Source organism: Spinactinospora alkalitolerans (assembly GCF_013408795.1).
In the GTDB taxonomy this organism is placed as follows: Bacteria; Actinomycetota; Actinomycetes; order Streptosporangiales; family Streptosporangiaceae; genus Spinactinospora; species Spinactinospora alkalitolerans.
Genome location: NZ_JACCCC010000001.1, coordinates 2,969,605 through 3,027,275, shown reverse-complemented (window position 1 = coordinate 3,027,275; position 57,671 = coordinate 2,969,605). Strand labels below are relative to the sequence as shown.

51 protein-coding genes and 2 pseudogenes (2 of these 53 only partly in view) are annotated in these 57,671 nt (G+C 69.7%); 30 read left to right on the top strand and 23 right to left on the bottom strand.

Annotated elements, in window-relative coordinates; all coding sequences use genetic code 11:
• Positions 1–96 carry the end of an ABC transporter permease gene (locus tag HDA32_RS13380; protein WP_179643493.1) on the top strand. Its footprint begins 672 nt before the window's first position, so only the last 96 of its 768 coding nucleotides appear in the window; the start codon falls outside the window, past its left edge; its stop codon occupies positions 94–96.
• 503 nt (positions 97–599) lie between these two features.
• Here HDA32_RS13380 and HDA32_RS13375 read toward each other — a convergent pair.
• Positions 600–1,373, bottom strand: coding sequence for an SAM-dependent methyltransferase (locus HDA32_RS13375; RefSeq protein WP_179643492.1), 774 nt, complete (start codon positions 1,371–1,373; stop codon positions 600–602).
• A 242-nt stretch (positions 1,374–1,615) separates the two neighbouring features.
• On the opposite strand from HDA32_RS13375, the gene HDA32_RS13370 reads away from it, so the two are divergent.
• From HDA32_RS13370 to HDA32_RS13350, 5 genes are all read left to right on the top strand, one after another.
• Positions 1,616–3,568, top strand: coding sequence for a tetratricopeptide repeat protein (locus tag HDA32_RS13370; protein WP_179643491.1), 1,953 nt, complete (start codon positions 1,616–1,618; stop codon positions 3,566–3,568).
• A 540-nt stretch (positions 3,569–4,108) separates the two neighbouring features.
• Positions 4,109–6,124 carry a type I restriction-modification system subunit M gene (locus HDA32_RS13365; protein ID WP_179643490.1) on the top strand — a complete coding sequence of 672 codons (2,016 nt, stop codon included), beginning with the start codon at positions 4,109–4,111 and terminating at the stop codon, positions 6,122–6,124.
• On the top strand, positions 6,121–7,413 hold the full coding sequence (locus tag HDA32_RS13360) for a restriction endonuclease subunit S (RefSeq protein ID WP_179643489.1): 1,293 nt from the start codon (positions 6,121–6,123) through the stop codon (positions 7,411–7,413). Before HDA32_RS13365 ends, HDA32_RS13360 begins: the two co-directional genes overlap by 4 nt.
• The gene (locus HDA32_RS13355; RefSeq protein ID WP_179643488.1) at positions 7,410–10,643 is read left to right on the top strand and encodes a type I restriction endonuclease subunit R; all 3,234 of its coding nucleotides are present in this window, start codon (positions 7,410–7,412) and stop codon (positions 10,641–10,643) included. The genes HDA32_RS13360 and HDA32_RS13355 overlap by 4 nt, the downstream gene beginning before the upstream one ends.
• Before the next feature lie 304 nt (positions 10,644–10,947).
• Positions 10,948–11,748 (top strand): hypothetical protein, encoded by an 801-nt coding sequence (locus HDA32_RS13350; protein WP_179643487.1) that lies wholly within the window; start codon positions 10,948–10,950, stop codon positions 11,746–11,748.
• 33 nt (positions 11,749–11,781) lie between these two features.
• Here the strand turns inward: HDA32_RS13350 and HDA32_RS13345 are convergent, their stop codons facing one another.
• A complete protein-coding gene (locus HDA32_RS13345; protein WP_179643486.1) occupies positions 11,782–12,288 on the bottom strand; it encodes an ATP-binding protein in 507 nt (168 codons plus the stop codon).
• Between the two features lie 309 nt (positions 12,289–12,597).
• Here HDA32_RS13345 and HDA32_RS13340 point away from each other — a divergent pair, with 309 nt between their 5' ends.
• From HDA32_RS13340 to HDA32_RS13325, 4 genes are all read left to right on the top strand, one after another.
• Complete coding sequence (locus tag HDA32_RS13340) at positions 12,598–13,410, top strand: helix-turn-helix domain-containing protein (protein WP_179643485.1); 813 nt, start codon at positions 12,598–12,600, stop codon at positions 13,408–13,410.
• The gene (locus HDA32_RS13335; RefSeq protein WP_179643484.1) at positions 13,407–13,658 is read left to right on the top strand and encodes a DUF397 domain-containing protein; all 252 of its coding nucleotides are present in this window, start codon (positions 13,407–13,409) and stop codon (positions 13,656–13,658) included. Before HDA32_RS13340 ends, HDA32_RS13335 begins: the two co-directional genes overlap by 4 nt.
• A gap of 59 nt (positions 13,659–13,717) precedes the next feature.
• Complete coding sequence (locus HDA32_RS31425) at positions 13,718–15,316, top strand: serine/threonine-protein kinase (protein ID WP_179643483.1); 1,599 nt, start codon at positions 13,718–13,720, stop codon at positions 15,314–15,316.
• 83 nt (positions 15,317–15,399) lie between these two features.
• The gene (locus HDA32_RS13325) at positions 15,400–17,547 is read left to right on the top strand and encodes a UvrD-helicase domain-containing protein (protein ID WP_179643482.1); all 2,148 of its coding nucleotides are present in this window, start codon (positions 15,400–15,402) and stop codon (positions 17,545–17,547) included.
• Between the two features lie 2,229 nt (positions 17,548–19,776).
• Here the strand turns inward: HDA32_RS13325 and HDA32_RS13320 are convergent.
• Positions 19,777–21,633, bottom strand: a complete 1,857-nt coding sequence (locus HDA32_RS13320) for an outer membrane protein assembly factor BamB family protein (protein ID WP_179643481.1) — start codon at positions 21,631–21,633, stop codon at positions 19,777–19,779.
• 304 nt (positions 21,634–21,937) lie between these two features.
• Between HDA32_RS13320 and HDA32_RS13315 the strand changes: the two genes are divergently transcribed.
• From HDA32_RS13315 to HDA32_RS13295, 5 genes are all read left to right on the top strand, one after another.
• Positions 21,938–22,396, top strand: a complete 459-nt coding sequence (locus tag HDA32_RS13315; RefSeq protein ID WP_179643480.1) for a hypothetical protein — start codon at positions 21,938–21,940, stop codon at positions 22,394–22,396.
• 927 nt (positions 22,397–23,323) lie between these two features.
• Positions 23,324–24,658 carry an ABC transporter substrate-binding protein gene (locus HDA32_RS13310; protein ID WP_179643479.1) on the top strand — a complete coding sequence of 445 codons (1,335 nt, stop codon included), beginning with the start codon at positions 23,324–23,326 and terminating at the stop codon, positions 24,656–24,658.
• Positions 24,655–25,542: a carbohydrate ABC transporter permease gene (locus HDA32_RS13305; protein WP_179643478.1), complete on the top strand. Its 888-nt coding sequence runs from the start codon at positions 24,655–24,657 to the stop codon at positions 25,540–25,542. Before HDA32_RS13310 ends, HDA32_RS13305 begins: the two co-directional genes overlap by 4 nt.
• A complete protein-coding gene (locus HDA32_RS31790) occupies positions 25,539–26,474 on the top strand; it encodes a carbohydrate ABC transporter permease (protein WP_312863168.1) in 936 nt (311 codons plus the stop codon). The genes HDA32_RS13305 and HDA32_RS31790 overlap by 4 nt, the downstream gene beginning before the upstream one ends.
• Positions 26,475–26,539: 65 nt before the next feature.
• Positions 26,540–29,584 (top strand): glycoside hydrolase family 2 TIM barrel-domain containing protein, encoded by a 3,045-nt coding sequence (locus HDA32_RS13295; RefSeq protein ID WP_179643477.1) that lies wholly within the window; start codon positions 26,540–26,542, stop codon positions 29,582–29,584.
• 617 nt (positions 29,585–30,201) lie between these two features.
• Here the strand turns inward: HDA32_RS13295 and HDA32_RS13290 are convergent.
• Positions 30,202–31,170 carry an ethyl tert-butyl ether degradation protein EthD gene (locus tag HDA32_RS13290; RefSeq protein ID WP_218882440.1) on the bottom strand — a complete coding sequence of 323 codons (969 nt, stop codon included), beginning with the start codon at positions 31,168–31,170 and terminating at the stop codon, positions 30,202–30,204.
• 345 nt (positions 31,171–31,515) lie between these two features.
• On the opposite strand from HDA32_RS13290, the gene HDA32_RS13285 reads away from it, so the two are divergent.
• Positions 31,516–32,085, top strand: coding sequence for a hypothetical protein (locus HDA32_RS13285; RefSeq protein ID WP_179643476.1), 570 nt, complete (start codon positions 31,516–31,518; stop codon positions 32,083–32,085).
• A gap of 59 nt (positions 32,086–32,144) precedes the next feature.
• Positions 32,145–32,399 (top strand): hypothetical protein, encoded by a 255-nt coding sequence (locus tag HDA32_RS13280; RefSeq protein WP_179643475.1) that lies wholly within the window; start codon positions 32,145–32,147, stop codon positions 32,397–32,399.
• Between the two features lie 3 nt (positions 32,400–32,402).
• Here the strand turns inward: HDA32_RS13280 and HDA32_RS13275 are convergent, their stop codons facing one another.
• Together HDA32_RS13275 and HDA32_RS13270 are read right to left on the bottom strand one after the other, a co-directional pair.
• On the bottom strand, positions 32,403–33,209 hold the full coding sequence (locus HDA32_RS13275; RefSeq protein WP_179643474.1) for a cytochrome c oxidase assembly protein: 807 nt from the start codon (positions 33,207–33,209) through the stop codon (positions 32,403–32,405).
• Between the two features lie 3 nt (positions 33,210–33,212).
• Positions 33,213–33,635, bottom strand: coding sequence for a DUF2243 domain-containing protein (locus tag HDA32_RS13270; RefSeq protein ID WP_246334331.1), 423 nt, complete (start codon positions 33,633–33,635; stop codon positions 33,213–33,215).
• A 195-nt stretch (positions 33,636–33,830) separates the two neighbouring features.
• Between HDA32_RS13270 and HDA32_RS13265 the strand changes: the two genes are divergently transcribed.
• Positions 33,831–34,136: a hypothetical protein gene (locus HDA32_RS13265; RefSeq protein WP_179643472.1), complete on the top strand. Its 306-nt coding sequence runs from the start codon at positions 33,831–33,833 to the stop codon at positions 34,134–34,136.
• Between the two features lie 285 nt (positions 34,137–34,421).
• On the opposite strand, the gene HDA32_RS13260 is transcribed toward HDA32_RS13265, so the two are convergent.
• The 5 genes from HDA32_RS13260 to HDA32_RS13240 form a co-directional block, all read right to left on the bottom strand.
• Positions 34,422–35,207 (bottom strand): sulfite exporter TauE/SafE family protein, encoded by a 786-nt coding sequence (locus HDA32_RS13260; protein ID WP_179643471.1) that lies wholly within the window; start codon positions 35,205–35,207, stop codon positions 34,422–34,424.
• A 235-nt stretch (positions 35,208–35,442) separates the two neighbouring features.
• A complete protein-coding gene (locus HDA32_RS13255; protein WP_179643470.1) occupies positions 35,443–36,837 on the bottom strand; it encodes an MBL fold metallo-hydrolase in 1,395 nt (464 codons plus the stop codon).
• A gap of 131 nt (positions 36,838–36,968) precedes the next feature.
• Entirely contained in the window at positions 36,969–37,238 is a 270-nt protein-coding gene (locus HDA32_RS13250; RefSeq protein ID WP_179643469.1) for a metal-sensitive transcriptional regulator, read from the bottom strand.
• 255 nt (positions 37,239–37,493) lie between these two features.
• Positions 37,494–37,862, bottom strand: a complete 369-nt coding sequence (locus HDA32_RS13245) for a DUF302 domain-containing protein (RefSeq protein ID WP_218882439.1) — start codon at positions 37,860–37,862, stop codon at positions 37,494–37,496.
• A gap of 175 nt (positions 37,863–38,037) precedes the next feature.
• Positions 38,038–38,217 carry a hypothetical protein gene (locus HDA32_RS13240; protein WP_179643468.1) on the bottom strand — a complete coding sequence of 60 codons (180 nt, stop codon included), beginning with the start codon at positions 38,215–38,217 and terminating at the stop codon, positions 38,038–38,040.
• Between the two features lie 415 nt (positions 38,218–38,632).
• Here HDA32_RS13240 and HDA32_RS13235 point away from each other — a divergent pair, with 415 nt between their 5' ends.
• Both HDA32_RS13235 and HDA32_RS13230 read left to right on the top strand, forming a co-directional pair.
• Positions 38,633–40,006 carry an MBL fold metallo-hydrolase gene (locus HDA32_RS13235; protein WP_179643467.1) on the top strand — a complete coding sequence of 458 codons (1,374 nt, stop codon included), beginning with the start codon at positions 38,633–38,635 and terminating at the stop codon, positions 40,004–40,006.
• A gap of 115 nt (positions 40,007–40,121) precedes the next feature.
• On the top strand, positions 40,122–40,703 hold the full coding sequence (locus HDA32_RS13230) for a rhodanese-like domain-containing protein (RefSeq protein WP_179643466.1): 582 nt from the start codon (positions 40,122–40,124) through the stop codon (positions 40,701–40,703).
• Positions 40,704–41,012: 309 nt separating this feature from the next.
• Here HDA32_RS13230 and HDA32_RS13225 read toward each other — a convergent pair whose 3' ends face one another.
• Positions 41,013–41,249, bottom strand: a complete 237-nt coding sequence (locus HDA32_RS13225; RefSeq protein ID WP_179643465.1) for a hypothetical protein — start codon at positions 41,247–41,249, stop codon at positions 41,013–41,015.
• Positions 41,250–41,349: 100 nt separating this feature from the next.
• Here HDA32_RS13225 and HDA32_RS13220 point away from each other — a divergent pair, with 100 nt between their 5' ends.
• A complete protein-coding gene (locus HDA32_RS13220) occupies positions 41,350–42,174 on the top strand; it encodes a helix-turn-helix domain-containing protein (RefSeq protein ID WP_179643464.1) in 825 nt (274 codons plus the stop codon).
• A gap of 34 nt (positions 42,175–42,208) precedes the next feature.
• On the opposite strand, the gene HDA32_RS31420 is transcribed toward HDA32_RS13220, so the two are convergent.
• Complete coding sequence (locus HDA32_RS31420; protein ID WP_281370388.1) at positions 42,209–42,343, bottom strand: hypothetical protein; 135 nt, start codon at positions 42,341–42,343, stop codon at positions 42,209–42,211.
• A gap of 41 nt (positions 42,344–42,384) precedes the next feature.
• On the opposite strand from HDA32_RS31420, the pseudogene HDA32_RS13215 reads away from it, so the two are divergent.
• Positions 42,385–42,555 (top strand): annotated as a pseudogene (locus HDA32_RS13215) (helix-turn-helix domain-containing protein); the annotation flags it as partial.
• Positions 42,556–42,687: 132 nt separating this feature from the next.
• Here HDA32_RS13215 and HDA32_RS13210 read toward each other — a convergent pair.
• The 3 genes from HDA32_RS13210 to HDA32_RS13200 form a co-directional block, all read right to left on the bottom strand.
• Positions 42,688–43,887 (bottom strand): iron-containing alcohol dehydrogenase, encoded by a 1,200-nt coding sequence (locus HDA32_RS13210; RefSeq protein ID WP_179643463.1) that lies wholly within the window; start codon positions 43,885–43,887, stop codon positions 42,688–42,690.
• 257 nt (positions 43,888–44,144) lie between these two features.
• A complete protein-coding gene (locus HDA32_RS13205) occupies positions 44,145–45,188 on the bottom strand; it encodes a hypothetical protein (protein ID WP_179643462.1) in 1,044 nt (347 codons plus the stop codon).
• A 637-nt stretch (positions 45,189–45,825) separates the two neighbouring features.
• Positions 45,826–46,518: an ATP-binding cassette domain-containing protein gene (locus HDA32_RS13200; protein ID WP_312863167.1), complete on the bottom strand. Its 693-nt coding sequence runs from the start codon at positions 46,516–46,518 to the stop codon at positions 45,826–45,828.
• 336 nt (positions 46,519–46,854) lie between these two features.
• On the opposite strand from HDA32_RS13200, the gene HDA32_RS13195 reads away from it, so the two are divergent.
• Positions 46,855–48,072 carry a styrene monooxygenase/indole monooxygenase family protein gene (locus HDA32_RS13195; protein ID WP_179643461.1) on the top strand — a complete coding sequence of 406 codons (1,218 nt, stop codon included), beginning with the start codon at positions 46,855–46,857 and terminating at the stop codon, positions 48,070–48,072.
• 62 nt (positions 48,073–48,134) lie between these two features.
• On the top strand, positions 48,135–48,644 hold the full coding sequence (gene rnhA, locus HDA32_RS13190) for a ribonuclease HI (protein ID WP_179643460.1): 510 nt from the start codon (positions 48,135–48,137) through the stop codon (positions 48,642–48,644).
• Positions 48,645–48,666: 22 nt separating this feature from the next.
• On the opposite strand, the gene HDA32_RS13185 is transcribed toward rnhA, so the two are convergent.
• Both HDA32_RS13185 and HDA32_RS13180 read right to left on the bottom strand, forming a co-directional pair.
• Positions 48,667–48,852 (bottom strand): hypothetical protein, encoded by a 186-nt coding sequence (locus HDA32_RS13185; protein ID WP_179643459.1) that lies wholly within the window; start codon positions 48,850–48,852, stop codon positions 48,667–48,669.
• 259 nt (positions 48,853–49,111) lie between these two features.
• Positions 49,112–49,591 carry a nucleoside deaminase gene (locus HDA32_RS13180; protein WP_179643458.1) on the bottom strand — a complete coding sequence of 160 codons (480 nt, stop codon included), beginning with the start codon at positions 49,589–49,591 and terminating at the stop codon, positions 49,112–49,114.
• Between the two features lie 201 nt (positions 49,592–49,792).
• Between HDA32_RS13180 and HDA32_RS13175 the strand changes: the two genes are divergently transcribed.
• Positions 49,793–50,371: a dihydrofolate reductase family protein gene (locus tag HDA32_RS13175; protein ID WP_179643457.1), complete on the top strand. Its 579-nt coding sequence runs from the start codon at positions 49,793–49,795 to the stop codon at positions 50,369–50,371.
• Between the two features lie 160 nt (positions 50,372–50,531).
• Here the strand turns inward: HDA32_RS13175 and HDA32_RS13170 are convergent, their stop codons facing one another.
• Positions 50,532–51,716, bottom strand: a complete 1,185-nt coding sequence (locus HDA32_RS13170; protein WP_179646672.1) for a GDSL-type esterase/lipase family protein — start codon at positions 51,714–51,716, stop codon at positions 50,532–50,534.
• A gap of 89 nt (positions 51,717–51,805) precedes the next feature.
• Positions 51,806–52,375 carry a TetR/AcrR family transcriptional regulator gene (locus HDA32_RS13165; RefSeq protein WP_179643456.1) on the bottom strand — a complete coding sequence of 190 codons (570 nt, stop codon included), beginning with the start codon at positions 52,373–52,375 and terminating at the stop codon, positions 51,806–51,808.
• Between the two features lie 71 nt (positions 52,376–52,446).
• Between HDA32_RS13165 and HDA32_RS30200 the strand changes: the two genes are divergently transcribed.
• Positions 52,447–52,578 carry an FBP domain-containing protein gene (locus tag HDA32_RS30200; RefSeq protein ID WP_218882437.1) on the top strand — a complete coding sequence of 44 codons (132 nt, stop codon included), beginning with the start codon at positions 52,447–52,449 and terminating at the stop codon, positions 52,576–52,578.
• A gap of 150 nt (positions 52,579–52,728) precedes the next feature.
• Here HDA32_RS30200 and HDA32_RS13160 read toward each other — a convergent pair whose 3' ends face one another.
• Together HDA32_RS13160 and HDA32_RS13155 are read right to left on the bottom strand one after the other, a co-directional pair.
• Positions 52,729–53,133, bottom strand: coding sequence for a cupin domain-containing protein (locus HDA32_RS13160; RefSeq protein WP_246334329.1), 405 nt, complete (start codon positions 53,131–53,133; stop codon positions 52,729–52,731).
• A 74-nt stretch (positions 53,134–53,207) separates the two neighbouring features.
• Positions 53,208–54,878, bottom strand: a complete 1,671-nt coding sequence (locus HDA32_RS13155; RefSeq protein WP_246334327.1) for an MFS transporter — start codon at positions 54,876–54,878, stop codon at positions 53,208–53,210.
• A gap of 127 nt (positions 54,879–55,005) precedes the next feature.
• Here HDA32_RS13155 and HDA32_RS31785 point away from each other — a divergent pair, with 127 nt between their 5' ends.
• The 3 genes and pseudogenes from HDA32_RS31785 (at position 55,006) to HDA32_RS13145 (ending at position 56,128) form a co-directional block, all read left to right on the top strand.
• Positions 55,006–55,674, top strand: a complete 669-nt coding sequence (locus HDA32_RS31785; protein ID WP_179643455.1) for a TetR/AcrR family transcriptional regulator — start codon at positions 55,006–55,008, stop codon at positions 55,672–55,674.
• Positions 55,675–55,677: 3 nt separating this feature from the next.
• Positions 55,678–55,812 (top strand): annotated as a pseudogene (locus HDA32_RS30665) (SAM-dependent methyltransferase); the annotation flags it as partial.
• Between the two features lie 67 nt (positions 55,813–55,879).
• A complete protein-coding gene (locus tag HDA32_RS13145) occupies positions 55,880–56,128 on the top strand; it encodes a response regulator transcription factor (protein WP_179646670.1) in 249 nt (82 codons plus the stop codon).
• A 184-nt stretch (positions 56,129–56,312) separates the two neighbouring features.
• On the opposite strand, the gene bla is transcribed toward HDA32_RS13145, so the two are convergent.
• Complete coding sequence (gene bla, locus HDA32_RS13140) at positions 56,313–57,230, bottom strand: class A beta-lactamase (RefSeq protein WP_179643454.1); 918 nt, start codon at positions 57,228–57,230, stop codon at positions 56,313–56,315.
• Between the two features lie 225 nt (positions 57,231–57,455).
• Here bla and HDA32_RS13135 point away from each other — a divergent pair, with 225 nt between their 5' ends.
• Positions 57,456–57,671, top strand: the 5' portion of a protein-coding gene (locus tag HDA32_RS13135) for a LysR family transcriptional regulator (protein WP_179643453.1). It continues 687 nt past the right edge of the window; the window shows 216 of its 903 coding nt (coding positions 1–216); it begins with the start codon at positions 57,456–57,458; the stop codon falls past the right edge of the window.

Here is a 57,671-nt window from a genome sequence, read left to right as displayed (position 1 = left end):
GCCGGCGCCGCCGTCGAACCGGCTCATCTGGTGAGCCTCGGCGTGACGATCGTCTTCGGCGCCGCCGTCGCGGCCGTGCTCTTCCGCTGGGACTGAAGCCGCGGCTCTGACAGGTGCGATCGCCGCGGTGGCGTTCGTGCTCGTGTTCGCTCCACCGCTCAGCGGGACGTGACCGTCGGATCAGCCGAGTTCTTCACCGTGAACCCGATCGCGACCTGAGGCCCTTACGACCGAGGAGCCGGAAGCCGAGAGTCGATACACGCCCCCGGCGATCTCGGCCTTGAGTCTCGACCCCGATCAGCGCAGGACGTGGCCTCAGCCCCGGTACGCAAGCCCGCGGCGACCGGGCGATCCTCTCGCGTGGCCGAAGGCCCATTGCAGGGATCGCCCGGCGCCGCGCACCCCGCGCCGCCTCCATGGGCACCAGACCGAGAGCACGGTGGCGGTGCGCGCCCAGAGCAACAGGGCCGCTTCGTGCGCGGGAGGGCGACTGCCGTCCAAGGCCCTCGGCCGCGCGAGAGAAATGCCCACCCGCACGCCACTTGGAGCGGGGGCGGTCCTCAGAAGGCGCGGCGGGGACGCCGCCTTCTCGCCGGAGGCTACGGACGGGCCTCCTTGCGCGCGGTCACCCGTGCGAAGGTGAGGAACTCGCCGCCGTCGGCGGTGAGCATGTCGATCACGGGCCGGTTCGAGGCATGGCCGTCCGGCAGATACTCGGCGCACGCCCGAGCCCACAGCAGCCAGTCTCGCCAGCCGTCCCGCTGCGGTCGCGCGGAGGTGACCGTGACCAGTTCGGTGATCTCCCACTGGAAGCGCCACCACTCCGCCGTGTGCCAGGCCATCGCCTCCCAGCCGACCACCTTCTTGATGTGGGGAGGGATCGCCCCGAGTTCTCGGACCTCGCGGGTCATCGCGGGCGTCGCCATGCCCAGTCGCCCGCCCGGACGCAGGAACCGCACCAGGTACGGCAGGTAGCCGTCGGCCGTGCCGAAGTACTCGAAGGCGTCGATGCTCACGATCGCGTCGAAGCTCTCCTCCTCGAACGGCAGGGCGTGCGCCTCCGCCTGCACCGCCTCCACTCGATCGCCGACACCGGCCTCGGCGAAGACGCCCGCCGCCTCCTGCGCGCCGATCCACCAGTCGGCCGCGACCACCTGCACGCCGTACTCGCGGGCCAGGAACACCGAGGTCGCGCCTTTGCCGGAGCCGAGATCGAGTACCCGCATCCCCGGCCGCAGATCGAGATCACCGACGAGGTCCTCCAGCAGCCACAACGGGTTCGGCCCCATGTCCAGTCCCAGCAGCCAGGCCTGGTCATAGGTTGACGAACGCGGATAGCGGTCCGGGCGCACGAGATCGTCCAAGGCGGTCATGGGCACCGACCCAACCGGACGGCGGGCACCGGGCGCAACCCGATTATCGAGGCCCCGGCTTCTCCGTCGGCCGACCGCCGACCGGGGATCGGTCGCCAAGGCAGCGCGCCGAGCGGCCCAGGCCGCCGGCGCGGCCGTGCGGTCGGTTCGGCCCGGTCGATAAGGGCCCGGCTGTGGACGCCGGTTCCGGCCACCGGGCGCTTGCGGGTACGGGCGGGTGCGGGTTCCGCCAGAATCGGTGCATGCGGTGGGTGTGGGTGTGGGTCGGCGGTTCGGCGGCCGCGGCGTGTGCGGGTCTGGCGGTGGCGCTGTACTACCTGCCGGGTCTGGAGGCGCTGTCCTGGGTCGCCGGGGCCGGTTCGTTCGTCACCGCCGTGCCGTCGCTGGTTCTGGCGCTGATGCTGGCCCGCACGCAGGCACAGCCCTCGTCGACGGCTGCGGCCTCGGCGGGGAGCGTGGTGAACTCGGTGGGCGATGCCGGCGGCGCGGCGCTTCAGGCCGGGGACGTGAGTGGGCCCGTGCAGCAGGTCGGCGGCAACCACGGTGACACCTACACCGCCCACACCATGACGATCAGCCAGTCTCCGCCCGTTGAAGGATCGGCCGAGGCCCCTGACCGGGTGGCTTCGGCGGGCACGGTGGAGCAGGCCGATCCGCGGGAGTCGGGGGTACACGCCGCCCGGCCCGGCGCCGACGGTACGGCGCTGCCGCCCTATGTGGCCCGCGATGTTGATGAGGTGCTGGAGCGGTACATAGCCCGGGCCGCGTCCGGCGGTGGGGCGGTGCTGGTGGTGGGTGACTCCACCGCGGGCAAGTCCCGCGCCGCCCTGCAGGCCCTCAAACGGACTCTGCCCGGCCGCCGCCTGATCGCGCCGGCGGTCGGCGCCGACCTGCGGGCCCTGGCCACCCGGCTTTCCACCACTCAGCAGGAGGACGGGACGGTGGTGTGGCTGGACGACCTCCACCGCTACCTGGGCCTGGGCGAGAGCGGGCTGACCGAGGACACCCTGAAGGCGCTGAAACGCGCCGACGCGGTCGTGGTGGCCACGCTGCGCTCGGAGTTCGCCGACACCTACCGCGCCGACGCCCTCGCCTCCGGGCAGGAGCGGCGTGAGGTGCGCGGCGAGCGGGAGAACACCGCCGCCCTGCTCAGACGCTTCGACACCGTCGAACTCGACCGGGTCTGGTCGCCCGGGGAGATCCAGCGCGCCGCCGAGGCCGGTGACGAGCGGCTGGACGAGGCGGTGGCCCGCCATGGAGTACACGGCATCGCCGAATACCTGGCCGCCGGCCCCGACCTGCTCGCCGAGTGGCGCAACGCCCGGCGCTCCACCGCGCGCGGCGGCCATCCCCGCGGCCACGCCCTGGTCGCCGCCGCCGTCGACCTGGCCCGCACCGGCCTGCTCACCGCACCCACCTCCGCCATGCTGGACCAGGCCCACCGGCCGTATCTGGCCGGGGCGGCCGCGCTACGGCCCGAATCCTTCGAGCAGGCGCTGGACTGGGCTCAGCAGCCCCGGCTCGGAGTGAGCAGCCTGCTCGTACCCGACGACGGCGATCAGCGGTGCTGGCGCGCCTTCGACTACCTCGTCGAAGCCGCCACCGCCCCCATCCCCGCCTCCACCTGGCAGACCGCCCTGGACCACGCCTCCGGCGACGATGAACGCTTCACCATCGTCTTCAAAGCCGACCGCGCCGACCAGCACGACCTCGCCGTGGCGGCGTGCGAATCCCTGGCACGCAGCGGGCACCCCGGCGCCATGACCCTCTTGGGCGTCTGGGCCCACAGCGCCGGACACCACCGCGAAGCCGAAGACCGGTACCGCCGAGCCGTCGACGTGGGCTACAACGAGGCCCTGTTCAGGCTGGGCACTCTGCTCTACGAGCAGGGCAGGGTCGAGGAGGCCGAAGACTGCTACGGTCGGGCCGCTGTCGCAGGGGACGGCAGTGCCTTGCTCGAGCTCCGCAACCTGCTTTTCGAGCAGGGCAGGAGGGAGGAGATCGAGTACTGGTCCCGCCGGGCCGCCGACTCGGAAGCCCCCGGAGCCATGTTCGATCTCGGCACCCTGCTCTACAGGCAGGGCCAAACCGAGGAGGCCGAGCACTGGCTCCGCCGGGCGGCCGACGCCGAGGACACCGCCCCCCCGGTTCAGTGCCTTTCTCGGCGGTCTCCTGGAGCAGCAGGGCCGGGATGAGGAGGCGGTCGAGTTCCTGGAGCGGGCGGTGGAGCTGTCGGCCGCGGCCGGTGATGCCATGATGCGCGAATTCGCCACCGAACTCCTGAAGACGGTGCAGCGGAAGACCGATGGTGGCTGAGCCTCTTGTCCGCCCGGAGAGTCGGCTGCCGCGGTGCGCGTAGTACCGGCGGTACAGCGAGGACCGGACACCGGAGAGGCAACCCCGCGGAGGCGGTGCCCGGTGCCCGGTGCTCGATCGGTCGGTGCGGCCTGCCGCGCAGGCCGCACCTTCCCGCGCCAGGTTCCGGGCGTAGGGGCGACCGCGGCCTACTCCCGGACCGGGAGGGGGCCTTCACGCCGACACGGAGGTTCTCTGAAAACCTAGTCAACACGTATATTCGTGTGGTGTACTGTCAATCGGCGCCATGAGGAGTGCGAGGAGAGGCCACCATCGGACGAACCCCCCGTCCCGCTGCGCAGACCTGTTAAACACGCCAGAATTACCCCATTCCCCCGTGAGAACGCGCCCGCCCGTCCGGGCCCTTCGGAAGGACATCGGTGAACAACAGCAAGCACCAGGAGCTGGTGGGCTTCATCTGGTCGGTCGCCGACCTGCTGCGCGGCGACTTCAAGCAGTCCGAGTACGGCAAGGTGATCCTGCCGTTCACCGTGCTGCGCCGGCTGGACTGCGTCCTGGAGCAGACCAAGGACGAGGTGCGCGCGGCACACGAGAAGTGGAAGGGCAAGCCGGTCGAGCACCAGATGCTGCTCAGGGCGTCCGGGCAGAGCTTCTACAACACCGGCCGCCTGACGCTGGAGCAGATCGCCGACGACCCGTCGCAGGCCGCCAAGCACCTGTCCGCCTACATCGGCGCCTTCTCCGACAACGCCGCCGAGGTGCTGGAGAAGTACGACTTCCCCCGCCAGATCGCCCGGCTGGACGACGCCGGACTGCTCTACCGGGTGCTCGGCAGGTTCGCCGACCTGGACCTGCACCCGGAGCGGGTCTCCAACGTCCAGATGGGCTACGTCTTCGAGGAGCTCATCCGCAAGTTCTCCGAGGTCTCCAACGAGACCGCGGGTGAGCACTTCACCCCGCGCGAGGTCATTCGCCTCATGGTGAACCTGCTGCTCGCCCCGGACGAGGACGTGCTGCGCGTGCCGGGCACCATCCGCGAGGTCCTGGACCCGGCCTGCGGCACCGGCGGCATGCTCACCGAGACCCACGACCACATCCGCGCGGTCAACCCGCACGCCAAGGTCGTGGTCTCGGGGCAGGAGCTCAACGCCGAGTCCTGGGCGATCTGCCGGTCCGACCTGATGATCAAGGGCCAGGACCCCAAGAACATCGCGTTCGGCAACTCCTTCGGCCACGACCGGCACTACGGCGGGAAGTTCGACTACATGCTCGCCAACCCGCCGTTCGGGGTGGAGTGGAAGAAGGTCAAGGACGAGGTCGAGACCGAGCACGAGTCGCTGGGCTTCTCCGGCCGGTTCGGCGCGGGCCTGCCCAGGATCAACGACGGTTCGCTGCTGTTCCTCCAGCACATGATCGCCAAGATGAAGCCGGTGCAGGTGGAGGAGGACGGCCGGCGCACCGGCGGCAGCCGGATCGCGATCGTCTTCAACGGCTCCCCGCTGTTCACCGGCGCGGCCGAGTCCGGCGAGTCCAGGATCCGGCAGTGGATCCTGGAGAACGACTGGCTGGAGGCGATCGTCGCGCTGCCCGACCAGCTCTTCTACAACACCGGGATCTCCACCTACTTCTGGATCCTGACCAACCGCAAGGAGGAGCGGCACAAGGGCAGGGTGGTGCTGGTCGACGCCCGCGAGCACTTCGCCAAGATGCGCAAGTCGCTGGGCGACAAGCGCAAGTACGTCACCGACGAGCAGATCGACGAGCTCACGCGGCTGTACGCGGACGCCTCGACCGTCGCCGAGAACCCCGAACATCCGCTGCACGACAAGGTCAAGGTCTTCGACAACGAGGACTTCGGCTACCACCGGATCACGGTCGAGCGCCCGCTGAAACTGCGCTTCGAGGTGACCGAGGAGGCGCTGACCGAGCTTGAGGCCACGCTGAAGACCGGTAAGGCGCTGGCGAAGTACGAGTACCGGGACCAGTTGCTGGACGCCCTGCGCCCGCTGGTGGGGGAGAAGCCCGGCTTCTCCAGGACCGAGTTCGCCGGCCGCCTGAAGGGCGCCCTCGCCGAGGGTGGAGTCGGCAAGCCCCCGGCCAACGTGGACAAGGCGATATGGGCGGCGGTGTCGGTCCGCGACCCCGAGGGCGAGGTGCAGAAGAAGCGGGGAGGAGCGGTCGAGCCCGATCCGGAGCTGAGGGACTACGAGAACGTTCCACTGAAGGAGGACATCGACGCCTACCTGGAGCGCGAGGTCCTGCCGCACGTGCCGGATGCGTGGATCGACCACGAGAAGACAAAGATCGGTTACGAGATTCCGCTCACGCGGCACTTCTACAAGTATGTTCCGCCCCGGCCACTGGAAGAGATTGACGCTGAGCTGGACGAGCTTGAGGCCGAGATCCAGAACCTGCTGCGGAAGGTGAAGAAGTGAGCTGGGGCGCCAATGTTTCTGTACGCAGCGTTGCCGAGGTAGTTCTAGGAAGGCAGAGGGCGCCGCAGCATGCTGAAGGCCCTCACATGGTGCCGTATCTCCGGGCGGCGAACATCAAGGATGGAGAACTTGACCTCAGTGACGTGAAGTCGATGAACTTCACCCCTACCGAGCAGACGATCTTCTCTCTCCGCTCGGGAGACGTTCTAATCACCGAAGGAAGTGGAAGTATCGGTTCGGTTGGAGCATCTGCAGTATGGCATGGGGAGATTGAGGGTGCCGTCTGTTTCCAAAACACTCTGTTGCGGATGCGGCCGCGTGCTGAAACTGCGGAGGGACGCTTCCTAGGGTGGTGGGCGCGCTCCGCATTCGGGTCGGGACTTTTCTCTTCCATTGCAAGCGGCGCGAACATATACCACTTGAGCGCGGAGCGGATTCGGGCACTTCGGGTTGACCTTCCCTCCTTGGAAGAGCAACGACGTATCGCCGACTTCCTTGATGCGGAGACAAATACCCTTGCGCAATTCGAGAACGGAATTTATCGGCAGTTAGCTCTACTCGAAGAGCGAGAACTGGCGCATGTCTTTGATGCTGTCCGCGGCGCCGGCATTGGTGAGCGCCATAGTTACGATAATCTTTCTTGGCTAGGAGACGTCCCCGAGACGTGGCTTGTCGCTTCCGTGTCTAGCCAGTTCAGTATCCAGCTTGGAAAGATGCTCAACCAGGAGCAAGTAAACGGTGACCGACTAAGGCCCTACCTCCGCGTTGCCAATGTTCAGTGGGATAAAGTTCATGTAGACGACCTCGCTTACATGGATTTTTCCGAAGAGGAACGGCCTCGCTATGAGGTCCTCCCTGGTGATCTCCTGATTTGTGAGGGTGGCAGCTACCCTGGGAGGGCCGCAATCTGGGATGGCCGGATTGGTGAAATCTACTATCAGAAAGCGCTTCACAGGGCCCGCTCTCGTGGGAGAAGCCTGGTTCGATGGCTTTACTACTGCTTGCGCATTGCGCGGACAATGGGCATCTTTGAAGCTGATGGGAACACTTCAACTATTACTCATTTGACGGGTGAACAGATTTCCGCCCGTAGATTCCCTTTCCCCGATCCAAAGACCCAAGAGGAGATAGTTCGCTATCTAGATCGGGAAATCGTTGAGGAGTGCCGACTGGTATCGGCTGTCAGGCGCCAACTCTCCCTCCTCGCCGAACGCCGCCAAGCCCTCATCACCGCCGCTGTCACCGGTCAGATCGACGTCACCACCGCGAGGGGAGCCGACCTCTCATGAGTCCGATCCACGACGAGAGATCCTTCGAGGACGCCATCGTCGCCGCCATGACCGCCGACGGCTGGCGGCCCGGTACGCCCTCCCACTACGATCCCGTCCTCGGGCTCGACAGTGCGGAGTTGTTCGCGTTCATCGGGGCCACGCAGGCCGACGCCTGGGAGAGGCTCGTCCCCTTCCACGGCGGCAGCCAGGAAACCGCCCAGCAGAAGTTCCTGGCCCTCCTCGGCAAGGAGATCGACAAGCGCGGCACGCTCGCCGTCCTCCGCGAGGGCGTCAAAGATCACGGCGTCCGGTTCCGGCTCGCCTACTTCAAACCGTCGCTGGCATCCTCCGCCGACGCCTTCACCGAGTACGAACAGAACCGGCTCACCGTCGTCCGCCAACTGCCCTACACCAAGGACGGCTCCGACCGGGGCAACAGCGTCGACCTCGCGCTGTTCGTCAACGGCCTCCCCGTGGCCACCGCCGAGCTGAAGAACCCGCTCACCGGCCAGACCGTCGAGGACGCGAAACGGCAGTACCGCCGCGACCGCAACCCGACCGAGCCGCTGTTCGCCAAGCGCGCCCTGGTGCACTTCGCGATCGACCCCGACCTCGTCTTCCTCACCACCCAACTCAAGGGCGACGACACCCGCTTCCTGCCCTTCAACACCGGCTCGGAGGGCCCCGGCAGCCCCGGCGGCGCGGGCAACCCGCCGCCGGCCCCCGACAGCTCCGGCTACCGCACCGCCTACCTGTGGGAGCGGATCTGGCACCCGGACAACTGGATGGACCTGATCGAGCGGTTCATCCACCTGGAGGAGAGGAAGGCCGAGGACGGCCGCAGCAAGAGGAAGACGCTGATCTTCCCGCGCTTCCACCAGTGGCACGCCGTGCGCACCATGGTCGGCCACGCCGCCCGGCACGGGGCCGGGCACAACTACCTGGTGATGCACTCGGCCGGGTCGGGCAAGTCCAACACCATCGCCTGGCTGGCGCACCGGCTGTCCTCGCTGCACGCTCCGGCCGACCCCGCCGACATCGACCCCGCCGCACTGGCCGACGGCCTCAAGCCCAACACCGCGGTCTTCGACAAGACGATCATCATCACCGACCGCACCGTGCTCGACCGCCAGCTACAGGACACGGTCGGCGGCTTCCAGCAGACCGAAGGCCTGGTCGTGAAGGTCGACGGCAGCCGCGGCTCCAAGTCCGCGCAGCTCGCCAAGGCGCTGTCCAGCCAGGCCGGAAAGATCGTCATCGTCACCCTGCAGACGTTCCCCGCGCTGCTGGACTACCTGAAGCGCGAGCCCGTCGAGATCCGCGGCAGCCGGTTCGCGATCGTCGTGGACGAGGCGCACTCCTCCCAGTCCGGCGACGCCGCCGCCGACGTCAAGCGTGTGCTGCGCGACCTCGGTCTGGACGCCGACGACGACACCGACGACAGCGGAGACAACGACAGCAGCGGCGACCACGGCGGCGCCGCCGAGACCGACCCCACCACCAAGGCGCTCACCGAGTCCGCCAAGGCTCGGGGGCGCAGCAGGAACCTGTCCTACTTCGCGTTCACCGCCACCCCCAAACACAAGACCCTCGAACTGTTCGGGGAGCACGACCCGGTGTCCGGCGAGTACCGGCCCTTCCACACCTACTCGATGCGCCAGGCCATCGAGGAGGGCTTCATCCTCGACCCACTGCGCAACTACATCACCTACAAGACCTATTACAAGCTGGTCCGCGAGAACCCCAACGATCCCGACGACCCCGAGGTCGATCCGGACAAGGCGGGCGCCCTGCTCGCCCGCGCCGCCTACCTGCACCCGTCCACGCTCAGCCAGCACGCCGAGATCATCATCGAGCACTTCCGGGCGCACACCGCCGGCAGGCTCGGCGGCCGGGCCAAGGCCATGGTGGTCACCCGCTCCCGCGAGAGCGCCGTGAAGCTCTACCGGGCGCTGCGCAAGCACATCGACGACAGCGGCTACCCCGACCCCGGCGTGCTGATCGCCTTCTCCGGCTCGCTGAAACTCGACGGCGAATCCGAGGAGCTCACCGAATCCCAGCTCAACGGGTTCTCCGAGGGGGAGCTGCCCAAGCGCTTCGCCTACACCCGCGCTGACGACCGGCTCGCCTCGGCCCGGACCGGATCCGGTGCGAAGCGGGAATACCGTATCCTGGTGGTCGCCGAGAAGTACCAGACCGGGTTCGACCAGCCGCTGCTGACCACCATGTACGTCGAGAAGCGGCTGAAGAGCGTCGCGGCGGTGCAGACCCTGTCCCGGCTCAACCGCACCCACCCGAGGAAGGCCCAGGACGACCTGTTCGTGCTGGACTTCGCCAACGAGGCCGACGACGTCCAGGAGGCCTTCCGCCCCTTCTACGAGGAGGCGGTGACCACCGCGACCGACCCCAACCTGCTCTACGACGCGCAGCGCGCGGTCATGGAACCGCCGATCCTGCTCGCCTCCGAGATGGCGGAGTTCGCCACCGCCTACCTGGCGGTGCGGCGCGAGACCGAGGAGGGCTCCAGGCAGCGCGAGGAGCGCCACGGCGAGCTGTACCGGCTGACCGATCCGGCCCTCAAGCGCTTCACCGAGCTGCGGGACGGCGAGGACGAGGCGGACAGGGCGGCCGCGGAGCGGTTCCGCGCCGACCTCGGCGACTACATCCGCAAGTACGGCTTCCTCGCCCAGGTGGTGCCCTACACCGACGCCGAGCTGGAGCGGCTCTACCTGTTCGGCAAGCACCTGGCGCCGCGGTTGCGCGACAAGACCGACGGCGGCATCGACATCGGCAATCCGGACCTGAGCCATCTGCGCGTGGTCAAGACCGGCGAACACGACGTCGGCCTCGTGTCCGAGGGGGAGCAGGTGCTCCCCGGCTTCGCAGACAAGGCGGGCGCCGGCGCGGACGAGCCGGAGAAGATGCTGCTGTCGGAGGTCATCGAGGCGTTCAACGAGCACTTCGGGCAGGGGCTGTCCGAGGCCGACCGGCTGATGGTCGAGGAGCGGCTGGCCGCGGTGATGGACGATCCCGAGGTCCAGCAGGCCGCCGTCGCCAACAACGACGAGGAGGCGTTCCGGCACGTCTTCGAACCGGCGATGGAGAACGCGATGCTGGAGCGCGCCGAGACCAACAGCAAGTTCACCGACCGCTACTTCACCGAGGACGAGTTCAGGAGCTCTCTCGACAACAGCATGCGCCGCGCCGCGTTCCGCCTGCTCCGCAAACACAACGGAGTCCAGGAGTAGGCCAGGAGTAGGGGCCTTCTTCATCCTCCAAGCCGTTTGGTCCATCCCTCCGCCGGAATACGCATCGAACCAATGATCCGCGGAGTGAATCCCCCACCCTCCAAGGAGCGCCATGCGCTGTCCACGTTGCGGGTCGCCGACCCACGCACAGGCCTTCTGCGGCAACTGCGGGTTTCCCCTGGCTCAGGCCCAGGCTCAGGCTCAGCAGCAGCCGTCCCCGGCGCCGCCCCGGTACAACGCCCCTCCCCGGCAGCCGCCAATGGGCACGGCACAGCCCAAGCGTTCCCGCAGGACCGTGTGGGTCGTGACCGGGATCGCCGGCGGGCTCGTGCTGCTGCTCGTCGCGGGGATCACGGTCTTCGCCGTCTACGGGCCGCGCACCACCCGGCTCACCGACGCCGCCGTGCTGGTCGAGGAGCTCGAGGCCGACGGCCGGATGAACCCCTTCGTCAGTGTCTTCACAGCCGAAGGAGGCGAGACCGTCGTCTCCGTGTCGGAGTACGTCGAGGACAGTGGATACCTGGACTCCGCGGACATGGACCTGGAGGGGGTAGCCCTTGACGCCTTCCGGCTGGCCTGGGAGGAGCTACCCGGCTCCTTCGACATCGTCTCCGTCACCGTCTTCTCCGACTTCGGGATCTCCGTCGAGACGATGGGCCGGGACGAGTTACAGGAGGAGTTCGGCCCCCGGCCCTCCGGGCTCGACAGCGCGCCGGTCGAGCACGACGGGTCCGAGCCGACGGAGAACACCCCGGGGGAGTGCGCCGACGACTACTGCGACAAGCCGTCCCTGACCATCGGCTCGCCGCAGACCCTTGAACTGATCCGGCGCACCTGCACCGACCTTGAGGAGGGGCTGGCGGGGCTCACGTCCCTCCCCACGCCGTCGTCCAACCAGCAGGAGACCCTGTCCGGGGACCAGGTCTGGCTGTCGAGCGTGGGGTTCCGGTTCGGCGATCCAGAGGAGCCCGACTGGGTGAACGTCACGCACATCGGCGACTCCGCGGAGTTCCTGGAGATCTCCTGTGGCAGAGGAGACGCGGCGCCCTCGGAGGACATACAGACGCGGATGTTCACCCGCACCCAGTACGAGAACGCGGCCTGACCCGGGCGTCCGCCCGGGCCAGGCCGCCGACCGTCACGCCACGGCCCTCCCGCCCGTGCTGTGCGGCCGGACGAACGGGCCGCCCTCGGCGAGGGTGCGCCCGGGGGAGCGGCGGGGCAGCGGGGGCGGCGGCTCATCCGGGGTCCAGCTCAGCCGGAAGAAGACGCCGCACCCCTTGGTGAGGGGTCCCCACAGGTCGGCGAACGCCTCGACCAGCGCCAGCCCGCGCCCGGACTCCGAGTCCGGGCCGGTCTCGGCGAGTTCCAGCCGCCGGCCGTCGAGGGGGCCGCGGTCCTCGACCTCCACGCCGACCATGCCGGGGCGCAGGTGGACGCGGACGGTGTAGACGCCGCCGTTGGAGCTGCGGGTGTGCCGGACGGCGTTGGTGGCCAGTTCGGAGAGCAGCAGAACGGCGGTGGCCCGAACGTCGTCGGGGATCTCGGGGCCGCGGTGGCCGGAGGCGAGCAGGCCCTCAAGCCAGTGCCGGGCGGTGGCCACGCTGTTGGGGGTGCCGGAGAAGACGGCGCTGAACGACTCCACGGTCACCACACCCTCTGCGGGGCCGTGCGCCGCACGTAGGGCCGGACGCGCGGAGCGCGACAGCGGGGAATAGCCTTGGGCATCGAGTCCTCACCTGTCCTTACCAGGTCGGGGGCTAAGGCCCTGGTCGGTGTGGCTGCACCGGGCAGGGCCGCTTTCATATACGCCGATTACGGTCAATCCTTTAATGGCGTCTACGTCTCCACACTGGCTCAACACCTCCGAGTTTTTCCAGGGATTCAACTGATCTGGAGTTTTCCGTCGACTGGGGTCGACAAGTGTTGGCTGTGTGTGCTGAAGTGTTGAGGTATGGTCGACAAGGTCAACCCCCAGTGGCTCAAGTTCGGCAAGCAGGTCCGCTTACTACGTGAAAGACATGGTCTTTCACAGGACCAACTCAGCAGGTCCATGACCATCTCGCCCGCGATGCTGAGTGCTATCGAACGCGGCATACGAGGTTGCAAACCGGAACATGCGGAACAGATCGACCGCGCCCTCAACACTGGGGGAAGGGTCCGACGACTGTGGGAAGGACTGCCATCAGGCAACGGCTTCCCTGACTGGTTCCGTGACGTCGTGGAGCTGCAACGCGAAGCATCCGAGATCAGGGAGTATCACCCTCTGCTGATTCCGGGGCTGCTTCAGACCGAGGAATATGCGCGGACGATTCTTCGGGACGGCCAGCCAACCGACTCGGCCGCCGAGATAGACGAGCAGGTACGTGCTCGGATGGACCGGCAGTCCATCCTGTCTTCGGATCGACCGCCGCTTCTCCTGGTCGTCCTGGATGAGACGCTGCTACGTCGGCCGATCGGTGGCCGTGAAATCATGGGCCGTCAGCTTGAACACCTGCTAGAGGCATCCGCAATTCCACACGTGGTCATTCAGGTGGTACCGATGGCAACGGAACACCACCCTGGGCTTTCAGGAGCCTTCACCCTGATTACGGTCCCGAATCGAGGTGTGGTTCTGTACATGGAGACTCGGATTTCCGGGACTCCAGTGGACGACCCAGACGGAGTGGAAGAGTACGTGCGCCTGTACGGAGAGCTACGGGGAGTCGCCTTGCCTCCGGCAGCATCGCGCGGACTGATTGAGAAGGTTCGAGGAGAGTTCCAGTGAGTGTCATCGGTGAGACGTGGCGCAAGAGCAGCTACAGCAACTCCAAGGGCGGAAACTGCGTCGAGGTCCGTCTGGCGTGGCACAAGTCCTCTTACAGCAACGAGAAGGGCGGAAACTGCGTCGAGGTCGCCGAACTATCGGACTCGGCCCTGATGCGCGACACCCGGAACCGCCACCTCGGCCACCTCGGCTTCCCCTCGGGTGAGTGGGCGTCCTTCCTGCGGGACGTGAAGGCCGACCGGCTCTAGCAGCCGTCCGGTCGCCACTCCCACTTCCCACAACACGAGAGCGGAGAGGACAGGGCACGTTGCCGACGCAGCCGCTTCGGGTCGGGGGGCGCTACGAGCTCACCCGGCCGATCAGCACCGGAGGCATGGGGCAGGTCTGGCAGGGGTACGACACCGTCCTCGACCGGGAGATCGCGGTCAAGCTCATCCGCTCCGACGCGGCCAGGACCGCTGAGGAGACCAAGGAGTTCGCGGCCCGGTTCCGGCGGGAGGCCAGGGTCACGGCGCGGATCGAGCACTCGGGTGTGCCCGCCGTGTTCGACGCCGACGTCGACAGCGAGCACGACCGGCTGTACCTGGTCATGCAGTTGGTGCGCGGGGTGCCGTTGGGCGACGTCATCGCGGAGGAGGGGGCGCTGGCCGTCGAGGCCGCCGTCTCCGTCGCCGCGCAGATCTGCGCCGTCCTCTCCTACGCCCACGCCGTGCCCGTCATCCACCGCGACCTCAAGCCCGGCAACGTCATGATCGCCGACGACGGCTCGGTCAAGGTGCTGGACTTCGGGATCGCGGCCGTGCTGCGCACCGACGTCACCCGGCTCACGGCCACCGGCAGCAGGCTGGGCACCTGCGCCTACATGCCGCCGGAGCAGGTCCTGGGCGGCGGCGTCAGCCCGGCCAGCGACCTCTACTCGCTCGGCTGCCTGCTGCACCAGTTGTGCACCGGAGAGCGCGTGTTCGACGGGGAGAGCGACTACGTGCTGATGGACCAGCACGTCAGGACCGCGCCCGTCCCGGTCCGCGCGATCCGCCCGGACATCCCCGCGAACCTGGAACGCCTGATCCTGCACCTGCTCGCCAAGAACCCCGAGGACCGCCCGGCGAACGCCCAGGACGTGCACGACCGCCTGGCCCCCTTCCTGCCAGCACCGGCGCCCGCCGGGGCCGACGCCCCGCAGGTCCCCGGCGGGCTGCCCGACCCGGCCCGCCCCTACCGGCGGCCCCTGGCCCCGCGTCCCCGCCCGGCCTCCGGCCCCGCGGCCGGGCCCGCGCCGACGAAGGTCCTCCCGCCCTTCCACGGCGTCGCGGACCTGCCCACGCCGCCCCGCACGATGATCTCGGCGGAGGAGCTGGCCGAGGTCGAGGAGCACGCGCAGAGCCTGCTGGAGGAGGAGCGCTACGCCCAGGCGGTAGGCCTGCTCGACGAGGCCGTCGAGGGCGCCGCCGCGCGCTTCGGCGACGGCGACGACCGGGTGGTGGAGCTGCGGTTGCGGCGCGCCTTCGCGCTCGGCCTGGGCGGCGACCTGCGGCGGGCGCTGCCGGAGTTCGACCGCCTCGCCGCCGGGTTCGCCGCGGCCGACGGGCCCGACGACGACCGGGCGCTGGCCTGCCGCCAGCAGGCCGCCATCTGCCGGGCCCAACTGGGGGAGTCGACAGCCGCGCTGCGCGAGTTCCAGTCCGTGCTGTCGCGCGTGCTGCCCCTGGCGGGGGAGCGCGACCCGATGGCGCTGGATCTACGCCTGGAGATCGGCAGGCTGATGCTGTTCACCGGCAGGATCGGCGAGGCCGAGGAGTGCCTCGTCCCGCTCCAGGCCGATCTGCACGCCGAGTACGGCCCGGACGACCCCGCGACCCGCGACGCCGTGAACCTGCTGGACCGCATCGGCCGCACCGGCACCTGACCGCACGCACCACCGGCCGAGCCGCCACACCACCGTCCCTTCTCCTCCCCCGTCGGCACGACCAGGAAGGCGACCGTCCCCCCATGCCCCAGCTCGCGTTCGAGAAGCGGTTCTTCAAGGGCGGAGACTACGACGCGCTGCCGGTGCACGTGCGCAAGAACGTGCGCGAGGCGATGGACAAGTTCCCCAAGCTCACCCCCGCCCAGCTCAAGGCGGACAAGGGGCTGAACTTCAAGCCCCCGGCCGGGGCGCGCAACCGGCACATCCGCACGTTCAAGGTGGACAACTTCCACCGGGGCGTGGTGTTCGCCCCGGAGGGCGGCGGCACCCTGCTGCTGCTGAAGGTCCTGCCGCACGACGACGCCTACGCGTGGGCGGCCAAGCTCGACGCCGGGGTCAACTCCGCCACCCGCGGACTGGAGGTCTGGGACGCCGAGGGGCTGGAGCGCGTCACCCCGGCGATGGAGCGGCGGGCCGCCGGAGCGGGCCGGCTCCTCTTCGCCGACATCTCCGACGGGGACCTGCGCGCCCTCGGCGTCGACGACACGACACTGCGCGCCGCCCGCACCATCGTCGACGCTCAGCAGTTGGAGGTGTTCGCGCCCTACCTGCCCGAGGACCAGGCAGAGGTGCTGCAGTTCCTCGCCAACGGGTTCGGCGTGGAGGAGGTGTGGCGCGACATCGTCGCCCACCGCGCCCCCGCACCGGCCGCCGGTGACGACTCCTCCGTCATCGAGACGGCCATCCGCAACACCCCCACCCGGATCGCGCTGGTCTCGGGCGCCGAGGAGCTGGCCGAGATCCTGGACCGGCCGTTCGCCGAGTGGCGGATCTTCCTGCACCCCTCCCAGCGCAAGGTCGCCTACCGGCCCAGCTACCCCGGCAGCTACCAGGTGACCGGCGGTCCCGGAACCGGCAAGTCGGTGGTGGCCATGCACCGGGTCAGGCACCTCCTGAACCACCTGCGGCCAGGCGAGCGCATCCTGCTCACCACGTTCACCAACGCCCTGGTGTCGGCGCTGCGCTCGGGGCTGACCGAGCTCGTCGCCGACCCGGACCTGCTGGAGCGCGTCGACGTCACCACCGTCAACGCCCAGGCCGGCCGGGTCCTCACCGAGGCTGCCGGGGGCGAGGCCCCGCATTTCCTCGGCGACGCGGAGGAGCAGGCCCGCTGGAAGGAGATCGCCGAGCGCCTCGACCTGCCGTGGAATGAGCGGTTCCTCGCCCAGGAGTACCGGCACGTCGTCCTGGCTCAGCGCATCGACGACCCGGACGCCTACCTGGCCGCCGACCGGCCCGGCCGGGGCAGGCCGCTGGCGCGCGCCCTCCGGCCGCTGCTGTGGCGGGCGATGAGCGAGTTCACCGCGGGCCTGGACGCCGACGGCGTGCACACCCACCTGCGGGCCTGCGACGTCGCGGCCCGGACGCTGGAGGAGGAGGGGCCGCTGTACCGGCACGTCGTCGTCGACGAGGCCCAGGACCTGCACCCGGCCCAGTGGCGGCTGCTGCGCGCCGCCGTCCCGGTCCGGCCCGACGACCTGTTCATCGCCGGCGACCCGCACCAGCGGATCTACGACGCGAAGGTGTCGCTGAAGTCCCTGGGCATCAAGGTGGTGGGGCGCACCACCCGGCTGAAGCGGAACTACCGCAGCACCCAGGAGATCCTGGCCTGGTCGCGGGCGCTGCTGGACGGCCGTCCGGTGGAGGGGCTGGCCGACGGCGGGGACGACACCCTCGCCGGGTACCGGTCGTCGCTGCACGGCGCGGCCCCCGTCGCGTTCGGCGCCCCCGACCAGGATGCGGAGGTCGCCGAGGTCGTCCGCCGGGTGCGCGCGTGGGTGGAGGCGGGGATCGCCCCTTCGGAGATCGCGGTCGCGGCCCGGTTCAACGCGGTGGCCAGGAAGGTGAAGGAGGGGTTGGTGGCCGAGGGCGTCCCGGCGGTGCTGCTGCGCTCGACCCCCAAGCCCGAGACCGAGGGGGTGCGCGCGGGCACCATGCACGCGCTCAAGGGGCTGGAGTTCCGCTGCGTCGCGGTGGCGGGGGTGTGCGACTGGGCGGTGCCCTTCGCCAAGGCCGTCACCCCCGCCGACGTCGACCCGATCCAGCACGCCACCGACCTGATGGCCGAGCGCTGCCTGCTGTTCGTCGCCTGCACCCGCGCCCGCGACCAGCTCCATGTCTCCTGGCACAAGGAGCCGAGCGAGTTCCTGACCGAAGCGGGAATCGCGTGAGCGGGCCGATCGCGGTGGAAGCCGTCCACCGGTGCCGCCGAAGCCGGATCACCGACCGTCCGACCTGAGAAGGAGTCCCCCGATGGAAGACAGGCGCAAGGTGCAGACGGCCGTCCTGGGCGGCGCCGGCTCTTACGAGCCGGTGATCTGCCGCAGGACTACGAGGCCGCGCGGCACCTCAAGGAGAGGTACGCGATCCGCAGCTTCTGGTGCGGGACATGGCTGGGAGGGTGCGGAAAGAAACTCAAGGCCAGGGTCGGCCGGGTTTACGTCCCCCATTTCGCGCACTACCCGGAGAACGGCCGACCGGCCGAGTGTCTGAGGTCCTATAACGATGAGCGCAGCGCGGACCACCTGTACGTCAACCTCGATCTGGCCCACTGGCTGAGGAGGCAGGGGCAACGGGTCGCCCCTCCCGTCTTGAGCGGGAACTTCCGGGAGGGAGGGACCTGTCGCAGCATGCGGATCGGCACGAGTGACGATCGCGGGATCGTCGCGGTCGAGTTCCGCACCACCTCCCCCTCCTACTGGGAGGACTGCGATGTTCGGCTGCGTGATACGGCTTCCTGGCTGACCTGGCTCTTCGCGCCCGGGGCGAAGGCTCCCAAACAGCTTCTCGAACAGTTCGGCTACACCCTGCACTGCCGCCTGGGCGGAGAAGCGGGACGGTACCGGCTCGAAATCGGGACGCGCCCGGAGAAGGACCCTGTCATATGGGTTGACCTGGACGAATGCGTCCTGAGCGAACACGGCCTCAGCACTCCCCACGCCGATGAGATCCGGCGGAAGCGCAAAGCTGCGAAGACGGGCGGGCCCGCGGTCCCCGCCCCCGACGCATCTCCTGCCCGTCCCGTGCTCCCGCCGGGGCTTCCTCTCCTGACCGAGGGCTTCACCGTGCTGCCGAGGGAATCGGAGAGCCGAACCGTCGCGGATCCGTCCGCGGCGGGCTTCTCCCACGTGGTCAGGGCGGACACGCGATCGGCGCAGGGGCCCGCCCCCGGCTTCCCCGTCAATGTCCGGTTCTCCCTCCCGATCTCAGGCATCGTGACCGGCGCCCCGCACCGTCCGAACGGCCGAGAAGCATCCCGCGGAGGGGACGACGCACTCGGGCCGGGCCGCGCGGAAGCGCGGTGCGCTCGCCCGGCCGCTCCAGGAGTCCCCTGCATGGACCGAGGAACCCCGGATCGCCGTCGCGCCCGGAAACGACGTCCTCTGGTCGGAACTGCGCCTGCTGCTCTCCCGCGTCGGTCAGGAGTACGGGCTCTCCGGTGACATCGAGCGGGCGGGCCGCTGCTCGGGCGCCGCGAAGAGTCTGAAGCGCAGCGCCACTCCTCCCGAGCTGCCGCAATGGCTGTGGGCTGACATCCGCCGACTACTCGGGATCCAGGGGGTGACCTCGAGGCCGTCGAGCCCCGAAGCGGGCGACGCGGCATCTTTGGCGGCTTCGGCTTCGGCATCGTCGGAGAAGGCGACACTTCCGCCAGAGGCTTCCCGAGATGCGGACGCGGAGACACCGGGGCCCCGGTCGCAGAGCCCTGCGGTAGGCGGCGTCGGTCGCCGTGTGCAGAGCGCTCTGGTCGACCCTGGCGAAACCGTCGACGCCGTTCCCCTCGACCAGGAGCTCATCACCCTGCTGACGGAACCGGTTGGCCGGTTAGCGGTGACCGCCTACGGGAGCGGTGGCTGCGCATCGCCGCTCTTCCGACGGTCGTCGACGCGGTCCTGCTCGGGAAGGGGGAGGCCACGAGCAGCGCCGGTCGCAAATCGAGGAACCCGCAGGTCATATCGCAGCAGATCTGCGGGATCATGGCGCTGCTGGGCGGCGCCGAGGCGATCTACGCACTCGTCGGCCGGGTCTACGCGGAGGCGGCTTCGGAGCTGAAGGAGGCGAGACCGTCGTCTCCATGTCGATGCCTCGGACGAGGCGGCACGCGATGCCTTCCGGCTGACCGGGGAGAAGCTGCCCGGCTCCTTCGACCTCGCCGTTATCCATGCCCACTCCCTCGACTCCGATCTCATCGCCGAGACGATGGGCCGTCCCCGCGTGGACGGAGCGGATGCGTCCGGACGGTGAGTGCGCGATGTCCCCCGACCCCTATGAAGGGGGCCGATACCGATCCGCATCTTGATCGCCACCCCTGCCGCTGCCGGGTCCGGTGGTCTCCGCCTCGGCGTCCTTCTTGGTCAGCGAGGAGCTGAGTAGCCCGTCGAGGCGGAGACGGGGCGGGGTCACGGGACCAGGCCGTGGAGGGGAGAAAGGTCGGATCCGGATTCGTTCGGGTCAATGACATAGGACACCACGGCACCGGGGACGGCCAGCGTGCGGTGCAGGGCCTGGGTCTGCCGGGAATCGGGGGTCTCCGGGAGCCGTTCACCGCCGAAGTCGATCCACACGAGGTCGTCCTCTCCCACCTCCGCCCCGAGGGGCACGGCCGCGAGCGCGCGGATCGGGTTCTCAGTGGAGTCGTCGCGCTCCACGTGCGGGGCGACCAGGACCTCGTCCAGGACGTGGACGGACTCCAGGTAGCGGCCCACTATGTCCGGGGCGAGTTCTGTGCGCTGGACGACCTCGCCCGCGGCGTCGGTGCGCAGGACGAGGGCGGGCTTCTCGGCCTCCTCCAGTCGCAGCACGGCCTCCCGCAGCACCACGGCTCCCGCGGTGTCGATCGCCAGGGTGTGGTCCCGGTGTCTCCGGGGGTCGCCGGGCTTCTCGGGGCGGACTCGCACGGGCTCTCCTGTGGCCAGGGTGAACGTGCCGCCCTCGGTCACGGCCACCGGTTCGGCTCCGCGCCCTTCACGAGTGCCGCCGACATAGGGCAGGTCGCCGGTGGACAGGTCGTCGGGTGTCCATTCACGGCGCCACACCTGCTGACCGGTGGCGGTGTCCAGCGCGACCACGCTCTCCACCGCGTCGTCGGGGACGTCCATGTTCGCGAGGGCGGCGCTGCGGTCATGGTCCGGAAGGTGCTCCTCGTCCAGGCACAGCCGGGCCACCAGGACTCGGTCACCGTGTTCGCGTATCCCGTCGTTCCCGTCCCACCGGCACAGGCGTTCCGGAGTCGAGTCCTCCAGTGGGAATTCCCAGATCCGTTCGGCGGAGTCCGTGGCGTGGGCGACCACCACGGCCCCACCGTCCTCCTGGACGAGGAAGACACGCAGATCAGGGGTCAGGTGCGGGCCCTTCGACGGTGCGTCCTCACCCAGTTCGGGCATGGGTGCGTTTCGGACCACCTCCCCGGTCGCGGTGTCCAGCACCACCATCGTCCTGGTCTCGAGTTCGGGCTCGGCCACGTACAGGAGGTAGGCGTACCGCTCATCGCCCGCGAAGACGCCGGTCTCCACCTGCCGTGCGTAGGGCAGCCGGTAGGTCCACAGCTCCTCGCCGTCGGCCCCGTCCAGGGCGACGAAGCCGTCGGCGTAGCGCACGATCGGTCCGCGCGGTCCCCGTTCCACGCCCATGACGCGGTGCTCCGGCTGCCAGCTCCACCCCACCCGGCTGATGTCGGCGGGTACCGGCGCGGGGTCCCCCACGGTCTTGGCGACCGCGTGCTCGACCATGAGGAACCGGGTGAGAGGCGGGGTCATCCCCCAGAGCAGGATCACCGCCAGGATGCCCGCCGTGAGTCCGGTCAGCGCGCGCTTCCAGCTCTGCGGCAGCAGCAGGGAGCTGCCCGAGCACAGCAGCACCAGTCCCAGTGCGACGAGGCAGACACCGATCCACAGCTCGGTCACCATGCCGGGGAACATGCGGTAGTCCCCGTTGCGGACCGCGGGGGCCAGGTGCCGGGTGGGATAGGTCGCCCATACCAGGGCGAACCCCGCCAGGACGGCCGCCACCCGTACGATCGCGCCCACCAGGTCCGGGCGGCCGGTGCCGCGGTCGCCGTGGCCGTCCGGGAATCGAAGGGTCACGAAGCCGCCCGCCGCGAGCCCGAGGACCAGTGCCGCCACGATCAGCGGTGACAGGTCCTGGCCGGCCGCGACGTCCTCATCGAGGCCGAAGAGGCGGGGCACCATGAGGACCACGGCCCCCACGAGCACCGCGATCCCGGTCCAGCCGAGCACTCCTTTGAGTCGTTCCGCCACCGACCGCGCTCCCTGTCCGCCCACAGCCCACCGACACGCGCACCGCAGCCTAGAGCCTCGGCCCGCCCCCTGCACGTGTTCCCCGCTCCCACCGCCGAGGAGATCGGCTGTATCGCGCCCGGGCCCCTACGCGGCGCGGTAGGAGCGCAGGTCCTCCTCGCCCTCTTAGCACGCGCGGGTGCGGGAGGTCCTGGGTGGGCCGTCGGAGCGCGACGCCGTGTCCGTTTGTGGTCATTTCAGTGCGCGGTGTCACGGGCGCTCGCTAGGCTCGCAAAGCCCCCGTTCCCTCACAAAAGAGGTGTAAATGCGACAGATTCTGCGACGCGCGGCGGCCATCGCGGCGGTGGCGGTGATGACGGCCGGCGCCTTCACCGCGGTGGCCGCTCCCGCCCAGGCCGCCAGCTTCAGCTTCGGCGACTACGGCCTGCAGTCCGACGGCTCCCGCTACATCACCATCGGCAACAGCGGCAGCGATGCCGGAGTGGTCCTCTGGAACGCCGACCCCGGCTCCAACAACGGCTGGCCCAAAGGCGACACCCTCTACGCGAGGGACTCGCTCAGTGACGGCTACGCCGTCGAGGGCAGGGTCTACTACGACGGCGGCGGGTTCTTGCTCTATGCGGCGACCTCGGGCCACACGGCCCCCTACACGGCCAGCAAGACCAAGAACATCGCGGAGGGCACCCGCCTTCTGCTCCGGGTCTGCGTGCTGCAAGGGTCGAGCAAGATCGCCTGCTCGCCCTACTACAGCGCCCACGCCTGACCGCGGCGGCCCCGTCCCCGGACTCGGGGCCGGCAGGGTCGCCCTCCGCTCGCGCTCACGGAGCACGACGCTGGAGGGAGCAGGCCGGGAGAACGCGGGGCGGGAGAACGCGGAGTTCCCCGCCCCGCGGTTCTGTGTCAGGTGGTGTTGCAACCGTCGCTGAGGTTCACCTACCGAAACCCGGAAAACGGATATTTCGCAGCGCTCCAGCAGCGGACTTTTAGCGCGGGGTTTTGTTCCGATACTCCTCGCCTCCCACTTGGCGGCTCGCTGTAGCTCCGGGAGCCGAGGGCCACCTACTGAGGTTTGCAGAAGTTGCGCGGGGTGGGATGGCGGGGAGGCTGCGGCGGGAGCGCGGCCCCTTTCCTCGGGCGGGATGCTTTATCGCCGCCGGTGGGCCGCGCCCCGCCGCCGAAGCAGACGGCAAAGGTGTGCGCGAACCCGCGCCACCGCTTCGGCCGGGAGGCGCGGCCCCACGCCGGGCTCACCGGTGAAGGACGCGCCAAGAGGGCCGCACTCTCCCGGCGACCTCCCGCAGAACCGTCCCTGCACCTAAAGGCCCACTCGACTTCTGCAAACCTCAATAGGTCCGCATCGGTCGAGGTCTCGGCGTGCTTCCCACCCGAACCGGTCGGGGCGCCGTGCCTGCCGTAGCGCGGAACGACGTTACCGCTCGGTGTCCGAAGTTGATGGAGAGTCGGTCAATATCGATCAGAAGTGTTGACAATCCGCAGTTTTCCGCTCGATGATGTGCGTGCTTCTGAGCGAATTCTTTCGCTTGTGTTCGAACTGCCGTTGGGATGGCCCGCGATGCGACGGATCAGGGTATCGGGTCCGCCGGGCGTGCGCCGGCGCACGCCGCTCCGGCCGTTCCGGTGAGTGTGCGGGTCTCGGCCCGCGGGCCGAGACCTTTCGAGGGGAAGGTTCATGGCGGAACTGTCACGAAGGCACCTGCTCAGAGCCGGGCTCGGCGCCGGGCTGGGGGCCACCCTGGCCGCCTGCGGCACGGGGCGGCGCGGAACCGCCGAACAGGCGCTGATCCCGCGCGCCGAGCCGGGGGAGACCGTGCACCTGACCTACTGGTCGTGGTTGAAGGACCTGCAGAAGGTCTGCGACATCTGGAACGAGAAGAATCCCGACGTCCAGGTCGAGGCGGTGTGGACCCAGGCGTCCAACGACGGCGGCTACCAGAAGATGTTCTCCGCCCTGGCCGCCGGGGGCGGGCCTGATCTCGCCCAGATCGAGATGCGGCAGATCCCGGCCTTCATGCTCGTCAACGGGCTGGTGGACCTCTCCCGCTACGGGGCCGGCGAGCACGCCGACAAGTACGACCCCACGCTGATGAGCCAGGTCGGCTTCAACGGCGGGATCTACGGCATCCCGCAGGACTCCGGGCCCTGCGCCTTCTACTACCGGGCCGACATCATGGACGAGCTGGGGGCCGAACCCGCCGCCACCTGGGAGGAGTGGGCCGAGCTGGCCGCGGAGTACCGCGCCGCCGGCCGGTACCTGGAGTGCTTCCCGGTGGGCGACACCTCCTTCTTCACCGCCTTCGCCACCCAGGCCGGGGCCACCTGGTTCCGGGCCGACGACGACGGCTGGGTGATCGACATGACCGACGACGCCACCATGCGCGTGGCCGAGCACTTCGACAAGGCCATCGACCAGGACCTCGTGGACATCTCGATGGCCCACTTCTCCCCGGCCTGGTTCGCCGCCGCGAGCGACGGGTCCCTCGGCGCCGTCACCAGCGCCTCCTGGGCCGACGCGCTCATCAAGGGCACCGGCGGCACCGAGGGCCTGTGGCGGGTGGCCCCCATGCCCACCTGGGGCGACACCGGTTTCGGCTCCACCCACCTGGGCGGTTCGACGGTCGCCACACTGGCCAACTCCCGCCACCCGCAGGAGGCCCTGGACTTCAGCGTGTGGATGACCACCGACCCCGAGGGCATCGACGCGATGATCAAGCACTCCGGCATCGGCTGGTCGCCGTCGCCGGACCACATCGGCACGGTGCGCCGGCAGCCCTCGGAGTTCTTCGGCGGACAGAACTACAACGAGGAGATCCTGGTGCCCGCAGCCGAGCAGCAGAACCCCGACTGGGCGTGGGGACCGACCACGCAGCAGGTCTTCGACGCCCTCTCCGACAACGTCCGCCGCAAGCTCGCCGGCGAGATGACCCTCATGGAGGCGTGCGCCCGGACGCAGGAGGAGACGGTGAAGATGCTGCGCGACAAGGGCCTGAACGCGAGGGCGGCATGAACTCCCAGAAACGGGCCCCCTGGCTCCTGCTCGCGCCGTTCCTGACCTTCTTCGGTCTGGCGTTCCTGCTGCCGATCCTCTACGCCGTGTGGCAGAGCTTCACCCGGGTGCGGCTCTCCGGGCTCTTCGGCGAGGAGGGGGCGACCACCACCTTCGCCGGGTTCGCCAACTACGCCCTGGCGCTGGAGAACTCGGAGTTCATCGCCTCCATCGGCCGGATGCTGCTGTTCGGGGTGGTCCAGGTCCCGGTGATGATCGCCATGGCCACCGCGCTGGCCCTGCTGCTGGAGTCGGCCTCGGCGAAGTGGCCGCAGTTCTTCCGGGCGGCCTACTTCATGCCCTACGGCGTGCCCGGCGTCATCGCCACCATCCTGTGGTCGTTCCTCTACGTGCCGGGCCTGAGCCCGTTCATCGACATCGCCGAGAGCTTCGGGATCACGCTGGACTTCCTCGGCCCGAGCACCGTGCTGTGGTCCATCGCCAACATCGTCACCTGGACCTACGCCGGCTACAACATGCTCATCATCGTCGCCCAGCTCAAGTCCATCCCCGGCGACCTCTACGAGGCGGCGCGGGTGGACGGCGCCGGGCCGTGGCGCATCGCCCGGCTGATCCAGCTTCCCCTGATCCGCCCGGCGCTGGTCCTCACGACCGTCTTCTCGATCATCGGGACCCTGCAGCTCTTCGCCGAGCCGCAGATGCTCCAGGCGGTCTCCCCGGCGATCAACAACGACTACTCGCCGAACCTCTCCGCCTACAACTCCGCCTTCAACTACAACGCCTACAACGTGGCGGCGGCCCAAGCGGTGCTCATCGCGCTCACGGCGTTCGTGCTGTCCTTCGCGTTCCTCTACCTGACCAACCGGAAGGGAGGCGGGAAGTGAGCACCTCGAAGGAAGAAGTGGGTGTGAAGGCCTCCCCGAGCGCCCCGGCCCCCGCGGCCCCCGCCCCGCCCGCCGAGCGCGGCCGGCCCCGCCGCACCTCGCGGTCGACGATCCTGGTCACCGGGATCCTGACCGTCGTCAGCCTGTACTTCCTCGTCCCGATCTACTGGATCGTGGTGGCGGCCACCAAGACCACCGAGGACCTGTTCTCCACCAACGGCTTCTGGTTCGCCCCGGAGATCAACCTCTGGCAGAACCTCGTCCAGGTCTTCACCTACGACGGCGGGATATTCCTGCGGTGGTTCGCCAACAGCGTCCTCTACGTCGGCGTGGGCGGCCTGATCGCCACCTACTTCGCAGCGGCGGGCGGGTACGCGCTGGCCAAGTACGCCTTCCGCGGGCGCGAGCTCGTCTTCGGGCTGGTCCTCGGCGGCGTGCTGGTTCCGGCCACGGCCACGGCGCTGCCGCTGTTCCTGCTGTTCAGCGAGCTGGGACTGACCAACACCTACTGGAGCGTGCTGATCCCCTCGGTGGTGTCGCCCTTCGGCTTCTTCCTGTGCCGGATCTACGCCACCGCCACCGTGCCGGACTCGGTCATCGAGGCGGCGCGGATCGACGGCGCCGGTGAGATGCGCATCTTCCACACTCTGGGGCTGCGCGCCATGGTCCCGGCCATGGTGACCGTCTTCCTGTTCCAGCTCGTCGGAATCTGGAACAACTACTTCCTGCCGCTGGTCATGCTCGCCGACCAGGACCTGTATCCGATCACGTTGGGCCTGAACAACTGGTACAGCCAGGTCCAGCGCCTGCCGGAGTTCTACCAGCTCACCACCGGCGGGGTCCTGGTCTCGATCGTGCCGCTGATCGCCGCCATGCTCGTCCTGCAGCGGTTCTGGCGCGGCGGGTTCACCGACGGCGCGGTCAAGGAGTAGCCGACCGACCGCGGCCGCCACCGCGCCCCGCCTGTTCACCGCACCACCACGCTGGAGGACCATCAGTGACCGACCTGGCCTACTACGAGGACTTCACCCCCGGCGCGGGCGGCCGCACCGCCCCGCGCGCCCGCCTGTGCACCGACGCCCCCGCCCTGGACCTCAGCGGCCGGTGGCGCTTCCGGCTCTGGCCCACGGCCGAGCCGGGGGAGGAGACGTGGCGCGAGGACTACGACGACGACGCCTGGGATGAGCTGCCCGTGCCGTCCCACTGGGTGCTGCACGGCGACGGGGCCTACGGGCGCCCCTGGTACACCAACGTCCGCTACCCCTTCCCGGTGGACCCGCCCCGCGTGCCGACGGCGAACCCCACCGGCGACCACCGCCGCCGCTTCACCGTGCCCGCCGGCGGGGCGTGGGCCGACGCGGACCGGGTGCTGCTGCGCTTCGACGGCGTGGAGTCCACCTACCGGGTGTGGCTCAACGGCACCGAGATCGGGGTGGGCAAGGGCAGTCGGCTGGTGCAGGAGTTCGACGTCACCGGCGCCCTGCGCAGCGGGGAGAACCTGCTGGTGGTGCGCGTGCACCAGTGGTCGTCGGCCAGCTACCTCGAAGACCAGGACCAGTGGTGGCTGCCCGGCATCTTCCGGGAGGTGACGCTCCTGGCCCGCCCCGCCGCCCGGCTGGACGACGTCTGGCTGCGCGCGGAGTACGACCACACCACGGGCGCCGGACGCGTCGAGGCCGAGATCGACGCCCCCGCGGCCGCCTACCCGGTGGTGCTGTCAATCCCCGAGCTGGGCGTGGAGCAGCGGTGGGAGCGCGCCGAGGACGTGGGCGCCGTCGACGTCGGCACGGTGCGGCCGTGGAGCGCCGAGACCCCCCGCCGCTACGAGGCGGTCGTCACCGCCACCGGGGAGCGGGTCCGCCTGCACCTGGGTTTCCGCACGGTGCGCATCGAGGGGGACCGGTTCCTCGTCAACGGCCGGCCGGTGACCTTCCACGGCGTCAACCGGCACGAGATCCAGGCCGATCGGGGCCGGGTCTTCGACGCCGAGCACGCGCGGGCCGACCTGGCGCTGATGAAGCGGCACAACGTCAACGCCATCCGCACCAGCCACTACCCGCCGCACCCCGGCGTGCTCGACCTGGCCGACGAGTTGGGCTTCTGGGTCGTCGACGAGTGCGACCTGGAGACCCACGGCTTCGAGCAGGCCGGCTGGCGCGACAACCCCAGCGACGACCCCCGGTGGGAGCAGGCCTGCCTCGACCGCATCCGCCGCACCGTCGAGCGGGACAAGAACCATCCCAGCGTGGTCATGTGGTCACTCGGCAACGAGGCCGGTACCGGGCGCAACCTCGCCCTGATGTCGGCCTGGGTGCACCGGCGCGACCCGGACCGCCCGGTGCACTACGAGGGCGACCGCACCGGGGACTACACCGACGTCTACTCCCGCATGTACCCCACGCTGCAGGAGTGCGCGGCCGTCGGCGAGGAGTCCGGCCCCGTACGGGCCGCCGGCCCCGCCCAGGCCGCCCGCATCCGCAGCCGTCCCTTCGTGCTGTGCGAGTACGTCCACGCGATGGGCAACGGCCCCGGCGCGATCAGCGACTACGAGGAGCTGTTCGACCGCTACCCGCGCCTGCACGGCGGTTTCGTCTGGGAATGGCGCGACCACGGCCTGCGCACGCGCACCCCCGAGGGCACCGAGTACTTCGCCTACGGCGGGGACTTCGGCGAACCGGTCCACGACGGCAACTTCGTCATGGACGGGCTCGTCCTGTCCGACGACACCCCTTCTCCGGGGCTGGCCGAGTTCGCCGCCGTCGTCGCGCCCGTCCGTCTCGACCTCGACCCGGCCACCGGGCGGATCACGCTGAGCAGCCGCAGGCACAGCGCCGACACCGCCGACCTGCGCGTGGCCTGGAGCGTCCAGGTCGACGGCGCGGTCACGGCGGACGGCCGGGTGCCCGTCCCCGTTGTCGCACCGGGGCGGCGGGCCGAGGTCGACGCCCCACCGGCCCTGCCGGCCGCGCTGCGCGAGGCGGGCGGCGGCGAGGTGTCGGTGACGCTCACCGCCGAGCTGGCCGAGGCGACCGCGTGGGCCCCGGCCGGGCACCGGGTCGCCGCCCACCAGGTGGACTGCACCGCCGCGCCACTGCGCGGCGGCGGGCCGCGACCGCCCGCGGTGCGGCCTCCGGGGCCTGCGCGGTCGGTGCGCCCGGCGCGCGAGGGCGACGTGATCGCCGTCGGCCCGGCCCGCGTGGACGCCGTCACCGGTCACCTGCTGCGCCTGGGTGAGCTGGAGGTGAGCGGAGCGTTCCCGGAGCTGTGGCGCGCCCCCACCGACAACGACCGGGGTACGGCCCCGCACGCCTACGAGGAGGCCGACCCGGCCCTGACCGACGGCGCCGGAACCGATGCGCCGTCGTCGGCCCAGAGGTGGCGCGAGCGGGGCCTGGACCGGCTGCTGCACCGCACCGAGTCGGTGCGGATCGACGGGCACCGGCTCGTGGTGCGCTCGCGCACCGGTGCCGCGGGCACCTCGCTGGGCGTGGACGTGACCGTGGCCTACACCTCCGACGGCGACGAGGTCTTCGTGCACGTGGACGCCGTGCCCACGCCGGGCTGGGACTGCACCTGGCCGCGGCTGGGCATCCGCCTGGACCTGCCCGGCGGGCTGCGCCGGGCCGAGTGGTTCGGCACCGGACCGCAGGAGTCCTACCCGGACTCCCGCCGAGCGGCGCTGGTGGGCACCTACGGCGCGCCGATCGACGAACTGGCCGTGGCCTACTCCCGGCCGCAGGAGTCCGGCCACCGTTCCCAGACCCGGTGGGTGCGGCTGACCGGGGCGGCGCCGGGCCTGGCGGCGCGGTCGGTGGGCGAATCGCGGGTCGGCTTCACGGCGAGCCGGCACACCGCCCAGGAGCTCGCCGCGGCGGCCCACGCACATGAGCTGCCGGAGAGTACGGGAGTGCACCTGTACCTCGACGCCGCGCAGCACGGGCTCGGTTCACGGGCCTGCGGCCTGGACGTGCTGCCCCGGCACGCGCTGTGGCCGGCGACCCGCTCCTTCGCCGTCGCGCTGAAGGCGCTGCCCGCGGACTGAACGCGCCGTCCGGCCGAGCCACCGCCCGCCGCTCCCGCGGCGGGCGGTGGCTCGTGTGCCGCGTCGTTGCTCCGAAGCGCGTTTCAGCGGGGGCAGGGCGCTCTTCGTCGAATCAGTGACTCGGCATATCCGGTGGTCCAGGAGGAGACGGACGGGGACCGGGCGCGAGGCGCGGACGCCCCGCTCCCGGCGGCGTTACAGAAGGGTCCGGCCCGGGGCGTCGACCAGGTCGGCGGCCGCCTTCGATCGCGGCTTCCCCTCGGGCTTCATCGGTGAGCGCGACACCGGCCCCTGGGTGTACGGGGGAGCGAGGAGGATCACTACAGGATTTAGCGGTAGAGCCGTGACCTGGGCGACGGTTCGGCGACGGCGACGCTTCGCCCGATGTGCGGACCCTGCGTTCGTGGCCACGCCGCATGAATACCTCTCCGACGAGCAGATCGACCCCTGCGGACGCTTCCGTGGACATGAGCAAACGTCCTCCCGAGCTCGTCTCGCTGAGGGACCTCACCCGTACGTACGGAAGGGATCCGTAAGCGTTACACGTCACAGCGAGCGCCGGTCACCGTTCGCCGGCCGCGGGCGGCGACGATTGTCGGGTACCGGCCGCGACGTGTTCAGGTTCGCGGCCTGAGCTGATCCAGGCCGCGTACGGCATCGCCGAAGAGGAGATTCAGGACGGCCTCACCGCGCTGATCGTCTGCGCCTGCGGCAATGATTGTCTGCACTGCCGGATAACCGCGGAGACCGACCTCGGTCGGCCGTCCCGCGGAGATGATCGTGTAGATCTCACGTACCGGGTAGGTATGGACAGCCCTGACCTGTTTACCAAGTTCGTCGGCGGCCGTGACCTCCAGGAGATCGCCGACAACGCCCTCGTTGCGCACCGCCAGCTCGATCCAGCCAAGGTAGGTCTCGTCACTCGGCCATTGGTGCGCCACACCAGGCGAGCTCATTGCCGACTGCTCGTAAGGGGGAAGCGGCTCAACGCGTAAACGCATGACGCCTGGATGCCCGCTCCACGGGCGTGCAACGTGCTCGGTCAGGTAGCGATGGAACGTCTCGGCCGACGTGGCTCCCGCTCTTGAAACGAAGCAGAGCACAAAGGTTGGCACTGGGGGAGCGCCCTGCATAGCGGGATCGTTGATGCGGTCGACAAGCGTTCGGCCGCTGTCCGGAGGCGACAGCTGGGCACCGATGCGGCTGATGAAGTTGTGTGCGTCGTTGGGGATGGTCTCCATCGCGATCGGATTGCGACCGAACGCGGCCAGGTCGGCCTCGGACAGGAAGAGCCCGTGGGACATGCCCTGAGGCTGAGCCGCTTCCGGCGCTTCAAGCGAGATGCCCTGGACTGCTGGCCAGAGATCGGGACGGTTGGCTGCAAGGCGGAGCTGTCGACACTGCCACAGGCCCGGTACGCGGGAGAACATGATCCCGTGTACGTCGCGCCAGTAGGCCTCGCATACTTCGTGCTGGATATCGGTGCGCCACCAGAAGAAAGCCGTCAACGCCAGCTTGGCGGCGTTTTCGAGGCCACCCGTCTCGGGCATCGCAGATCCTCGGTCGAATGTCAGGTCGACGAGCACACTACAAGTTCAAGCGCGCTTGAGGTCAACGGTCCTTGATTCACCGGTGGCGGAGCCGGCGTCATCTGACCAAGCACGGCCGTGTTTCCCTGTGATCGCGGCTGAAGACGTACGTTTGGAGATCCCCACTGAGACAGCGATACCCGGTCGCCGAGGTCGTGGGGCAAAGCCACGAGCCGGCACATCGCTGACCAATGCCGCCTCAAATACCTAGTACGGCGAAAATCTCACTGAGGGGTGGCTAAGCGTTACACCGCCGATCCCATGGGGAGATGTTCTTCAAAAAGCGGCCTGACGCCGGTGGTGAGCGTCCCGCACCGGACCTGCGGCCTGCCCGTGCGGTACATGGACCAGGACGAACGCCGCGGCCTGCTCGCCCGCTGCCTGGACGAGGAAGCCTGGCCGGTGCGTTCCCGTCTGGCCGGGGCCTTGGTGCTGCTGTTCGGCCTGCCCGCCACCCAGATCCGCCACCTGCGCACCGACCAGGTCCGTATCGAGGACGGACACACCTATCTGGATCTGGACACCCACGCCCTGTTCATCCCGCCCAAGCTCGCCGTGCTGCTGCACCGCCAGGTGAGCGATCCCTACGTTCCGCTGGGCACGCTCGCCCCCGAACCCGAACGGGTGTGGCTGTTCCCCGGCGGCCTGCCGGGGATGCCGGTCACGCCGGCCCGGATGAGCGAGTGGTTCGCCGACATGGGCATGGCCGCTCGCCCGGCCCGCAACGCCGCCCTGGTGGCTCTGCTGGCCGACCTGCCCGCGCCGATCCTGGCCGAGCTGGTGGGTATGCATGTCAGCACCGCCACCCGGTGGGCCTCCATCGCCCGAAGGGAGTGGAGCGACTACCTCGCCGCGCACGCCGAGACCGTCTCCCCCTTCTGGGCCCGGAACCCAACGACCCCAAGCCCATGACACAAACACCATGAGGTTAGTAGCGCAAACCTCGGGTCTTGTGTTGGGGAGAGCGCCGCGTGCTGGCGAGAACCTTCATCGGCGAACTCATCGCCGCCGCCCAGCACCTGGGCATGGTCCGCCTGAAGAATGGGTGGGTGGCTCCCGGGGACCGGGTGAGGCTGATGACGAAAGTGCCATCCATGGGCTTCGCGGGCACTGCCGCCTCTCAGACGGTGTTGTGCCCGACCAGGCAACGGATGAACGTGCTGTGGGCGATGGGGAGGGACCAGCGACCGTATCCTCCGGTGCCTGTGGTGGACTCGGCATCGTGAACCCTACACGGCCTCGAACCCAACGGCGTTCGAGGCCTTCCTGCGTGGCAGGATCCAGGGGCGGCACACCAGGAAGATCAGCGCGATCTCCACCGGCGCACCCGCGTAGTACATCAGCTCGGCCCCCGCGCGCGCCTGTTCGGCGGGGACCCCCTCGGGCGGGGCGGCATAGAGGGTTTTGGCGAGGATGTTGTGCGCGGCGATCGCCAGGACCAGCGCCGCTGCCCGCCACGGCGGGGAGGGCCGGTGCGGCGCCGGGTCGGGGCCGCCCAGGACGGCGAAGGTGAACAGGTATCCGGCGGCCAGCACGTGCGCGTGGATCAGAGCGTGCACCAACGGATCGGTGTGCATCACGGTGTACAGGCCGGTTCGGTAGAGCACCCACAGTCCGCCGATGTTGAGCACCCCTGCCACGAACGGGTTCGTCAGCACCGCCAGTGGAAGTGAGGACAGCAGCCGGGCGAGGGGGCGGGTCGTCCGCACCGGTAGTACCCGCAGGGCCAGGGTGATCGGGGCCGCCAACACCAGCAGGAGCGGCCCCAGCATTCCCAACAGGACGTGTCCGGCCATGTGGACGGTGAAGTCGTGGTGGGCCCGTTCGGTCAAGGGGCCGACCAGGGCCACGCCCACGCACAGCAGGCCTGCCGCCCAGGACACAGTGCGGGCGACCGGCCAGGAGGTGCCGCGCCTGTGCAGGATCGCCACCGCTACCGCGTAGGCCACCAGGGTGGTCACCAACAGGAGCGCTGTCGCCGATTCTCCCGGGCTGAGCCAGGCGGCCCCCGGGACGTGGTGTTCGTGGTGGTCCATGGGTCAGGCCTGGGCCCTGGTGGGTTTTGCGGACCGGCCCGCGCGTCGTGCGGTGACGATCCACAGCACGATTCCAGCGAGGAGCAGGACGGCGGCGATGACGTTCCACGTCACGTCGTAGGGCACCAGGTTCACGCCGTAGCGGATCTGGTGTATGCCCATCACCTTGTGCTGGACCAATCCGTCGTAGAGCTGGAAGAACCCTGCCCCGGTCAGCCACCCGGCGGTGAAGGCCGCGCCCCAGAAGGTGTGTTCGCGGCGCAGCGCGGCGACCATCAGCAGCGAGGCGACGGTGGCGAACCAGCTGAAGGCGTGGAAGAGTCCGTCCGAGACCAGTCCCACGTCGCTGGTGGACAGGTCGTAGAAGTGGTGCCAGTGCAGGAGCTGGTGAAAGACCATCTCGTCGATGAAGGCGGCGGTGCCCAAGCCGAGCAGGATGCCCGCGATCAGGTTACGACCATGGCGTGAGCGCGGCTTTCCTCGCGTTGGTGTGGACATCGGTTCCCCTGGATGCTGGGCCGGTCTTGTGTCGAGCCGTCGTACACGGCTACCCGAGGCCCAAGGGCGAAACACACAGGCCCGCCGGTGCTTCCACTGATCAGGTTCAATCCAGCCAGAGCCTTGACACAGACATTGAGATGCCCCGTCGCCGACCCCGACAAACGGGCCCGCCAGATCACCACCCGCCTGGACTCGGTGAGCCCCAGCGGCCTCGGCGTGGCCTGCGAGGACGCCCCGGTCGAGACCTTGGCCCATATCCTCACCGGCGCCCGTACCGCCCGGGAGCTGCTCAACGCCATCGAGCTGGAGGCAGCCCGCCAGGCCCGCGAACGCGGAGTAACCGTGCGCACCCTGGCCACCCAGGCCGGGATCAGCGAGCGCTCCGCGACCTCCCGCTACCGCCGCGTCCCCCTGGAGAGCCAGTGAACACCCGCCCCCGACCGAGTCGGCTTGACACATACCGCTGGGCCCGGCCCGGTCATGAGTCGCCGCGCTCACCACCCCACCGGATGCTGGGAGGCGATCCCGACACGCACCGCCTTCATCACTTCCCCAACAAGGCAGCTGGACCTGGTCAGGCTGCCCTGGCCGACGGGAAACAGCCACCTACCGAGAAGGAAACAACTCTGGGCCCGGACGGCTCCTATGTCGCAACTGGTGGGGGCCTGCGGGCGCCAACGCAGCCGTGAGCTGGGGTTTTTCGGGACCCGGTCAGGCTGTGAGCAGATGGGGCGCCAGCAGCGCCGTACCGGCCACTCCGGCGGCCACCGTCAGCACCACTCCGGCGAACCCCCTGCGCAGCGGCTTTGCGGGAATCTTGTTCGCTATGCGGCCAGCGGCAAGAGAGGCGGCCATGGCCGCGGCGGCGAAGGCCGCGATGACGGTGTAGTCCAGGTCGGCTGCGGCTCCGGCGTGCGCGGCCAGGCCCGAGGCCGCGTTGATGGCGACGATGACCAGGGAGGTGGCGACGGCCTCGGTGGTGGTCAACCCCAGCAGCAGGACGAGGGCGGGAACAATGACGAAGCCACCGCCGACACCGAACAGCCCGGTGAGGAAACCGACGGCCGCGCCGGCCGCGAGCGCCTTGGGCAGACAGCTGCGCCAGTTGATCCCGCCGGCTCGGGTGCGGCACGCACCGCCGTGCTCGGTTTGGCTACGGAGCATGCGCACGGCGACGGCGACCATGAGTACGGCGAAACCGAGCATGAGCCAGCGCTCGGGCAGGAGTCGGCCGACCGCGGTTCCGGCGAAGGCGGCGGGCAGTCCTGCGGCGCCGAAGACCAGGGCGACGGGCCAGCGAATCACCTGCTGGCGCAGTCGTGGAATCAGTCCGGCCAGGGCGGAGGCGCCGACCACGACGAGGGAGGCGGGGATGGCCTCGTGCAGCCCCATCCCCACACCAAAGACCAGCGCTGGCACAGCGAGGATGGATCCGCCCGCTCCGAGCAGTCCGAGCAGTAGCCCGATGAGCAGGCCGAACAGTATCGCCATGGTCATGGTGGGAAGTCCTTCGCGTCGGATGGGCGTCACCGGTCAGGCACGCGGGACCCGTCGCCGACAGTGCGTGTTGGTGTTCGTACGGGTCGGGAGGCGGGTGCGCGCGGCGGCACCCCGGTGGCAGAGCGCGTGTCTGGGCGTGGTCGCTGCTGGTGCACGGCGTCGCCGGGCGTTCACGCGGACCGGTCGCCGGTGAACGCCCGAACGGTTCTGTGTCCTTGAAAAAGCCGGACGGCTATGCGGGAGTGGTGAGGGGGACGCCCTTGTCGACCGCGGTGTCGAAGGCGTCGTCCACGACCACCACGTGGCGGCCGGCGCGGGCCAGCAGCGAGGCCGCGGCGGTGGCGCGGTAGCCGCTGCCGCAGTGGACCCACACCGCTCCCTCGGGAACCTCGTCGATGCGGTGGGGCAGCTCGGGCAGCGGGAGGTGCACGGCGCCGACGACGTGGGAGGCGTTCCACTCGTTGCCCATCCTCACGTCCAGCACGACCTCGGGCGCGGGCAGGCCGTCGGGGGCTTCCCCCTCCAGGGCCGCGGACAGTGCGGCGAAGTCGGCGGTGGCCATGGTGCGGACCTGGTCGGGTTCGGCGGCGAGCTCCTCGGGGGTGCCGGTGGCCGCGGCGGCGACACGGTCGATGCCGATGCGCACCAGCTCGCGCTGGGCCGTCGCGACCTGTTCGATGGTCTCACCCAGGAGGGTGAGAGGGGCTCCCCAGTCGATCATCCAGCCCAGCCAGGTGGCCATCGGCCCGTCCAAAGCCAGGCTGACGGTGCCGGCCAGGTGCGCCCTCACATAGGCCTTGCGGTTGCGCAGGTCCACGACCCACTCGCCCGCCTCCAGACGCCGACGCAGCTGTAGCGGGTCCGCGGTGGTGGGGGCGCGCAGGTCCACCGGTTCGGGACCGGCGAGGTTGGTGACCCCCATGTGGGCGTAGTAGGCGGGGTAGGCGTCCAGACCCGACAGGGTCTGGGTGACGAACTCCTCGGCGGCCAGGCGCAGCGCCGGGTTGAGTTCCCTCTCCCGTCCCACGGTGGAGGCGTCCCCTTCGGCCTGGGTGGCCGAGCAGAAGCTGCCAAAACCGTGGGTGGGCCACACCTGTGCCCCTTCGGGCAGCAGGTCGGCGAGTTTGTGCGCGGAGGCGTGCTGGTGTCGGGCCAGCGTTTCGGCGTGCTCGTGGCCCAGCAGGTCGGTGCGCCCGGTGGTGCCGAACAGCAGCGAACCGCCGGTGAACACCCCTTCAGCTCCCTGGGGGCCTTCCAGCCCGTAGGACAGGTGGTGGAAGGTGTGTCCGGGGGTGGCGATGGCCCGCATCCGCATACGCGGGGAGACCTCCACCAGGTCGCCGTCGGCCAGCGGCATCCGCTGGAAGGGGACCTCGTCGGCGGCCGCCATCGCGTAGGTCGCGCCGGTCAGCCGGGACAGTTCCAGCCCACCGGAGACGTAGTCGTTGTGGACGTGGGTCTCCAGCACGTGGGTGATGCGCACTCCCAGGCGTCCTGCCAGTGCGATGATGCGGTCGATGTCGCGCTGGGGGTCGACCACCAGCGCGACCTCGCCGTCGGTGGCCAGGTAGCTGCGGTCGCCCAGTGAGGACGTATCGATCACCTGGACGTCGATTCCGGCAGTCATCGTGATCACTCTCCTTGCTTCCCACGCACATCCATACGTTGAGTGACTCCTCGATGCTTTCTGTAATACACCCCGGGGGGTATAAGACAGGCAAACGTATGCGCGGCAAGCCGCCTTGCCGCGCGTTCCGATCAGGCCAAAGAGAGGAAGAGCTTCTCCAGCTCCTGTTCGGTCATCGGCGGTTCCTCTCCCCGCTCGCGTGCGGCCTGGCAGTGCCGCATCCCGCTGGCCACGATCTTGAAGCCCGCCCGGTCCAGCGCACGGGAGACCGCCGCGAGTTGGGTGAGCACCGCCGCGCAGTCCTCGCCCTCCTCGATCATCGAGATCACACCGATCAGCTGGCCCTGGGCACGGCGCAGTCGGGTGAGGGCATCGCCCACCAACTCCGGGGACATGTCCATGTTCCACCGCCTTTCACCGGTTCCAACGTACCCCCTCCCGTATGTGTTCCCGTCGCGGGAGCCGGCGCCTAACGGACACGCCGACCAGAACCAGCAGCTTTGAGAACGGAGCCGAAGGGTCGTGTTCCGGTGGACAGAGGGCGAGGCGGACAGAACACACCGGTGGGAGCCGCAACCACATCCGCAGTCCAATGACGGACGCGCACCTTCGAGAGCGCGTGTCCACACTCCTGCCCGCTGTGGCGGTTGCGAAGGTCAGGCACCTTCCGGGTTCAGTGAGTTCAGAGCGGCCCGGATACGGGTGTCGGCCTCCTCCGCAATGGGCTGGAGTGCGTCGCGCTCAGGCACACTCACCATGACCTGCGGGTCCAGCGCCTGGACGAGGACACCACCATCATGAGCGCGCACCACCACATTGCAGGGCAGGAGCAGCCCGATCTCCCGCTCGGCCTCCAGAGCCCGGTGGGCGAGGTCGGGGTTGCAGGCGCCCAGGATCGTGTAGGGCTCCATGTCCAAACCCAGCTTCTCCTTCAGGGGTGCCTGTACGTCGATCTCGGTCAACGTGCCGAACCCCTGGGCCTTGAAGGCTTCCTTCACTTGCGGCACGGCTTCCTGGTAGGACACGTCCAGGTGATCGTACGGGCATAGTCCATGGCTTGTTCCTCTGCTCGTAGGTGCGTTTCCCCTCAGGCCGCCAGTGGTCCGGGCGCCCGGCTGTCGCACCGATCACGCGGCCACGGCCTCCACCACAATCGCCCTCCGGCAGGAACCCACCCGGCGGTCGGTTCGTCGGGGCGGTTCACCGGGCGGTCGCTGTCAATGTCCACTGAACGAGAGCGCTGGCGCTGTTGTCATGTGCTTGGGCGCTGGCATCGAAGTCACCGCGGAGAACCTTCAGCGCGCAGCGCTCGATGCCGATCTCCTTGCGCGTTCGGATGCCCCCTGCTTGCTCACTGACCTGGGCATCGTCCTTTTCCAACCTGTCTCATCCACGCTCCGGGGAGGCCCGGGCATGCCTCACGGCGGCTGTCTTCGGTGGCACGCCAGCCCGCAGGACACCTCCCGAGTAAGGGCGACCATACGGATGCAGGAAGACTCCGCCAGGAATAGGTACACCCGGGGGTATGCTGGTCCGAGTGAGAACGAGAGAGGTGATGACAGGTTGGGACTCCAGGCGGAGACGAGCGGTGGTACTCTGCTCCGGCTGCAACACACCCAGACCACTCCTGTCAGGCCAAACAGAACCCGGGGAATTCTCCCTAAGTCTCCCCTGACCCCTCTGTAGGCTTCCGGTCCTCGCTGGAGGGCAGCACGGACCCCCCCTCTCAACACACACCCAGGGGCACCCAGATCATTGGCATACCCCCGGGGGTCTTACGGACAAGGAGCGAACCGTGATCTTCACCCAGTACTACCTCGACTGCCTCTCCCAGGCCTCCTACCTGGTCGCCGACGAGAGCACCGGCAAGGCCGTGATCATCGACCCGCGCATCGACGTCGACGAGTACCTCGACGACGCGCGCGACCAGGGCCTCACCGTCGAGGGCGTCATCAACACCCACCTGCACGCCGACTTCATCTCCGGGCACTTCGAGATCGCCGAGCGCACCGGCGCCTGGATCGGCTACGGCGACACGGCCGAGACCCAGTTCCCCATCCGCCGCCTGGCCGAAGGAGAGCGCATCAGCCTGGGCGAGGTCACCCTGGAGATCATGCACACCCCCGGCCACACACCGGAATCCATCAGTGTGCTCGTCTACGAAAAGCCCGACCACACGGTTCCCTACGGTGTCCTGACCGGCGACGCGCTCTTCATCGGTGACGTGGGCCGCCCCGACCTGGCCGCCTCCTTCGGCCACACGCCCGACAAGCTCGCCCCGATGCTCTACGACTCGGTGCACGACAAGCTCATGGCCCTGCCCGACGCCACCCGCCTGTTCCCGGGCCACGGCGCGGGGTCGGCCTGCGGAAAGAACATCTCGACCGAGACCCAGTCCACCATCGGTGACCAGCGCCGCACCAACTACGCGTGCCAGCCGATGAGCGAGGAGGACTTCGTCGCACTGGTCCGCGAGGGCCAGGAGGCCATCCCGAACTACTTCCCCTACGACGCGGCCCGCAACAGGCAACAGCGCGACCCCGTCGACATCGACGCCCTGGTCCGGCCACTGGAACTGGACACGTTCCTGGACCTGCGCGCCCAGGGCGCGGTCGTGGTCGACGCCCGCGACCAGCAGGCCTTCAGCGCCGGACACCTGCGCGGCGCCCTCAACATCGGCACCGAGGGCCGCTTCGCCGAGACCGCCGGAATGATGGTCGAACCCGGCAGTTCGATCCTGGTCGTCACCGACCCCGGCCGAGAGCGCGAGACGGTCACCCGCCTCGCCCGGATCGGCCTGGACAACGTCGCCGGTTATCTGCCCCAGCCCGAGTCGGCCATGGCCCAGGTTCCCCAAGAGACCGTCCGGGCCCCGCGCGTCAGCGCCACCGAGTTGAACAGCGCGCTGCGGAAGGACCAGGCCCCGGTCGTGGTGGACGTACGGGGCAGCGCCGAACGCGAAGGCGGCGCCATCAAGGGCGCGGCGCACATCCCGCTGGCCAACCTTCCCGAGCGGATGGACGAACTGGCCACCGACCGTCCTGTGGTCGTGCACTGCGCCGGTGGTTACCGTTCCAGTGTCGCGGCGAGTTACCTGCGCGCACGCGGCTTCCAGGAGGTGTCCGACCTGGTCGGCGGCTACAACGCCTACCAGCTCGCCTCCGCTTAACCTGAAGGGCTCCTTCCAACCCTCCCGGAAGACCCTGTCCACAGCGTTTCCCCGGGGGGCCAGCCCGGCAGCGGGCTGGCACCCCCGCACCCACCAGACCCACTAGGAGTCACCCATGCCGCCGAAGGCCATCGATGCCGCCGCTGTCCGTGCTCTGATCGAGACCAACCCCGACACTCTGCTCGTGGATGTGCGTACACCCGCTGAGTATGAGAGCTCGCACATCGACGGAGCGATCAACCTTCCCTTGGGACAGGTGGACCGCCACCTGGAGCGAATCACCCAGGACGCCGGAGGACAGATGGTGCTCATCTGCCAGTCCGGCAACCGCGCCGAACAGTGCCAGGGCAAGCTCACCAGGGCCGGACTGGGGGACACCGCGGTGATGACAGGCGGCATGAACGCCTGGACCGCTGCCGGCGCACCGGTGATCAGAGGCCCCGAGCGCTGGGCGCTGGAGCGGCAGGTACGCCTAGTCGCCGGAAGCATCGTCCTGCTGTCGGTGATCGCGGGCATCTGGTGGCCGCCCGCGGTGTGGATCGCCGGATTCATCGGCGCCGGACTGACCTTCGCCGCGATCACCAACACCTGTGCCATGGGCATGGCCCTGACCAAGCTGCCCTACAACCAGCCCCGGAACAAGGTGGACGTCGAGGCCTCCCTGGCCAGGATCAGCCGCAACGCCAACCAGCGGTGAGCGCCAGGGCCAGGTGTCCCGGAACGGAATGCCCGCGCCGGGGGGTGAGCCGAGGGTGTCGGTGTGCTCCCGTCACCGGTTGGGAGCACACCGGCCGCCGCCCAAAGGAAGCCGCGGACTCCTACACTCACACGGCTCTGGCCGCCGAACACCACATCCAACGCCGACCCATGCTCCAGCCCCTGAGCACCGACGCCGTCACCGAAGCAGCGCTGGCCCGCCTGCCCCAGCCCTACCACGGCTGACTCCCGGAAGCCGCGATGTCCCTTCCCCTGACCAGGCCGGCAGATAGAACGCCACGGGCCCCGATCACCGACCGGGCCCCGGGGCGAATACCGCAGCCTGCCAATACTGCACCTGCCCCAGTACATCCTGGCCGCCTTCGCCGAGTTCGAAGTCGACCTCCTGCGGATGCGCACCCGCGAAGGCATGGCCGTCGCTCGCGCCAAGGGCAAGCTGCGCGGCAGGCAACCCAAGCTCAGCCCCAAGCAAGGTGCTTCCGGTGACGATGGCGGTCCTCGGCGGAGTGTCGGTTCCGTTGCTCATGTCGCCATCGTTTCGTCGCCGTCGCGGCGCGGGGAGACCGCGCGGAGACTGGCCCCGCCGAGGCCGGTCTCGTGCGCCGGGCGACCGCTAGGCTCGGCGCATGAGCGACAGCGATCTGGGGGCGTTCCTGCGCGCGCGCCGCGAAGCCGTCACACCCGCCGATGCCGGACTGCCCGCCGGCGGCGCCCGGCGCCGCACGCCGGGGCTGCGCCGGGCCGAACTGGCGACGCTGTCGGGCGTCAGCGTCGAGTACCTGACGCGGCTGGAGCAGGGACGCGACAGCCACCCGTCGGCGCAGGTGCTCGGCGCACTCTCCGACGCGCTCCGGCTCTCCGTCGACGAGCGCGTCCACCTGCGCCGCCTCGCCAAGACCGCCGGGGGCGCCTCCTGCGGCGCCGCGGCACCCGCGCGCACGGTCCGCCCCACGGTGCGCGCGCTCCTGGACCGGCTCGGTCCCGGCCCGGCCGTGCTGCTCAACCGGCTGAGCGACGTGCTCGCGTTCACCGACGGCTTCGAGCGCCTCGCCGATCCGCCCAACCTCGCGCGGTTCGTGTTCACCGACGCCCGAGCCCGCACCGGCTACCCCGACTGGGACCGCGTCGCCGAGGAGCAGGTGTCCCGTCTCAGGCTCTTCGGCCGCGACGAGCCGCACGTCGCGGCACTCGCCGACGAGCTGACCGTCGTCGCCGGCGCCGCGTTCGTCCAGCGCTGGCAGGCGCCGCCGAGCACGCCCAGGCGCACCGGCGTCGAGCGGTGGGTCCACCCCGATGCGGGGGAGCTGCGGCTGGCTTATGAGGTGCTGGACCTCCCCGACGCCGACGGCCAGCGCCTCATCGTCTACCTGCCCGACGACGACGGCGCGGCGGCCGGGCTCGACCACCTGACCGGACGCCGCCCGGGCACGCTGCGCGCCGTCGCCGGCTGACCCCGCCGCATCCCCGCCGACGGCGGGGATGCACTCACCCGGCGAGCCGGCGTCCCAGATCCCATACGCGCTCGACGATCTCCTCCGGCGCGTCAAGGGTGAACTCGGCGCCGAGCGCGGCGATCGCGGCGATGTACTGGACCACCGGCTCCGCGGAGTCCGCGCTCAACCGGACGGCGCACCCCTCGGGTCCGCGGGCCTCGACCTCGCGCCGCCGACCTGCTGCGCGAGTCCGACGCCACCGTCGACGCGGTCGCGCGGCGGGTCGGCTACGGCAGCTCCTTCGCGCTCAGCACCGCCTTCAAGCGCGTCCGCGGCATCAGCCCTCGGCAGCACCGCACCGGCGCGCCCGCCGATGTCGCCGCGGCTCCGGGGGAGTAGCCCGCCCGTTCCGCGCCGGACCCGAGGGAACGGGGCCGGCCGGAACCGCGTCCGAGACGTCGGAGGCGAAGCGGTGGAGCTTTCGACTCCCGGACCCGCACCCGCCCTCACCAGACGGTCCCGTTCTTCTCGTCAGAATCCGGATTCCTGCAGGACGTCCCGTACACCCTTGGCTCCCAAGGCCGCGATTCCGGGGTGCCTCCCCCATAGCGTCAGGGTCTCATTCCCCCATTTGACGAGTTCTTCATCGGACCGCCGTCCGTGATGGGCGGCATCGGCGTTCCGGGCGGCGGCGCAGAAGTCACCGATCGCCTCCCGCATCGACTTCTCGTAGCTCCTGTACTTCTCCATGGTCCGCAGCCGACCGGCGGAGCCAAGGGATTCCTCGCCGTCTGCGATCTTTTCGAGCAGAACCGGAAGTGCTCGGGAGGTCGCCGTCCCCTTGGACAGTCCGGTATGCGCAACCACCGTGTTCTGGATGCACCACCATGCCGGCATCGTCGGGGCCCAATGGTGCACGTGGCCTGCTGTGGCCGTCGACACGCTCAACTCGGCTGTCCGAAGGCGCTGGCCGTCGGCCGGATACTCATGGTCCGTGAGGTGCGCACCGATATCCAGGATCTCTTCGATCCATTCCACCGCAGTGCGGTCGATTCTCTTTGAGCTCCGCCGGGTTATGAGAAAAGGCCCCAATATCCGGAACAGGATCTCGTTCAGAGACTCGAACCACGCTTCGCGACTCAGGGTAGAGCTCCAGTCCGGATCTATGAGGGCCATGGTGGGCCTCAGGAATCCCCCCGTCAGGAGCCGGCGCGACGTACCGGTGTCCGGGGCGAGCGCGACCCGGGACGCCACCTCCGCGGCGGTGCCCGGTCGGGTCGAGAGGGCTATGAGGTGGGGTGTGGAATCAGGGCCCCGCGAGTCGGGGAGGGCGAGCACCCCGGTCGGTCGCCGCCAGATGGCCCGATCGAGCAGCCACGGTCGATGGTGGGCGGCGCGGGCGAGCTTCGCCGCGTCTATGGCGGACCCGCCGCCGAGTGCGACGCAGAGACGCGAGCCGGTCATGCGCATGCGGTCACGGACGAGGCGGGCCGATCCCACGGTTCCCGTCTGATCCGACGGCAGTGAAAGGACATCCGTGTGGACTCCGGATGCCGTCATCCGGTCCACCGTCTCTTGCACATGAGGGGTGGCGGAATTCAGCCCCGAGTCCGTCACCAGGAGCGCATGATCGGCGTATCCGGAGCACAGTCGGCCGACTCGCGTCCGGGCTCGGTGGGCAAGAACGACTTCCTGCCCACCGTCCGGACCGACGAGCACGCCCGTACTCATCGGCCTGTTTCGCCCTGCCCTCGCCGACGCGCCGACCTCCTCCCCTCCAGAACAAAGTTGATGATCGTTCCGGCGACGAGCACTGTGCCTCCGACAATTTCGAGCCAGCCTATGATCGCGTCCTGCTGCACCAGGTTGCTCACTCCGAGAGCAATGACGATGCAACCGGCTATCGCGACCCCATAGGCCCTGTTCTTCCAAATGCTTTTTAGCATGCTGATTCACTCATCTTGCTTCATTCTTTGCTTCCGCCCCTGCTATGTCGGATAGACGCAGATCGCGCAGAGCGTGTCGGTGGACGTGCAGCATGCGTCTACGGCAGCGGGGCACGAGGCCAGTGCGCAGGCGATGCACGTGAACCAGCCGCCGCAGGTCACGCATAGTGCACAGCCGCCCAAACCGGCGACGCACTGCCACGTGGCCTCCCAGTTGCACTGCTCGGTGAGATGCTTTTCCTCGCACGGGTTCCCGGGCCCGCAGCTCAGATTGCAGCCTCCGCATGGATCGGCGGACAAAGTATCCAGATCCCCTTCTGGGATCGGCGTCGGGACTGCTCCGTTGATGCTGTGCGCGAGAGTGGAGAGGAACGGGTGCTCAGGAGAGGAGCCGTGTTCGACGTGGAGGCGGTGGGCTCGCGTCTTGATTCCGTCGACTGGTTCATCGAGCACCCTGACATGCACGAGCATACTCTGTTCGTGCTGGTAATAGACCACGCTGGTCTCGGTGATCCCTTCGCCTCGATCGATCTCCACGCCGTAGACCTCGAGTTCTCCGGCGGGCGGCGATACCTCCCCCGTTGCGTCATCCGATTCCCGAAGAGCGGAGTCCGGTAGCTCGGCGGCGGAGGCAGGAGCAGCGCCGCCCGGGCTTACCAAAGAATACGTGTCAGCCACATTTGCGAAGTCCGAGGTGGCGAGACCGCGCCGGGCGGCCGCCATCAAGCGGTCATTGTGGAGCACCTCAACGTCATCGGGGTTGACGTTGGCCACCGAGGAACGGGCAGGTGTGTCTGCGGCGGCCGGGCCCGCCTTCATCAGTACGCCGAGGCCGACTATGGATCCAACCGCGCCGCGAATGAACGCGCTTCTTCCAAAGCGAGGGACTTTCCTCTTTCTGTTATCAAGTGCATTTCCCCCGAGTGCGCCGAGAACACGCCACGTGGTCTTTGCGTCGAGGTGGCGGGACAGAACGGGGGCGATCTGCCATCCCGTCCACGCCTCGACCGTGTCGTCGGTCGCTCGGACCAGAGTCGGAGCCCACGGCGCGTCGTCGCCGAGAGCCTGCTGACGCCATTTCCGCATTTGCGGGGAGCGTAGCGATACGACCTCGATGTGGTTCCCGGCCCCACGCCGTATCGACCGCGCGATGTCGGAGCAGTCGATGCACGAGGCATCATATCCTAAGAATAGCTTTCCATTTCTTTCCATTTGAACTCCCGAGTTTACCGCTTACCGGCGCAGTATAGTTCGATCAAAACCCGGAGTATCAACAGCCGCACCATAACCATGGAGTAACGATCCGTGTCGCGGCGTATTAGAGAATTGTGAAGGACATCCGACAGAAGAGCAGGGTACGGCCTTGCGGGAGCGCGTTTTGAGGGCTTTTCCGGACTTGGTGCTGCTCGTGGTCCGGATCGACGACCTGTACGCGTGCGGATTCACGCGCAGGCGGGAGGAACCACAGGAAGCAGACAAAAAAGACATTCCACGGCCTTGCGCAACCCCTGAGAGGCAGAGGGCCTTCCCATCCGCGGGCAGCCACCCCCGCAACGGCCGGATAAAGCCACCTCGTACATTTCCTCCTCACTCCGTAGAGAAGAACAGGGAGGTAGCCGGTCCGTTCCGCGCCGGACCCGAGGGAACGCCGGCGGCCGGACGGGGCCGAGACCGCCCGGCCGCCGGCGCCACCCTGCTCGAGACCCGAGAGGCCGCGGGACCCTCAGCCGGCCTCTGAGGCTTCGAGCAGGTCGCGGACCTCTTCGGCGGTGGTCTCCTGAAGCTCTTCCGCGAGGAGCAGCCGGCGGGTGATACCGACCGATTCGAGGAAGGCCAGGTCGTGGCCTGCGATCAGGAGCGCGCCCCGGTAGGAGTCCAGAGCGCTCGTCAGCTGCCGCACGCTGGCCACGTCGAGGTTGTTGGTCGGCTCGTCGAGCAGTAGAACGTCGGGACGCTGCAGCAGCAGCGCGGCCAGGCGCAGCAGAACGGTCTCCCCGCCCGACATCTGGCCCACGGTGCGCTCCAGTCCGACGCCGCCGAGTCCGAGCGAGCCCAGTGTCGCCAGGGCCCGCTCTTCGACGTCCCAGTCGTCGCCGACCGTCTCGAAGTGCTCCTCGCTGACGTCTCCGGCCTCGGTGGCGCGCAGCGCGGTGCGCCGCTCGGCGATGCCCAGAGCCTGGTCGACGCGTAGTGCCGTGTCGAGGGTGACGTTCTGCGGAAGGTAGGCGAGGCTGCCGCCGACGGTCACCGACCCCTCGGAGGGGCGCAACCGGCCGGCCAGCAGCCCTAGCAGGGTGGACTTGCCCGTGCCGTTGGCGCCGACGAGGCCGGTGCGGCCCCGGCCGATGCTGAGGGAGAGCCCGTCGAAGACGGCGGTGCCGTCCGGCCACTGGAAGGACAGGGCGGAGCAGGCCACAGAGGCGCCGGGCGACGGCGGGTGGCGACACGGCCCTTCGACAGCCCGGGCAGCACCGTCCCGGTCGCGCCGCCGCGGCCCCCGGGGCGGCGCGAACCGGGGGCGTCCACCGGTCCGCGGCCCTCCTCCGGGCTCATCCGGTCCGTCCCCGGTTCCGATTCGCGCACGGTTGCGCCCTCGTCATCGAAGAGCAACGGCGATCAGTGATAAAAGGGACACCACCTCTCACTCGGTTCACTCAATGCTTCACAGAACGACCGGTGCCGGACGGACCACTGGCCGCGTCCTGCGGTAGGGCCGCGGTCCGTCCGCACACCCACAGCAAGGGCGGCATGCATGCGAAGGATCCTGATCGTCGGCGCCGGTCAATCCGGCCTCCTCCTCGCCCACGGCCTGCTGCAGCGGGGTTACGACGTCACGCTGCTGACCGGGCGGACCTCCGACGAGATCCGGTACGGACCGATCTCCACCGGCCAGTTGACCTTCCCCAGCGTGCTGGCCTACGAACGCGGCATGGACCTGGACCTCTGGGGTGACCAGGCCCCGCGGGTGGAGTCGATCGCCCTGGACCTGAGGACGGACTCGGGCGAGCCGATGCTCGACTTCACCGGCCACATCCCGGGCGGCGGGGTGTCGATGGACCAGCGGGTCAAGATGGCCGACTGGCTGGAGGCGTTCGAGGACCGCGGCGGCAAGGTCACCATCCACGGCGCCACGGTCACCGACCTCGACTACTTCACCTCCATGTACGACCTCATCGTCGTCGCCGTGGGCGGCGGCGAACTCGGGCGGCTGTTCGCCCCGGACCGCTCCCGCTCCGCCGGGGGACGCCCCAAGGTCGCCGTCGACGCCTACGTGCACGGGGCGGCCCTGAACGAACACGACCGCATCCAGGCCGTTTTCATGGGTGATCTCGGCGCCATGCGCCTGGACCCCGCGCTGACGCCCTACGGCCGGGCGCACCGGATGGCGCTGTACGCCGAGCCGGGCGGGCCGCTCGACCTCTCCGGCGAGCGGCGGACCCCGGAGCAGATGTTCCGGCGGCTGCTCGGGGTCTTCGCCGAGCACGCGCCCGAGTTGCACGCGCAGCTCTCCGGCGCCCGACTCGTCGACGAGCAGAGCATCCACCTGGAGACGATCACCCCCTACGTCCGGCAGCCGGTCGGCGAGCTGCCCTCGGGCGGCAGCGTCCTGGGCATGGCCGACGTGGTCCTCTCCAGCGAGCCCGTCATGATGCAGAGCTGGAACAACTCCACCGCCTGCGCCCACGTCTACCTCAACCGGATCGCCGCGCACGGCGACGGGTCCTTCGACGCCGGGTTCATGCGGGACGCCTTCGCCGAGTACTGGGGCTACGCCCGCTACACGGCGTGGCTGGCGAACCTGCTCGCCGGGGTCGAGCAGGAGGACATCCCGCAGCACGCCTTCGAGCTGATGCGGGCGGGGAGGACGAATCCGGCCGTCACCGACCTGGTCATCAGCGGGCTGGACAACCCCATGCGGTTCGCCGAGGAGATCTCCTCGCCCGAGAAGGTGGCCGCGTACCTGGAGTAGTCGGCGGGCCCGCGGGAGCCGCGGGTCGCCGGGGCCGGGGCGGAACGGATAGATTGCGCGGCGTGCGAGTGAACGAACGGGCGGAACCGGGTGCCGACGCCGTGCAGATCTACACCGACGGCGCCTGCAGCGGCAACCCCGGGCCGGGCGGGTGGGGCGTCGTGCTGCGCTACGGCGGCCACGAGAAGGAGCTCTACGGCGGTGAGGCCGACACCACCAACAACCGGATGGAACTCATGGCCGCCATCATGGCGCTGGAGAGCCTGAAGCGGCCGCTGCCGGTGCACCTGCACACCGACAGCACCTACGTGCGCAACGGCATCACCGCCTGGATCCACGGCTGGAAGCGCAAGGGCTGGCAGACCGCCGGGCGCAAGCCGGTGAAGAACGCCGACCTGTGGAAGCGCCTGGACACCGCGGCCCTGCGCTACGAGATCGAGTGGAAGTGGGTCAAGGGCCACAGCGGCGATCCCGGCAACGAGCGCGCCGACGTCCTGGCCTGCCGCGGCCGCGACGAGGCCGCCCGCGGTCCCCGACCCCGCGTTCCCGCGGGGCCGGGGCGGGAGACCTGACTCCGGGAAGGGGCCGGCCCGACTACGGGGACCGGGGCGTGCGGCCGGTGTACCAGACGACGGCGACCACCAGCGCGCACCCGCCGATCTGGCTCGCGGTGGGGCGCTCACCGAGGACGCCGATGCCGAAGGCGGCCGCCAGGACGGGTTGCAGGCGCTGCGCGCCCGCGGCGTCGAACCGGAGCGGACGGGCCCCACCCCCTACCAAAGAGACGACGGCGGTATCGAAGGGAGAATGTGCTCGCGGTGGCGAGGGGCCGGTGTGGCCCCATGACCGACCCCCGTGACAGCATCCGATCGGGCGCCCGGCGGTGCTGTACAAGGAGGCCGTCGTGCGCGGCACCATCCTGTTCGAGCGCCACCCGGTCCTGCCCACGACCCTTTAGCCGGCGCGCGCTCCACCGACGCCGGGGGCCGTCCCGCGGCTCGTCGAGAGCCGCGGGACGGCCCCCGGCGTGGATCCCTTCTCAGGGGGAGCCGTAGAAGCGGCGGTGCAGGTCGCGAACCTGCTCCGCGAGCTCGGGAAACGGCCCCTCCACCACCAGGCCTGGGACGACCTCCCGGGCGGGCAGCGGCCGCACGGGAGGCGCTGGAACCCCCAGCTCGGCGAGCCAGGCCGTCAGCTGCCCGGAGGAGCTCACGTACACGATGCGGCCCAGCCCGACCCAGCCGTGCGCGGCGGCGCACATCGGGCAGTGCTCACCCGAGGTGAAGACGGTCGCCGCCGCCCGCTCCCCGGGGGCCATGTTCGCCGCGGCCCAGCGCGCCAGCTCGAACTCCGGATGCCGGGTCCGGTCGCCCGCGGCCACGCGGTTGTGGTCCTCGGCCAGGACGGTCCCGTCCGCGGCGACGAGCACGGAGCCGAACGGCTCGTCGCCCGCCTCCAGGGCCTCGGTCGCCAGTTCCACGCAGCGGCGCAGATGGTGCAGTTCGGCGTCGTTCACCATGGATGCCCTCCCGCAAGTCGGTCGTCAGCGCATGGTAGATCGCCGATGGGGCCGTGGTTCCGGCTCCCCGTTCATCCCCGGGGACCCGGGAAGGCCGCCGTCAGCGACCGTTTGGTCGCCTGGACCGCCCGAGGCGATGAGTTTCCGTCTCTCCGCCAGTCACCACTGGCACGGCACACCCGCGGAAGAAAGGAAAGTCCGATGTCGAGCCTCATGGTGGACTTCATCATCTCACTCGACGGTTACGGGGCCGCGGACGGCTGGCCCGGCTACTGGGGCATGGAGGGGCCCGAGTACCTCGCCTGGCTCAAGGAGGGAGCCGAACACGAGCACACCGCCCTCTTCGGTGCGACGACGTACCGGCTGATGTCCGGATTCGCCGCCGAGATGCCCGACGATCCCGGCCTCGCCGCATTGACCGCGATGCCCAAGGTGGTGTTCTCCTCCACCTTGCAGACACCGCTTTCGTGGGCCAACACCGAGTTGGTCAACGGGGACCCCGTCGAAACCGTGCAGGACATGAAGCGGCGCGACTCGCGGCCCCTGCGCACCGTTGGCAGCCTCAGCCTGTGCCGGTCGCTGCTCGAAGCCGGCGTGGTGGACCGCTTCCGTGTGATCGTCTTCCCGGTCATCACCGGCGCCACCGGGAGGGATCGCATCTTCGACGGGTATCCCGACATCGCCCTCGACCTGGTCGACAGCCGCACGTTCGACGGCCGGCTCCAGCTGCTCGAGTACGTTCCCAGGGTGCTCGACGGGCCGCCTGGCGTGGGCGGCTAAACGTACTCGGCCAGGAGGTCGGTGACACTCCAGGCGGGGCGTCGACGTGAGGATGACCTCCGGGAACCGGTGACCGTCACGGCCATCGAGGCGCTGCGCCGACCGGCGATGCACCATCCCGAACAGCACGGACATGCGGGGCGGACGGGCCGGGGGCGTCTCAGGCGCTCTCCGCGGAGAACGGGCCGCCGTTGCCGAAAGCGAGCTTGGCGAAGCGTTCGCCGATGCGGCGGTGGGTGGCGGCGTCCGGGTGGAGCCGGTCGGGCAGCGGCAGCTCGGCGGAGTCCGCCGCACCGTAGAGGTCGCGGCCGTCGAGGTAGTGCAGGTTCGGGTCCTCGTCCGCCCGCTGCGCCACGATCCGGGCCAGCTCGTCTCGGATGACGCCCAGGGTCAGTCTCCCGCTCGCGCGTTCCGCCGGATCGCCCGTGGCCCGGAACCGGAGCCGTCCCGCGCTGAGGTCGCTGAAGTCCGGGGCGCTGGGACCGGGGGTGTCCTCGTGGATGGGGCACAGGATGGGCGAGGCGACCAGCAGCGGTGCGGTGGGGTGGCCTTCGCGGACGGTGTCGAGGAAACCGTGCACCGCGGAGGTGAAGGCACGCAGGCGCATCAGGTCGGTGTTGACCAGGTTGACGCCGATCTTGATGCTGATCAGGTCGGCGGGGGTGTCCCGCATGGCGCGGGCGGTGAACGGGTCGAGCAGGGCGCTGCCGCCCAGGCCCAGGTTGATCAGTTCCACGCCGCCGAGGGAGGCGGCGAGTGCGGGCCAGGTGGTGGTGGGGCTCGCGGCGTCGGAGCCGTGGCTGATCGAGCTGCCGTGGTGCAGCCACACCCTGCGGCCCCGGTCCGGCACGGGTTCGATGCGGGCGTCGGTGCGCAGGGCGACGAGTTCGGTGGTCTCGTTGTGCGGCAGCCAGATCTCGACGTCCTTGACGCGGTCGGGCAGGCCGGTGAAGCGGAGGGTGCCGACCGGGCCGGGCCGGTTCTCGGCGGTGCCGGCGGCCATGTCGATGGTCAGGGTGTTGCCGCCGGTCACGGCGGTCTGGTCGGCAAGGCGGCCGTCGATGAGCAGGTCGTAAACGCCGTCCGGGCGGGGCGGGGCGCCCACGTAGGCGCGCTTGGTGGGCAGCGCGTCGAGCTCGACGGCGGTGGCCCGGGTGCGGAAGACCAGCCGTACCCCGGAGGGCTGGGACTCCGCCATGGCCAACTGCGGGTCGGCGCACTGGGCACGGGCCCGGGCGGGCAGTCGGTGCGGCAGCACGCCGTGCTCGGTGTGCTCCAGGTCGAGGGCGCCGCGCAAAAGGTCCAGGGTGATGGGCGTGGTGGTCCAGTCGTACCGGGTGTGCATCATGTCAACCTGTTGATCGAGATTTCCGGATTGCTCTGATTCGTTGCTCCGGCGCCTGGCCGACCACCTGCGGTGGGCGGGATCCGCGGTCAGGGCGCGGGCCAGTTCCGCAGCAGGGCGTCGAGGGCGTCCAGGGACCGTGACCAGGTCTCCTGGGTGTCGGGGGCGCTGTGGCTGAACCCTCCCCCCATCTCCAGGGTCACGTAGCCGTGGAAGACGCTGCCCAGCAGACGGACCGCGTGGGTCTGGTCCGGTTCCGCCAGGTCGTAGCCGCGCAGGATCGCCCGTGTCATCCGGGCGTGCCTGGCGCCGGCGCTGGCGGCCGCCGTCTCCGGGTCCAGCCTGAGCTGGGCTGCGGCGTAGCGGCCGGGATGCTCGCGGGCATAGTCGCGGTAGACGTTCGCGAGGGCGGTCAGGGCGTCCTTGCCGGCCCGGCCGGCCAGGGCGTCGGCGGCGCGATCGGCGAGTTCCTCCAGAGCGAGCAGGGCGATTCCGGTCTTGAGGTCCTGGGAGTTCTTCAGATGCGAGTACAGGCTCGCGACCTTGACGTCGAACCGCCTGGCCAACGCCGAGACGGTCACCTGGTCGAAGCCGACCTCGTCGGCCAGCTCCGCTCCCGCCCGGACGAGGCGTTCCGTGGTCAGCCCTGCATGCGCCATACCCTTCCTCCTATTCGCCGAAATCGACTATACATCTGCCTAATATGTTTAGGCGAATTGGACTGTCTTTTGTGGAGTCGCCGACCGAGCGGGAGATCCGCACCGCGTTCGTGAACCGCCCCGAGGGCCGGTTGGAGCGCCCGTCCGTCCCGCGCGACCCGGCCGACCGGCCCCGGGGTGACCTGGACCGTCTCGGCCGGTGAGAGCCCCGCCCCCGGTCGCCCCCGCCTCGTCGCCGAGCTCGGCGGCCGCCCGGGCGCCGGCCAGGAACTCGACCGGCACGCCCAAAAAGGTGGAAGCGACCGGAGAAGACCCGGCACCGGATCCCGGCCGCGGCGCACGGGACCTCGGCCTCAGATGTGCTCCATGACGATCACCGCGGTGGTGTCCGGTTCGAGGGCCTCGAAGACGTGCGGCCTGTCGCCGGGGTAGGTGACGTAGTCGCCCGGGCCGAGTTCGACCGGCTCCTCGGCCGGTCCGGCCAGCGCCCGGCCGGTGCCGAGCACCACGTGCTCCGTCGTGCCGGGCATGTGCGGTTCGGAGGTCCGGGGCTCGCCCGGCTGCGCGCCGATCCGGTAGAGGTCGCGCCGGGCGTTGGGCGGGCAGGAGGCCAGCAGCGTGGCCGCGTAGTTGGCCTGCTCGGAGTGGGTGGCCGACCCTTCGCCGACGCGGATCACCCGCACGTTCGGCCGGGGCGGGTCGACCAGCCGGCTGAACGGCACGCCGAGTGCGGCGCCCAGCGCCCACAGGGTCTCCACGCTCGGGTTGCCGGTCCCCGATTCCAGTTGGGACAGCGTGGACTTGGCGATGCCCGCCCGCCTGGCCAGCTCGGTCAGGGACAGGCCGGCGCGGTCGCGCTCCCGGCGGATCGACCTGTCCCGCTCATGCCGCCGGGGAATCGGAGGGGTCCATGGTGGACCCCGGCCTGTGAAGTCGGCCGAGTCGCGAAGGGAGCGGTCAGTCGGCCTTGCCGGTCGGGGGGAGATGGCGCAGCAGCAGTGCGGCGACGATGGCGAGCCCGGCCAGCAGGGCGGCGCCGACGGCGCCGACGGTGTTGAAGCCGCTGGTGAAGGCCTCGCGCGCGGGCTCCAGCAGCGCGTCGCCGAGCGCGGGGGGGCAGTTGCTCCGCCGCCGCCACGGCCCCGTTGATACCGTCACGTCCGGCCTCGGCCGCCTCGGGCGGGACATCGGCCGGGACGGAGCCCGCCATCTCGGCGCGGTACACCGCCGCGGCGATGCTGCCCATGACGGCGACGCCCAACCCGATGCCGAGCTCGCCGCTGGTCTCCGACATGGCCGCGGCTGATCCGGCCTTCTCGGGCGGCACGGAGCCCACGACCATGTCCGTGGTCAGCACGGTCGTCGGGCTGAGGCCGAAGACGGCGACGACGCACGCGCCCACCAGGAGGGCGAGCCCGGCGGCACTCTGCACCTGGATGGTCAGCAGGAAGCCGACGACCGAGACCACCGCGCCGCCCGCGATGACGTGGGCCGGGCGCACGCGGCGCGCGGCGAACGGGGCCAGCACCGACCCGATGATCGACGCCAGCGCGAGCGGGATCACCCAAAGGCCCGCCTGCAGGGGCGACAGTCCATGGACCAGCTGCAGGAACTGCGGGTACAGGAAGAAGACCCCGTTGACGGCCATGATGCCGAGCAGCAGCAGGACCAGCACGGTGCTGAACGTGCGGTCGCCGAACAGCCGCACGTCGATCAGCGGGTCGGCGAGCCTGCGCTGCCTGCGCACGAACACCGCACCGACGGCCGCCCCGGCCACGACCGCCGTGCTCGGAACCCAGTGCACGCCGCCTTCGGCGAACTCCTTGAGGCCGTAGACGATCGGCAGGATCGTGGCCAGCGACAGCGCCGCACTGGTCAGGTCCAGCCTGCCCGCGCCGGGGGCGCGGTACTCGGGCAGCAGCACCGGCGCCGCGATCACCAGCAGCGCCATGACCGGTACCGCCGGCAGGAACACCGAGCCCCACCAGAAGTTCGCCAGCAGGACGCCGCCGACGGTCGGACCCACCGCGACACCGGCCGAGAAAGTGGTCATCCAGATCGCGATGGCCACGCCGCGCTGCCGGGGGTCTTTGAACATGTTGCTGATCAGGGCCAGCGTGGAGGGCATCAGCGTCGCCCCGGTGATGCCGAGCACCGCGCGGGCCGCGATGAGCATCGCCGGCGTCGTCGAGTAGGCGGCCAGCAGCGAGGCCAGCGCGAACCCGACCGCCCCGATCATCAGCAGCCTGCGGCGGCCGATCCGGTCACCGAGCGTTCCCATCGTGACCAGGAAGCCCGCGATCAGGAACCCGTAGACGTCCATGATCCACAGCAGCTCCGTGCTGCTCGGCCGCAGGTCCGCGCCCAGGTGCGGGGCCGCGAGGAACAGCACGCTGACATCCAGCGCCAGCACGAGGAGGGGCAGGGTGAGCACGGCCAGTCCCGTCCACTCCCGCGGCCCGGCCCGCAGGTGGGGGGCGGGGGCGGTGACATCCGACGACATGAGGAGCCCTTTCCGTCCGTTGTGATCCGGTCGCCCGCGGCAGCGGGGGCCGGTCTCGAGGCGTGATCCGTTGCCTGCTCCCTTTATATTACGGATCGGATCGTAATGCATGTGCTAGAATGAAACGGTGCGATCACCTGCCGAGTCCGCCCCCTCGTCGCCGCGCAGCGGCCGCCCCCGCGACCCGCAGATCGACGCGGCCGTGCTCGGGGCGACGCTCAGCGTGCTCGACGACTCGGGCTACGGGCAGCTCACGCTCGAAGCGGTGGCGCGCCGCGCCGACACCACCAAGCCGGCGATCTACCGCCGCTGGCCCAACCGCCAGCGGCTGGTGCTCGCCGCGCTCGCCACCCGCCTCGGCGACCTGCGCGCGCCCGACACCGGATGCACCATCTGCGACCTCAACGAGGGCATCAACGTCTTCATCGTGGAGTTCCGCCGGATCCGACCGGACGTGCTCGCGTCGCTCCTGGCCGACTGCGCCCCGCACCCGGAGCTGCGCGACGCGTTCATGTCCACGCTGTTCGACCCTCCGCGCGCCGCCGTGGCGCAGATGCTCGAACGCGCCGTGGCCCGCGGGGACCTCCGCGGCGACATCGACCGCACCCTGGTCCTGGACATGCTCGGGTCGCTGGTGCACTACCGCGCCCTGTTCGGCCACGCCTCGACCAGCGAAGCCGAGGTCGAGCACGCCGTCGAAGCGCTGCTGCGCGGAATCGCCGCCGACTACCCCGCACTCCTCGAACACAGCCGCCAGGTCGCGGGCAACCCGCCGATCCACGACGCCCACGCGTGACCCCTCGGCGGGCGCCGGGTGGCCGACCTCGACTGCGGCTGGGCCGAACTGCTGCTGCGCGCATTGGCGACCGAGCCCACCGCCACCGGTTTCGGGATCGACCTCGACGAGGACGCCGCCGCGCACGGCCGTGCAGATCGTCCACGCGGTCCGTCAGGTCGCCGCGGGAGGACCGATCCCGTCCCCCAGGATCACCCGCCGGCTCATGGACCGCGCGGCCGCCCAGGCCGGCGCCTACCAGCGGGCCCGCGAAGCGCTGGCCGCCCCCAGCCCGCGCGAGAACGAGGTGGTCCTCGCCGTGGCCGGGGATCGGGCCAACGCCGAGATCGCCGCCGAGCCGTTCATGAACGTGGCCACGGTCAAGGCCCGCGTCTCCAGCATCCTCACCAAGCTCGCCCTCGACAACCGGACCCGGATCGCCCTACTCGCACACGACGCCGGCCTCGCCCCGTGAACGCGATCGAATCGATGACTCGGCACACTAGATCATCGACGGGGAGAAGCCGGGTGTCGTTCACAGGCCCTGCTGTACCCCTGTCGGCCCGGTGAGGCCGTCGCCGGCGCGCTGACGGCAGCCTTCCCGCGTCATCAGTGGTGCACGGAGAAGTGCGGCCACGACTCCGGTTCCCGTCACCGGTCTAGGCCAGGGCCTCGATGACGACCTCGGCGGACTCGGCGATGAGCGCGTTGTCGTGCTCGGCGTCCTCGGCGTCGCGGCTGGACATGATCGCGAGGACGATGGGGTCGTCGTCGGGAGGCCAGACGACGGCGATGTCATTGCGCGTTCCGTAGTTGGCGTTGCCCGTCTTGTCGCCGACCTCCCAGCCGTCGGGGACCCCTGCGCGGATCAGTTCGTCTCCGGTGATGTTCCGCTTCAGCAGGTCGACAAGGATCGCGCTCTTCTCCTCGGGCAGTGCGTCACCCAGGGTGTACGCCTGGAGGCTGGTGGCCATGGCCTGCGGCGTGCTGGTGTCGCGGATGTCTCCCGGCTTCCACTCGCTCAGCTCGGGCTCGATCCGGTCCACGTGGGTCACGTCGTCGCCGATCTCCTCCAGGGCGGCGTCGAGACCGCTCGGCCCGCCGAGTTCCTCGAAGAGCAGGTTCGCCGCCGTGTTGTCGCTGTAGCGGACGGCGGCGTCGCTGATCTCCCGCAGCGTCATGCCGGTGTCGACGTGCTGTTCGGTGATGGGGGAGTAGCCGGTCAGGTCTTCCTCGGTGTAGGTGACGACCTCTTCGAGCTCATCGATCGAGTTCTGCCGAAGTAGGGCACCGACCGAGAACGCCTTGTGCGTGGAGGCGTAGGCGAACCGCTCTTCGGCGCGGTAGGCGACGGTCTCGTCGGTGCCGGTGTCCAGCGCGTAGACACCGAGCCGGGCGTCGAAGTCGGTTTCGAGCCGCTCGAACTCCTGCTCATACGCTGCCGGCGTGTCCGTGGGCGTCGCCGTTGCGGAGGCGGAGGCGGACGGGTCGCCGCCCGAGGCGCAGCCTGCGAGCGGCACGAGCGCCAGCGCGGCCGCGCTGGCGAACCCGGCGCGTCGGGTGAGCTGAATTGGCATGGTCTGGTCTTCCTGTCCTTGGTGTTCGCGCGCGTCGTTCGCGCGGGGATTCTTCCGATCCCGCGAGGAATGCCCGGGCCGCCCGCGGCAACCGCTTCAGGGCGGCCCGCTGCACGACCACGGGCACCGTCGTCGGGAGCCCTGTGGAGCAGTCTTGCGGCGGCCCCCGATGCTGTCGAAGACAAAAATGCGCAGTCCCATGCCGAAACGGCATAATCTTTCGGCGTGGACATCGTCGGTGCGTGCAGAGCCTTCGTGAACGTGAGTGAGAGAGGCAGCTTCACCCTCGGTGCCGCGGCCGCGCGCATGCCCCAGCCGGTCGCCAGCCGCCGCATCGCGGCCCTGGAGAAGCACCTGGGCGGGCGGCTGTTCGACCGGTCGACGCGGCGGGCGACGCTCACCCCGTTCGGCCGCGACATGCTGGCCTCGGCCAAACGCCTC

Bases quoted from the DNA above. Each gene is read 5' to 3' on its own strand.
- HDA32_RS13260 (WP_179643471.1), bottom strand. From the start codon at position 35,207: ATGACCATGGCGATACTGTTCGGCCTGCTCATCGGGCTACTGCTCGGA.
- HDA32_RS13310 (WP_179643479.1), top strand. From the start codon at position 23,324: ATGGCGGAACTGTCACGAAGGCACCTGCTCAGAGCCGGGCTCGGCGCC.
- HDA32_RS13175 (WP_179643457.1), top strand. From the start codon at position 49,793: ATGTCGAGCCTCATGGTGGACTTCATCATCTCACTCGACGGTTACGGG.
- bla (WP_179643454.1), bottom strand. From the start codon at position 57,230: ATGCCAATTCAGCTCACCCGACGCGCCGGGTTCGCCAGCGCGGCCGCG.
- HDA32_RS13340 (WP_179643485.1), top strand. From the start codon at position 12,598: ATGGTCGACAAGGTCAACCCCCAGTGGCTCAAGTTCGGCAAGCAGGTC.
- HDA32_RS13370 (WP_179643491.1), top strand. From the start codon at position 1,616: ATGCGGTGGGTGTGGGTGTGGGTCGGCGGTTCGGCGGCCGCGGCGTGT.
- HDA32_RS13220 (WP_179643464.1), top strand. From the start codon at position 41,350: ATGAGCGACAGCGATCTGGGGGCGTTCCTGCGCGCGCGCCGCGAAGCC.
- HDA32_RS13275 (WP_179643474.1), bottom strand. From the start codon at position 33,209: ATGGACCACCACGAACACCACGTCCCGGGGGCCGCCTGGCTCAGCCCG.
- HDA32_RS13230 (WP_179643466.1), top strand. From the start codon at position 40,122: ATGCCGCCGAAGGCCATCGATGCCGCCGCTGTCCGTGCTCTGATCGAG.
- HDA32_RS13145 (WP_179646670.1), top strand. From the start codon at position 55,880: ATGGACCGCGCGGCCGCCCAGGCCGGCGCCTACCAGCGGGCCCGCGAA.
- HDA32_RS13170 (WP_179646672.1), bottom strand. From the start codon at position 51,716: ATGCACACCCGGTACGACTGGACCACCACGCCCATCACCCTGGACCTT.
- HDA32_RS13155 (WP_246334327.1), bottom strand. From the start codon at position 54,878: ATGTCGTCGGATGTCACCGCCCCCGCCCCCCACCTGCGGGCCGGGCCG.
- HDA32_RS13355 (WP_179643488.1), top strand. From the start codon at position 7,410: ATGAGTCCGATCCACGACGAGAGATCCTTCGAGGACGCCATCGTCGCC.
- HDA32_RS13315 (WP_179643480.1), top strand. From the start codon at position 21,938: ATGCGACAGATTCTGCGACGCGCGGCGGCCATCGCGGCGGTGGCGGTG.
- HDA32_RS13180 (WP_179643458.1), bottom strand. From the start codon at position 49,591: ATGGTGAACGACGCCGAACTGCACCATCTGCGCCGCTGCGTGGAACTG.
- HDA32_RS13210 (WP_179643463.1), bottom strand. From the start codon at position 43,887: ATGAGTACGGGCGTGCTCGTCGGTCCGGACGGTGGGCAGGAAGTCGTT.
- HDA32_RS13195 (WP_179643461.1), top strand. From the start codon at position 46,855: ATGCGAAGGATCCTGATCGTCGGCGCCGGTCAATCCGGCCTCCTCCTC.
- HDA32_RS13165 (WP_179643456.1), bottom strand. From the start codon at position 52,375: ATGGCGCATGCAGGGCTGACCACGGAACGCCTCGTCCGGGCGGGAGCG.
- HDA32_RS13205 (WP_179643462.1), bottom strand. From the start codon at position 45,188: ATGCGGAAATGGCGTCAGCAGGCTCTCGGCGACGACGCGCCGTGGGCT.
- HDA32_RS13255 (WP_179643470.1), bottom strand. From the start codon at position 36,837: ATGACTGCCGGAATCGACGTCCAGGTGATCGATACGTCCTCACTGGGC.
- HDA32_RS13325 (WP_179643482.1), top strand. From the start codon at position 15,400: ATGCCCCAGCTCGCGTTCGAGAAGCGGTTCTTCAAGGGCGGAGACTAC.
- HDA32_RS13225 (WP_179643465.1), bottom strand. From the start codon at position 41,249: ATGAGCAACGGAACCGACACTCCGCCGAGGACCGCCATCGTCACCGGA.
- HDA32_RS13375 (WP_179643492.1), bottom strand. From the start codon at position 1,373: ATGACCGCCTTGGACGATCTCGTGCGCCCGGACCGCTATCCGCGTTCG.
- HDA32_RS13285 (WP_179643476.1), top strand. From the start codon at position 31,516: ATGGACCAGGACGAACGCCGCGGCCTGCTCGCCCGCTGCCTGGACGAG.
- HDA32_RS13250 (WP_179643469.1), bottom strand. From the start codon at position 37,238: ATGGACATGTCCCCGGAGTTGGTGGGCGATGCCCTCACCCGACTGCGC.
- HDA32_RS13305 (WP_179643478.1), top strand. From the start codon at position 24,655: ATGAACTCCCAGAAACGGGCCCCCTGGCTCCTGCTCGCGCCGTTCCTG.